Source organism: Pseudomonas sp. NFPP07 (assembly GCF_900115645.1).
Classification (GTDB): Bacteria; Pseudomonadota; Gammaproteobacteria; order Pseudomonadales; family Pseudomonadaceae; genus Aquipseudomonas; species Aquipseudomonas chlororaphis.
The window spans coordinates 52,046-109,562 of sequence record NZ_FOXG01000005.1; the positions used below are offsets into that span (position 1 = coordinate 52,046).

Annotated in this window: 49 protein-coding genes and 1 pseudogene (1 of these 50 only partly in view); 27 read left to right on the forward strand and 23 right to left on the reverse strand. The window is 63.1% G+C overall.

Features of this window, described 5'->3' with window-relative positions:
* Positions 1–97 precede the first annotated feature (97 nt).
* Both BM019_RS13970 and gloB read right to left on the reverse strand, forming a co-directional pair.
* The gene (locus BM019_RS13970; RefSeq protein WP_009043591.1) at positions 98–1,552 is read right to left on the reverse strand and encodes a transglycosylase SLT domain-containing protein; all 1,455 of its coding nucleotides are present in this window, start codon (positions 1,550–1,552) and stop codon (positions 98–100) included.
* 99 nt (positions 1,553–1,651) lie between these two features.
* On the reverse strand, positions 1,652–2,419 hold the full coding sequence (gene gloB, locus BM019_RS13975; protein WP_062825695.1) for a hydroxyacylglutathione hydrolase: 768 nt from the start codon (positions 2,417–2,419) through the stop codon (positions 1,652–1,654).
* Between the two features lie 65 nt (positions 2,420–2,484).
* Here gloB and BM019_RS13980 point away from each other — a divergent pair, with 65 nt between their 5' ends.
* Together BM019_RS13980 and rnhA are read left to right on the forward strand one after the other, a co-directional pair.
* A complete protein-coding gene (locus BM019_RS13980) occupies positions 2,485–3,249 on the forward strand; it encodes a class I SAM-dependent methyltransferase (protein WP_007920945.1) in 765 nt (254 codons plus the stop codon).
* An 83-nt stretch (positions 3,250–3,332) separates the two neighbouring features.
* Entirely contained in the window at positions 3,333–3,785 is a 453-nt protein-coding gene (gene rnhA, locus BM019_RS13985) for a ribonuclease HI (RefSeq protein WP_007920943.1), read from the forward strand.
* A 16-nt stretch (positions 3,786–3,801) separates the two neighbouring features.
* Here rnhA and BM019_RS13990 read toward each other — a convergent pair whose 3' ends face one another.
* Positions 3,802–4,752 (reverse strand): glycerophosphodiester phosphodiesterase family protein, encoded by a 951-nt coding sequence (locus tag BM019_RS13990; protein ID WP_092418617.1) that lies wholly within the window; start codon positions 4,750–4,752, stop codon positions 3,802–3,804.
* A 144-nt stretch (positions 4,753–4,896) separates the two neighbouring features.
* Positions 4,897–5,220: a DUF2388 domain-containing protein gene (locus BM019_RS13995; protein ID WP_092418618.1), complete on the reverse strand. Its 324-nt coding sequence runs from the start codon at positions 5,218–5,220 to the stop codon at positions 4,897–4,899.
* A gap of 195 nt (positions 5,221–5,415) precedes the next feature.
* Between BM019_RS13995 and dnaQ the strand changes: the two genes are divergently transcribed.
* The 3 genes from dnaQ (at position 5,416) to BM019_RS14010 (ending at position 9,154) form a co-directional block, all read left to right on the forward strand.
* On the forward strand, positions 5,416–6,174 hold the full coding sequence (gene dnaQ, locus BM019_RS14000) for a DNA polymerase III subunit epsilon (RefSeq protein WP_085531089.1): 759 nt from the start codon (positions 5,416–5,418) through the stop codon (positions 6,172–6,174).
* Between the two features lie 119 nt (positions 6,175–6,293).
* Positions 6,294–8,549, forward strand: a complete 2,256-nt coding sequence (locus BM019_RS14005; RefSeq protein ID WP_092418619.1) for an Orn/Lys/Arg family decarboxylase — start codon at positions 6,294–6,296, stop codon at positions 8,547–8,549.
* 14 nt (positions 8,550–8,563) lie between these two features.
* Positions 8,564–9,154 (forward strand): GNAT family N-acetyltransferase, encoded by a 591-nt coding sequence (locus BM019_RS14010; RefSeq protein ID WP_092418620.1) that lies wholly within the window; start codon positions 8,564–8,566, stop codon positions 9,152–9,154.
* On the opposite strand, the gene BM019_RS14015 is transcribed toward BM019_RS14010, so the two are convergent.
* Together BM019_RS14015 and BM019_RS14020 are read right to left on the reverse strand one after the other, a co-directional pair.
* Complete coding sequence (locus BM019_RS14015) at positions 9,151–10,044, reverse strand: LysR substrate-binding domain-containing protein (RefSeq protein WP_092418621.1); 894 nt, start codon at positions 10,042–10,044, stop codon at positions 9,151–9,153. The genes BM019_RS14010 and BM019_RS14015 overlap by 4 nt on opposite strands.
* A gap of 86 nt (positions 10,045–10,130) precedes the next feature.
* Positions 10,131–10,367: a hypothetical protein gene (locus tag BM019_RS14020; RefSeq protein WP_025809195.1), complete on the reverse strand. Its 237-nt coding sequence runs from the start codon at positions 10,365–10,367 to the stop codon at positions 10,131–10,133.
* Positions 10,368–10,583: 216 nt separating this feature from the next.
* Here BM019_RS14020 and BM019_RS14025 point away from each other — a divergent pair, with 216 nt between their 5' ends.
* The 3 genes from BM019_RS14025 (at position 10,584) to BM019_RS14035 (ending at position 12,947) form a co-directional block, all read left to right on the forward strand.
* Positions 10,584–11,141 carry an NADPH-dependent FMN reductase gene (locus tag BM019_RS14025; protein WP_092418622.1) on the forward strand — a complete coding sequence of 186 codons (558 nt, stop codon included), beginning with the start codon at positions 10,584–10,586 and terminating at the stop codon, positions 11,139–11,141.
* Positions 11,142–11,272: 131 nt separating this feature from the next.
* Entirely contained in the window at positions 11,273–11,620 is a 348-nt protein-coding gene (locus BM019_RS14030) for a metalloregulator ArsR/SmtB family transcription factor (protein ID WP_009043602.1), read from the forward strand.
* Between the two features lie 40 nt (positions 11,621–11,660).
* Entirely contained in the window at positions 11,661–12,947 is a 1,287-nt protein-coding gene (locus tag BM019_RS14035; RefSeq protein ID WP_009043603.1) for an arsenic transporter, read from the forward strand.
* 112 nt (positions 12,948–13,059) lie between these two features.
* Here the strand turns inward: BM019_RS14035 and BM019_RS14040 are convergent, their stop codons facing one another.
* A complete protein-coding gene (locus BM019_RS14040) occupies positions 13,060–14,010 on the reverse strand; it encodes a DUF1853 family protein (protein WP_085531083.1) in 951 nt (316 codons plus the stop codon).
* A 105-nt stretch (positions 14,011–14,115) separates the two neighbouring features.
* Here BM019_RS14040 and BM019_RS14045 point away from each other — a divergent pair, with 105 nt between their 5' ends.
* Genes BM019_RS14045 through pepN form a run of 6 tightly spaced genes read left to right on the forward strand, consistent with a single transcriptional unit; the run spans position 14,116 to position 20,620 of the window.
* Positions 14,116–15,006, forward strand: a complete 891-nt coding sequence (locus tag BM019_RS14045) for an NAD(+) kinase (RefSeq protein WP_007920913.1) — start codon at positions 14,116–14,118, stop codon at positions 15,004–15,006.
* Positions 15,006–15,977 carry a metallophosphoesterase gene (locus BM019_RS14050; RefSeq protein WP_092418623.1) on the forward strand — a complete coding sequence of 324 codons (972 nt, stop codon included), beginning with the start codon at positions 15,006–15,008 and terminating at the stop codon, positions 15,975–15,977. The genes BM019_RS14045 and BM019_RS14050 overlap by 1 nt, the downstream gene beginning before the upstream one ends.
* A complete protein-coding gene (locus BM019_RS14055; RefSeq protein ID WP_092418624.1) occupies positions 15,974–16,846 on the forward strand; it encodes a rhomboid family intramembrane serine protease in 873 nt (290 codons plus the stop codon). Before BM019_RS14050 ends, BM019_RS14055 begins: the two co-directional genes overlap by 4 nt.
* 15 nt (positions 16,847–16,861) lie before the next feature.
* Entirely contained in the window at positions 16,862–17,122 is a 261-nt protein-coding gene (locus BM019_RS14060) for a YeaC family protein (RefSeq protein WP_007920905.1), read from the forward strand.
* Entirely contained in the window at positions 17,119–17,949 is an 831-nt protein-coding gene (locus tag BM019_RS14065) for a DUF2797 domain-containing protein (RefSeq protein ID WP_009043607.1), read from the forward strand. The genes BM019_RS14060 and BM019_RS14065 overlap by 4 nt, the downstream gene beginning before the upstream one ends.
* Before the next feature lie 13 nt (positions 17,950–17,962).
* On the forward strand, positions 17,963–20,620 hold the full coding sequence (gene pepN, locus BM019_RS14070; RefSeq protein ID WP_092418625.1) for an aminopeptidase N: 2,658 nt from the start codon (positions 17,963–17,965) through the stop codon (positions 20,618–20,620).
* A 144-nt stretch (positions 20,621–20,764) separates the two neighbouring features.
* On the opposite strand, the gene BM019_RS14075 is transcribed toward pepN, so the two are convergent.
* On the reverse strand, positions 20,765–22,399 hold the full coding sequence (locus BM019_RS14075; protein ID WP_062825707.1) for a SulP family inorganic anion transporter: 1,635 nt from the start codon (positions 22,397–22,399) through the stop codon (positions 20,765–20,767).
* 395 nt (positions 22,400–22,794) lie between these two features.
* Here BM019_RS14075 and BM019_RS14080 point away from each other — a divergent pair, with 395 nt between their 5' ends.
* From BM019_RS14080 to BM019_RS14110, 8 genes are all read left to right on the forward strand, one after another.
* Positions 22,795–23,844: a WD40/YVTN/BNR-like repeat-containing protein gene (locus tag BM019_RS14080; RefSeq protein ID WP_092418626.1), complete on the forward strand. Its 1,050-nt coding sequence runs from the start codon at positions 22,795–22,797 to the stop codon at positions 23,842–23,844.
* A 48-nt stretch (positions 23,845–23,892) separates the two neighbouring features.
* Entirely contained in the window at positions 23,893–26,268 is a 2,376-nt protein-coding gene (locus tag BM019_RS14085) for an efflux RND transporter permease subunit (protein WP_009043611.1), read from the forward strand.
* Positions 26,269–26,539: 271 nt separating this feature from the next.
* On the forward strand, positions 26,540–26,833 hold the full coding sequence (locus BM019_RS14090; RefSeq protein ID WP_016704661.1) for a DUF5629 family protein: 294 nt from the start codon (positions 26,540–26,542) through the stop codon (positions 26,831–26,833).
* On the forward strand, positions 26,820–27,992 hold the full coding sequence (locus BM019_RS14095; RefSeq protein ID WP_092418627.1) for a lactonase family protein: 1,173 nt from the start codon (positions 26,820–26,822) through the stop codon (positions 27,990–27,992). Before BM019_RS14090 ends, BM019_RS14095 begins: the two co-directional genes overlap by 14 nt.
* Before the next feature lie 168 nt (positions 27,993–28,160).
* Positions 28,161–28,340, forward strand: a complete 180-nt coding sequence (locus BM019_RS14100) for a hypothetical protein (protein ID WP_007923220.1) — start codon at positions 28,161–28,163, stop codon at positions 28,338–28,340.
* A 212-nt stretch (positions 28,341–28,552) separates the two neighbouring features.
* Entirely contained in the window at positions 28,553–28,678 is a 126-nt protein-coding gene (locus BM019_RS31185; RefSeq protein ID WP_009043615.1) for a hypothetical protein, read from the forward strand.
* Between the two features lie 115 nt (positions 28,679–28,793).
* The gene (locus BM019_RS14105; protein ID WP_007923224.1) at positions 28,794–29,000 is read left to right on the forward strand and encodes a hypothetical protein; all 207 of its coding nucleotides are present in this window, start codon (positions 28,794–28,796) and stop codon (positions 28,998–29,000) included.
* The gene (locus BM019_RS14110) at positions 28,997–29,254 is read left to right on the forward strand and encodes a hypothetical protein (protein ID WP_092418628.1); all 258 of its coding nucleotides are present in this window, start codon (positions 28,997–28,999) and stop codon (positions 29,252–29,254) included. The genes BM019_RS14105 and BM019_RS14110 overlap by 4 nt, the downstream gene beginning before the upstream one ends.
* Positions 29,255–29,365: 111 nt before the next feature.
* Here BM019_RS14110 and BM019_RS14115 read toward each other — a convergent pair whose 3' ends face one another.
* From BM019_RS14115 to BM019_RS30515, 4 genes and pseudogenes are all read right to left on the reverse strand, one after another.
* Entirely contained in the window at positions 29,366–29,971 is a 606-nt protein-coding gene (locus BM019_RS14115) for a glutathione S-transferase (protein ID WP_092418629.1), read from the reverse strand.
* Complete coding sequence (locus tag BM019_RS14120) at positions 29,968–33,609, reverse strand: AAA family ATPase (protein ID WP_092418630.1); 3,642 nt, start codon at positions 33,607–33,609, stop codon at positions 29,968–29,970. The genes BM019_RS14115 and BM019_RS14120 overlap by 4 nt, the downstream gene beginning before the upstream one ends.
* Entirely contained in the window at positions 33,606–34,850 is a 1,245-nt protein-coding gene (locus tag BM019_RS14125) for an exonuclease SbcCD subunit D C-terminal domain-containing protein (protein ID WP_062825713.1), read from the reverse strand. The genes BM019_RS14120 and BM019_RS14125 overlap by 4 nt, the downstream gene beginning before the upstream one ends.
* A gap of 300 nt (positions 34,851–35,150) precedes the next feature.
* A pseudogene (locus BM019_RS30515) lies at positions 35,151–35,267 on the reverse strand (IS5/IS1182 family transposase); the annotation flags it as partial.
* Between the two features lie 734 nt (positions 35,268–36,001).
* Here BM019_RS30515 and BM019_RS14135 point away from each other — a divergent pair.
* Genes BM019_RS14135 through BM019_RS14150 form a run of 4 tightly spaced genes read left to right on the forward strand, consistent with a single transcriptional unit; the run spans position 36,002 to position 43,387 of the window.
* The gene (locus tag BM019_RS14135) at positions 36,002–37,957 is read left to right on the forward strand and encodes a type VI secretion system Vgr family protein (RefSeq protein ID WP_092418632.1); all 1,956 of its coding nucleotides are present in this window, start codon (positions 36,002–36,004) and stop codon (positions 37,955–37,957) included.
* A gap of 31 nt (positions 37,958–37,988) precedes the next feature.
* Positions 37,989–38,438 (forward strand): DcrB-related protein, encoded by a 450-nt coding sequence (locus tag BM019_RS14140; RefSeq protein WP_092418633.1) that lies wholly within the window; start codon positions 37,989–37,991, stop codon positions 38,436–38,438.
* 43 nt (positions 38,439–38,481) lie between these two features.
* On the forward strand, positions 38,482–42,741 hold the full coding sequence (locus BM019_RS14145) for an RHS repeat-associated core domain-containing protein (protein WP_092418634.1): 4,260 nt from the start codon (positions 38,482–38,484) through the stop codon (positions 42,739–42,741).
* Positions 42,742–42,754: 13 nt separating this feature from the next.
* Positions 42,755–43,387, forward strand: a complete 633-nt coding sequence (locus BM019_RS14150) for a hypothetical protein (protein ID WP_092418635.1) — start codon at positions 42,755–42,757, stop codon at positions 43,385–43,387.
* Between the two features lie 841 nt (positions 43,388–44,228).
* Here the strand turns inward: BM019_RS14150 and BM019_RS14160 are convergent.
* The 11 genes from BM019_RS14160 to BM019_RS14210 form a co-directional block, all read right to left on the reverse strand.
* The gene (locus BM019_RS14160) at positions 44,229–44,606 is read right to left on the reverse strand and encodes a hypothetical protein (protein ID WP_092418636.1); all 378 of its coding nucleotides are present in this window, start codon (positions 44,604–44,606) and stop codon (positions 44,229–44,231) included.
* A 123-nt stretch (positions 44,607–44,729) separates the two neighbouring features.
* On the reverse strand, positions 44,730–46,379 hold the full coding sequence (locus tag BM019_RS14165) for a BatD family protein (RefSeq protein WP_092418637.1): 1,650 nt from the start codon (positions 46,377–46,379) through the stop codon (positions 44,730–44,732).
* Positions 46,376–48,136 carry a vWA domain-containing protein gene (locus tag BM019_RS14170; RefSeq protein ID WP_092418638.1) on the reverse strand — a complete coding sequence of 587 codons (1,761 nt, stop codon included), beginning with the start codon at positions 48,134–48,136 and terminating at the stop codon, positions 46,376–46,378. Before BM019_RS14170 ends, BM019_RS14165 begins: the two co-directional genes overlap by 4 nt.
* Positions 48,133–49,209 (reverse strand): vWA domain-containing protein, encoded by a 1,077-nt coding sequence (locus BM019_RS14175; RefSeq protein WP_092418639.1) that lies wholly within the window; start codon positions 49,207–49,209, stop codon positions 48,133–48,135. Before BM019_RS14175 ends, BM019_RS14170 begins: the two co-directional genes overlap by 4 nt.
* Positions 49,202–49,696 carry a DUF4381 domain-containing protein gene (locus BM019_RS14180; protein ID WP_009043634.1) on the reverse strand — a complete coding sequence of 165 codons (495 nt, stop codon included), beginning with the start codon at positions 49,694–49,696 and terminating at the stop codon, positions 49,202–49,204. The genes BM019_RS14175 and BM019_RS14180 overlap by 8 nt, the downstream gene beginning before the upstream one ends.
* Positions 49,693–50,637, reverse strand: a complete 945-nt coding sequence (locus BM019_RS14185) for a DUF58 domain-containing protein (RefSeq protein ID WP_007925772.1) — start codon at positions 50,635–50,637, stop codon at positions 49,693–49,695. The genes BM019_RS14180 and BM019_RS14185 overlap by 4 nt, the downstream gene beginning before the upstream one ends.
* Before the next feature lie 5 nt (positions 50,638–50,642).
* Positions 50,643–51,602 carry an AAA family ATPase gene (locus BM019_RS14190; protein WP_007925774.1) on the reverse strand — a complete coding sequence of 320 codons (960 nt, stop codon included), beginning with the start codon at positions 51,600–51,602 and terminating at the stop codon, positions 50,643–50,645.
* A gap of 223 nt (positions 51,603–51,825) precedes the next feature.
* Complete coding sequence (locus tag BM019_RS14195) at positions 51,826–53,166, reverse strand: MFS transporter (RefSeq protein WP_092418640.1); 1,341 nt, start codon at positions 53,164–53,166, stop codon at positions 51,826–51,828.
* A gap of 63 nt (positions 53,167–53,229) precedes the next feature.
* Positions 53,230–54,423, reverse strand: coding sequence for an L-2-hydroxyglutarate oxidase (gene lhgO, locus BM019_RS14200; RefSeq protein WP_092418641.1), 1,194 nt, complete (start codon positions 54,421–54,423; stop codon positions 53,230–53,232).
* A gap of 114 nt (positions 54,424–54,537) precedes the next feature.
* Complete coding sequence (locus tag BM019_RS14205; protein ID WP_007925785.1) at positions 54,538–55,248, reverse strand: FadR/GntR family transcriptional regulator; 711 nt, start codon at positions 55,246–55,248, stop codon at positions 54,538–54,540.
* 125 nt (positions 55,249–55,373) lie between these two features.
* Positions 55,374–55,727, reverse strand: coding sequence for a hypothetical protein (locus tag BM019_RS14210; RefSeq protein ID WP_092418642.1), 354 nt, complete (start codon positions 55,725–55,727; stop codon positions 55,374–55,376).
* A gap of 497 nt (positions 55,728–56,224) precedes the next feature.
* Here BM019_RS14210 and BM019_RS14215 point away from each other — a divergent pair, with 497 nt between their 5' ends.
* Positions 56,225–57,517: the beginning of an NAD-glutamate dehydrogenase gene (locus tag BM019_RS14215; protein ID WP_092418643.1), read on the forward strand. 3,579 nt of this gene lie beyond the right edge of the window; only the first 1,293 of its 4,872 coding nucleotides appear in the window; the start codon lies at positions 56,225–56,227; its stop codon lies beyond the right edge, outside the window.

The following is a 57,517-nucleotide window of genomic DNA, read 5'->3' on the forward strand; positions in this document are numbered from 1 at the left end:
TCAAGACAGCCTTGTAGCCGCTGCCGAAGGCTGCGAACGACCGGCACGGTCGCGGCGATCTTGCTGGCGCAGGAGGGCCTGCGTCAGGAGCTACAGATCAGTGAGGCAGGTAGACGGTCAGCATCTGGCCTGGCTTGAGAGCCTGGCCGGCGCGGGGATTCCAGCGCTTGAGGTGCTGCATCTCGACGTTGAAGCGCTTGGCCACCATGTACAGCGAATCGCCTTGCTTGACCTTGTACTGGGTCGACTTCTTGTCGGCGCGGGCGACCAGGGTCTTCTTGCCGGAAGCCTTGGCGCTGGTCTTGCTGCTGGCCTTGGCCCGGGTGTCCTGCATGACCAGGGTCTGGCCGACCTTGAGCTGCTTGCCGCTGAGCTTGTTCCAGCGTTGCAGGTCCTTGACGTCGACCTTGTTGGCCTTGGCGATCTGCGACAGGTTATCGCCACGCTTGACCCGATAGTTGCGCTTGGCCTGGGCCATTTCGCGACTGTCGGCACCCTCGAACACCGGCTTGAACGAACGCTGGCTGATCAGCTCTTCGGGTTTCATGGTCGACAGGCTGGCGCTCAGCAGTTGCGCCTTGGACGTCGGCACCAGCAGGTGCTGGGGACCGTCGATGGTGGTGCGCTGCTTGAAGGCCGGGTTGAGCTGGAACAGCTCGTCTTCGTCGATATTGGCCACCGCGGCGACCTTGGACAGGTCCATGCGCTGGTTGATCTCGACGACCTGGAAGTAGGGTTCGTTGGCGATCGGGTTCAGGTTCACGCCATAGGCTTCCGGCGCCAGCACCACCTGGGACAGGGCCAGCAGCTTGGGCACGTAGGCCTGGGTTTCCGACGGCAGCGGCAGGTTCCAGTAGTCGGTGGGCAGGCCGAGCTTCTCGTTGCGCTCGATGGCCCGGCTGACCGTGCCTTCGCCAGCGTTGTAGGCCGCCAGGGCCAGCAGCCAGTCGCCGTTGAACATGTCGTGCAGGCGGGTCAGGTAATCCATGGCCGCGGTGGTCGAGGCGGTAATGTCGCGACGGCCATCGTAGAAGCGGGTCTGGCGCAGGTTGAAGGAACGCCCGGTGGACGGGATGAACTGCCAGAGGCCTACCGCGTCGGCCCGGGAATAGGCCATTGGGTTGTAGGCGCTCTCGATCACTGGCAGCAGGGCCAGCTCCAGCGGCATGTTGCGTTCTTCAAGGCGTTCGACGATGTAATGGATATAGAGGCTGCCGCGTTCGCTGGCATTCTCGAGAAACGAGGGGTTGCTGGCGAACCACAGGCGCTGCTGTTCGATGCGCGGGTTGACGCCGATGCCTTCCTGCAACTGGAAACCTTCGCGCATGCGCGCCCAGACGTCCTGGGGCAATTGTGGGCTGGGTTTTTCATTCAGCCAGATGGGTTTCTGCTTGATGCGGGCGTTGAAATTCTGGGTGTGCGAAGCGTCGGTTTGCGGGACGTGGCTCGTGCTTTGGCAGCCCGCCAGGGTGGCGGACACAGCCACCGCGATGGCTTGAGCCAACCGCGTCAATGCGTCTGAATTGATGGATTTACGAATAGATGACGACATTGGCTGGAAGTAAGTTCCGGGCAAAAATGTCGGGCGATTCTAGAAAGCGCACCCGGTGCGGTCAACCATTCAGAATTTTCGTACCAACCCGCAACCTGCTTAGAACTTATCTTTCCAAGCCCGCAAGGCAGCAAAAACCGCACTCTGAGCCCGGTTATCGAGGCCATTCCGTTCGTCCGCTTTTTGTTTAACGGATGTTTCACCGGTACGCAGGAAAGGATTGGTGAGCTTTTCCAGGGCCAGGGTGGAGGGTAGGGTCATGCGGCCGTTTTCCCGCAGTTCGCTGACTTTGCGCAGGCGCTCGGCGATGTCCGGGTTATCCGGTTCCACCGCCTGGGCAAAACGCAGGTTGCTCAAGGTGTATTCGTGAGTGCAGTACACCAGGGTGTCCGCGGGCAACGCGGCCAGGCGGCTCAGCGAATGGTGCATCTGCTCCGGCGTGCCCTCGAACAGGCGCCCGCAACCGGCGGCGAACAGGGTGTCGCCGCAAAACAGCAGGCCGTGATGGTAGTAGGCAATATGCCCCAGGGTGTGCCCGGGCACCGCGTAGATGTCGAAGTCCCAGCCAAGGATGCTGGCGCGGTCGTTGTCGTTCAGGGCCACGTCGCGCCCCGGGATGTTTTCGTTGGCCGGGCCCCAGACCCTGGCGCCGCTGGCTTTTTTCAGCTGTTCGACACCGCCGACATGGTCGTGGTGGTGATGGGTCACCAGAATATCGCTCAGCACCCAGCCCGGATGTTCGGCGAGCCAGGCCTGCACCGGTGCGGCGTCACCCGGGTCGACCACTGCGCAACGCTGATGGCTGTGGTCCTGTAACAACCAGATGTAGTTATCGGTGAACGCGGGCAGGGCACTGATCTGTATCATCGTTGGAGTCGCCAAGCGGAAAACATTGGCGCATCTTAGAACTTCTTGGCGGGTTGGAGAATGCAATGACCGATAAAGCGTTCGCTCAGGCCGATCCTGACTGGCTGGCCCTGATCAGTGCTGCCCGTGAGTGGCTGTCCGGGCCACTGGGGCAATTTCTGCTGGATGAAGAACGGCGCATGCTCGACGACGAGCTGGGGCGCTTCTTCGGCGGCTACCTGGTGCATTACGGCCCATCGGCGCAAACCCCGCCGGCGGCGCCCCAGGTGCAGCGCAATGTCCGCCTGGGCGCGCCGCTGCCCGGCGTCGAGATCGTCTGCGAGGAGCAGGCCTGGCCGCTCAGCGAGCATGCTGCCGATGTGGTGGTGCTGCAGCACGGCCTGGATTTCTGCCTGTCGCCCCACGGCCTGCTGCGCGAAGCCGCCAGCGCCGTGCGACCGGGCGGGCATCTGTTGATCGTCGGTATCAATCCCTGGAGCAGCTGGGGCCTGCGGCATGCGTTCGCCCATGACGCCTTGCGCAAGGCGCGCTGCATTTCCCCATCGCGGGTCGCCGACTGGTTGAACCTGCTGGGCTTCGCGCTGGAGAAACGCCGCTTCGGGTGCTATCGTCCGCCGCTTGCTTCGGCGGCCTGGCAGGCTCGGTTGGCCGGCTGGGAGCGCAAGGCCGGGGACTGGCAACTGTCCGGCGGCGGTTTCTACCTGCTGGTGGCGCGCAAGATAGTGGTCGGCCTGCGCCCGGTGCGCCAGGTACGCCGCGAGCCGATGGGCAAGCTGGTGCCGCTGCCGATGGCCAAGGTCAACCGCCGGCACAGCGAACCCCCTCTTTAATTCAGCCGGGCCGAACCTGCCCGGCTTGGGCGTTGTCGATCGACGATCGGCAAGCCACAGGTATTTTCGATTGGAAGTCTGGCATGAGCGATAGCGTAGAAATCTTCACCGACGGCGCCTGCAAGGGCAATCCTGGCCCGGGAGGCTGGGGCGCACTGCTGGTGTTCAAGGGCGTGGAGAAGGAACTCTGGGGCGGCGAGGCCAACACCACCAACAACCGCATGGAGCTGATGGCGGCGATCCGCGGCCTGGAAGAGCTCAAGCGCGAGTGCCAGGTGGTGCTGGTCACCGACTCGCAGTACGTGATGAAGGGCATCAACGAGTGGATGGCCAACTGGAAAAAGCGCGGCTGGAAAACCGCGGCCAAGGAACCGGTGAAAAACGCCGACCTGTGGCAGCAGCTCGATGAGCAGGTCAACCGCCACCAGGTCACCTGGAAATGGGTACGCGGCCATACCGGCCACCACGGCAACGAACGGGCCGACCAACTGGCCAACCGCGGCGTTGACGAAGTGCGCGGTTACAAGCAGGCCTGATGCTTTGAGCCTTTAGTCAGTTGCAACGCAGCGGCCGTTCGAGCCGCTGTTTCACTTCCCGCATCACGCGGGGCGAATCCACCAGCACCGCGTCCATCTTCAGGCAGGCGGCCGCCTGGTAATCCTCGGCCGTGTTGATTCCAATCGCCAGCATCCGCACCTTGCCCCGGGACTGGAAGCAGTCCACCGCGGCGGGCGTCCACAGCCGGGCATCGACCTTGGAGCGGGCCTCGCCCAGGGTGAAGGCCTCGACCAACTGCACCGGGCGCCGGTACTCGAAGGCCACCCAACTGTCTGGCGCCGGCGGTGCCGTGCAGCTGTGGGCCAGGGCGACGCTGGCCAGTCGATCCCGGGTGTCGTCCCGGGACTCGAACAGCCGCGCTTGCGGATAGTGCGCGAACGCCTGCTGGTAGCTGGCATCGGTGGAGTAGATCAGCACCCGGTTCCAGGCATGCAGCTGCTCCAGCACCTGGGCGACCGCCTTGGCCTGGGGCGCAGCAGGCAGGGCCTTCATATCGAGAATGACCGGCACCGAGCCGGGGATCGCCGCCAGCGCCTGCTGCAATGAGGGGATGGTTGCCGCCTGGGAGCGATAGGGAAAGGTCACCTGGCCATCGGCCGCGGTCTGCTTGAAGTTCCAGCCGGCATTCAGTGTTTGCAACTGCGCCAGGGTTTTCTCGCTGACCGTGCCGGACGCCGGGGTATTGGCGCTCAGGTCCGCCGGTCGATACAGCACCGGCACGCCGTCGCGGCTCAGTTGCACGGTCAGCCAGAGCATGTCGACGCCGTTGCGCAGGGCGTTGTCGATGGCCAGCAGGGTGTTCTCGGGAAAGTCCGCGGCGCCGGCGCGATGGGCGACGATCAACGGTCGTGGCCCGGCGTCGCTGTCGGTTGCCGGAAGGGAAGAACAGCCACTGATGAAGGCCGCGGCCAGCAGCAGTGGGAGCATCTGTCGAGTCTCGAGCATGGGAGGGCGGTTTCCTGGAAGTGAGAGCAAGGCCGGGTGCCTGCCCCCGCCCGCCTGAGTGGGCCGTACGGTAGCGCAAGGGCCTTGCTCAGTTAAAGAAACGCGTAATGCGCGGGCTGAATTAGTGATTCTGTTCCGGGACGGTCAAAGGGTGAGGATGGCGCTGGCCAGTTGCAGGTCGGAGTACCCTGGGTTGCCGAGCGTCTGGCGAATGTGCCGCATGGCCGCTTCCAGCTGGGCGCCGCGGATCTCGCCGGCGCTGGCGACAAAGGCCGCGGCATCGGTCTTGGCGGCGAGCACGAGTTTGTCGTCCTTGAACGAGCTGGTGGCTTTCGAACTGCCTTCGGTGGTGCTCAAGGCCAGGCTCATGGTGATGTCGGTGCTGATTACCAGGCTGGTGGCCTGGCCGACGTCGGCGAACAGGCAGGCGCAGAGCAGCAAGGTCAGGCGGGTTTTGCAGGGGGTCATAACAGGGCGAGGTCCGCTGAAAATAGGGGCGGGCACCCTAACAAGCCGCCACGCGGCGAACTGCATGAGCTTTGCGAATGATTGTTAAAAACTGCGCACGCCGGGACCAGGCGAATCCGCCATGCGTGCCATGCCGCGAGAGCGTGCTAAAATCCCGCGCCTTGAAAGACTTCCACCGTTGAGAACTGACCCCTGATGGCCAACAGATCTGTTGTACTCGATACCGAAACCACCGGCATGCCGGTGACCGACGGCCACCGGATCATTGAAATCGGTTGCGTCGAGTTGATCGGACGGCGCCTGACCGGTCGGCATTTCCATGTCTACCTGCAACCGGATCGCGAGAGCGACGAGGGCGCGATCGGCGTCCACGGCATCACCAACGAGTTCCTGGTGGGCAAGCCGCGCTTCGCCGAAGTCGCCGACGAGTTCTTCGAATTCATCCAGGGCGCGCAGCTGATCATCCACAACGCGGCGTTCGACGTTGGCTTCATCAACAACGAATTCGCCCTGATGGGCCGGCACGACCGCGCCGACATCACCCAGCACTGCACCATCCTCGATACCCTGTTGATGGCCCGGGAACGCCACCCCGGCCAGCGCAACAGCCTCGATGCCTTGTGCAAGCGCTATGACGTCGACAACTCCGGCCGTGAACTGCACGGCGCCTTGCTCGACTCGGAGATTCTCGCCGACGTCTACCTGACCATGACCGGCGGCCAGACCAGCCTGTCCCTGGCCGGCAACGCCTCGGACGGCAACGGCAGCGAAGGTTCGGGCAACCGCGCCAGCGAAATCCGGCGTCTGTCGGCGGATCGCCAGCGCGGGCGGATCATTCGCGCCAGCGAAGCCGAGCTGGCCGAGCACCAGGTGCGTCTCGAGATCATCGCCAAATCCGCCGGTGCCCCGGCGCTCTGGACCCAGCTGGCCGAGGCCAAGGCCCAGCAGCAGTAGTTGTTCGTGGGCGACCTTTTGTTACAGGAGATCGTTGACGGGGTTACGCGCCGGCCCCCGAGCTTCTACCCTGAGGTGATTGGCGGACCCTTGTCCGCCGCCTCAGGATGCCTGGTGTCATGTACAAAGACCTGAAATTCCCCGTCCTTATCGTGCATCGCGACATCAAGGCCGACACCGTCGCCGGCGACCGGGTGCGGGGGATCGCCAGGGAACTGGAGCAGGAAGGCTTCAGCATCTTTTCCGCGGTGGACTATGCCGAAGGGCGCCTGGTGGCCTCGACCCACCACGGCCTGGCCTGCATGCTGATCGCCGCCGAAGGCGCCGGGGAAAACACCCACTTGCTGCAGAACATGGTGGAGCTGATCCGCCTGGCCCGGGTGCGCGCGCCGAACCTGCCGATCTTCGCCCTGGGCGAGCAGGTGACCCTGGAAAACGCCCCGGCCGACGCCATGAGCGAGCTCAATCAGCTGCGCGGCATTCTTTACCTGTTCGAAGACACCGTACCGTTTCTGGCGCGCCAGGTGGCGCGGGCGGCGCGCAATTACCTCGATGGCCTGTTGCCGCCATTTTTCAAGGCGCTGGTGCAACATACGGCGGACTCCAACTATTCTTGGCACACCCCGGGGCACGGCGGTGGCGTGGCCTATCGCAAAAGCCCGGTGGGCCAGGCGTTCCACCAGTTCTTCGGCGAAAACACCCTGCGTTCGGACCTGTCGGTATCGGTCCCGGAGCTGGGTTCGCTGCTCGATCACACCGGCCCCCTGGCGGAAGCCGAGGCGCGGGCGGCGCGCAATTTCGGCGCCGACCACACCTTCTTCGTGATCAACGGCACCTCGACCGCCAACAAGATCGTCTGGCACTCCATGGTCGGTCGCGATGACCTGGTGCTGGTGGATCGCAACTGCCACAAGTCGGTGCTGCACTCGATCATCATGACCGGTGCCATCCCGCTGTTCCTCTGCCCGGAGCGCAACGAACTGGGGATCATCGGCCCGATCCCCCTGAGCGAATTCAGCCGCGAGTCGATCCAGGCCAAGATCGACGCCAACCCGCTGACCCAGGGGCGGCCGCCCAAGGTCAAGCTGGCGGTGGTCACCAACTCGACCTACGACGGCCTTTGCTACAACGCCGAGCTGATCAAGCAGAGCCTGGGCAACAGCGTCGAGGTGCTGCACTTCGACGAGGCCTGGTACGCCTATGCGGCCTTCCATGAATTCTTCGAGGGGCGTTACGGCATGGGCACCTCGCGCAGCGCCGACAGCCCGCTGGTGTTCACCACCCATTCCACCCACAAGCTGCTGGCGGCCTTCAGCCAGGCCTCGATGATCCATGTGCAGGACGGCGGCGCCCGGCAGCTGGATCGCGACCGCTTCAACGAAGCCTTCATGATGCACATCTCCACCTCGCCGCAATACAGCATCATCGCCTCGCTGGACGTGGCCTCGGCGATGATGGAGGGGCCGGCGGGGCGCTCGCTGTTGCAGGAAATGTTCGACGAGGCCCTGAGCTTCCGCCGGGCCCTGGCCAACCTGCGCCAGCACATCGCCGCGGACGACTGGTGGTTTTCCATCTGGCAGCCAGAGCGGGTGGAAGGCATCGACCAGGTCAGCACCGCGGACTGGCTGCTGGAGCCGGAAGGCGAGTGGCACGGGTTCGCCGGGGTGACCGACGACTATGTGCTGCTGGACCCGATCAAGGTCACCCTGGTGATGCCCGGGCTTACCGCCGGCGGTGCCCTGAGCGAGCGCGGGATCCCGGCGGCGGTGGTCAGCAAGTTTCTCTGGGAGCGCGGGCTGGTGGTGGAAAAGACCGGCCTGTATTCGTTCCTGGTGCTGTTTTCCATGGGCATCACCAAAGGCAAGTGGAGCACCCTGCTGACCGAGTTGCTGGAGTTCAAGCGCAACTACGACGCCAACGTCAGCCTCGCCGCCTGCCTGCCGAGCATCGCCCAGCAGGACATGACGCGGTACCAGGGCATGGGCCTGCGCGACCTGTGCGATCAGTTGCATGCCTGCTACCGCAGCAATGCCACGGCCAAGCACCTCAAGCGCATGTACACCGTGCTGCCGGAGGTGGCGATGAAGCCCGCCGACGCCTACGATCAGTTGGTGCGGGGCGAGGTCGAGGCGGTGTCCATCGATGCCCTCGCCGGGCGGGTGGCGGCGGTGATGCTGGTGCCATACCCGCCGGGTATTCCCCTGATCATGCCGGGCGAGCGCTTCACCGAGTCGACCCGCTCGATCATCGATTACCTGGCTTTCGCCCGTACGTTCGATAGCAGCTTTCCCGGCTTTGTCGCGGATGTGCATGGATTGCAGCATGAAGACGAAGGCAATGGGCGGCAGTACACCGTCGATTGCATCAAGGTTTGAGGACGTTTCCCGCTATGCAGCCAATGATCAATCCCAAGTACCCCGGCCTGTCGGTGCGCGTGGCCGACGACGGTTTCGCCGCGTATGTCTGGGGCAGCGATTTCAGCTTCGAAGTCAGCGCCTATGCCCAGGCACAGAGCGGGCAGGTGGTGGCCAAGTGGCCGTTGCACCCCATCACCCCGTACCGCAAGTGCTACGGCATCGACCCCGAAGAGTTCAGCAGCTATCGCGATGCCGCGGACAGCGCGGTGTTCATGGCCTACCTGGACGACGAACCGGTCGGCCATGTGGTGGTCAGCACCAACTGGAACGGTTACGCCCATATCGACGAGCTGGCGGTGCATGCGCCGGCGCGGCGCCACGGGGTGGCCAAGGCCCTGCTGGATGTGGCGCAGTTCTGGAGCCGCAAGAAAAAACTGCCGGGCATCATGCTCGAGACCCAGAACAACAACCTGGGGGCCTGCCGCTTGTACGAGCGCTGCGGTTATGTGGTCGGTGGCATCGATCACCTGCGTTACCGCGGGATCGACCCGACCACGGCCGAGGTGGCGATTTTCTGGTATCGGCTGTTCAACGACGAGCTGGCACGGCAAGCCGGGGTCTAGCCGGCCAGCATCCCTTCAGCCTTTTCCGTGAGGGTTTCCAGCAGCGCTTCCAGGGTGGGCGAGGATGGACTGCCGCCGCGGGTCAGCGCATAGAGGGTGACTGGGATCGGCGGCGACAGCGGGCAGACGTCCAGCCCGCCTTCGCGCGCACCCAGGGCGGTGAAGGGGTCGACAATCGCCAGGCCTTCGCCGGCCTCGACCATGCTGCGCATCATCTGGTGGGTCTGTACCCGGGTGTGGATCGTCGGGCTCGGGCGCAGGTTCTGCAGCTTGCCGTCGAGGGTCACGCTCAGCGGGTCCTGGCCTTCGAGGCCAACCATGGCCTGGCCCGCCAGGTCCTGCAGGGAAATGTACTTCTGCTTCGGTTGCAGCCAGCCGTGGGGCGCCAGCAATTGCAGCTTGCCCTGGGCCAGGGCCACGCACTGGATATCGGGGTGGTCGGGGTTGTGCAGGCTCAGGCCCAGTTCGCCTTCGCGCAGCAGCAGGCTCTTGACCATGTCGCGGGTGCCCTGGCTGGCGAGGTGGCACGGGGTGTCGGGAAAACGCCGGCGCAGGGCGGCGATGCTCTGCGGCAACAATTGCTGGGCCAGGGGCGGGGTGCCGATGATGCGCAAGGGCGGCGCCTGGTATTGCTTCAGGCTGTCGGCCAGGCGTTGCACGGGTTCGAAGGCGTCATACAGGGTGGCGATCGCCGGCTGTAGCTCGCGGGCCTCGCGAGTGGCTTGCAGGCGTCCGCGAACACTGGCGAAGAGCATGAAGCCCGATTGGCTTTCGGCGTCGCGCAGGATCGTTTCCACCTCGGCCACCGGCAATTGCAGCAGCTCGGCGGCCGTGCCCAGGTGTCCGGTTTGCAGGAGCGCCTGAATCACTTCGATATGACGTAAACGCATGCTTGAAGTCCATGTCCAGCCGGTGGGGGATTCACACTGAATCCTAACCCATGTCCGCGCCTATGACTTCTGCTCATAACGGTACGTTATGAAGGAAGGATGGTCTCGGGTTCGCGAATGAGGGTGATGCCCGATTGCACGAGGAGAAACTGGTTGTCGTCCATTTTGTTGACGCGATCGCCAATGGCCAGGCGATAGGTGGTGACGGGCTCCGAGCCGGCGATACCCTCTGGCGAGGGGGTGGATTCCTGGAACTCATGCACCGAATAGACACGGCCTTCCGCGTCCCTTGCATGAAATTGTCCGACGAGTACTGCTGCCATCTTTAGAGCCTCTGGAGATAAAACACTCAATTTGCGGTCCTGTAGACCGTGCTTGGGCGAACTAAGTTTAGCGGCGGAAAAAAAATAGTCCGCGGCCCTGATTGCAGCTGGCGTGAAGCCTGGAAAAGCCCACGGAACTTCCTTCGACGGGTGGCTGTGGGCAGGGTGGATCATCTATAACTACCAGCCTCCTCAACCAGAAGTCGGGAATTCGCTATGAGCAACGTCTACACGATTGCAGTACTGGTGGGCAGCCTGAGAAAGGCCTCGATCAACCGGAAAGTGGCGCTGGCCCTCGCGGAACTGGCGCCGACCAACCTGCGGCTGAAGATTGTCGAGATCGGCGATCTGCCGCTCTACAACGAAGACATCGATGTGGATCCACCGGCAGCCTACAGGACTTTCCGTGAACAGGTGAGAGCAGCCGACGCCGTGCTGTTCGTCACTCCGGAATACAACCGCTCGGTTCCCGCACCGATGAAAAACGCCATCGACGTGGGGTCGCGCCCCTACGGCAAGAGCGCCTGGAGCGGCAAGCCGGGGGCAGTGATCAGTGCATCCCCGGGCGCTATCGGCGGTTTTGGCGCCAACCATCACCTGCGCCAGTCCCTGGTGTTCCTCAATGTGCCATGCATGCAGCAGCCGGAAGCCTACCTGGGCGGCGCCGGTTCGGCCTTCGACGAGGCGGGCAAGCTGTCCGAGTCGGTCAAGCCGTTCCTGCAGAACTTCATCAACGCCTATGCCCAGTGGGTCGAGCAGCACAAAAAGCCCTGATCCTGGCGCCGCGGGAGTCGGTCAGTCGGCTCCCGTAGGTAATGGAATATTCCACTCGCCACGGTAAAAGCGCTTTACCGCATATCTGAATATTCATATATTCGCCGCTCCAAATGCCTGGAGTGGCCCTGGTGTCCGACTCTCTCAACCCCGCCGAGCTGTTCAAGGCGCTTGCCGACGAAACCCGCAGCCGCATCGCCTTGCTCGTGACCCGCGAAGGCGAATTGTGTGTCTGTGAGCTGACCGCCGCCCTGGGCCAGAGCCAGCCGAAGATCTCCCGGCACCTGGCGCTGTTGCGCAGCTGCGGCCTGCTGGCCGATCGCCGCCAGGGGCAATGGATCTACTACCGGCTGCACCCGCAATTGTCACCCTGGGTGAGCACACTGCTGCAGGACACGCTGGAGGCCAACAGTCCCTGGCTGCAGGAGGACCTGCAACGCCTGCAGACCATGATCGATCGCCCCGTGCGCTGCTGCTGAATTCCCCCTTTACCTCACTTTCTGCTCAAGGCTGCCTGGCATGCTGACTGCTTCATTGATTTTCCTGCTGACCATTACCCTGGTGATCTGGCAACCCAAGGGCCTCGGCGTGGGCTGGAGCGCGGTGCTCGGTGCGGTGCTGGCGCTGCTGTTCGGGGTGGTGCAACTGACGGATATCCCGGTGGTCTGGCAGATCATCTGGAACGCCACCGGCACCTTCGTCGCCTTGATCATCATCAGCCTGCTGCTCGACGAGGCCGGTTTTTTCGCCTGGGCCGCCTTGCATGTGGCGCGCTGGGGGCAGGGCAGCGGACGCAAGCTGTTTGCCTTCATGGTGCTGCTGGGGGCGCTGGTGTCGGCGCTGTTCGCCAACGACGGGGCGGCGCTGATTCTCACGCCGATCGTGATTTCCATGCTGCTGGCGTTGCGTTTCTCCCGGGCCGCGACCCTGGCGTTCGTCATGGGCGCCGGGTTTATCGCCGATACCGCGAGCCTGCCGCTGGTGGTGTCGAACCTGGTGAACATCGTTTCCGCGGACTTCTTCAATATCGGTTTCAACCAGTACGCCGCGGTGATGCTGCCGGTGAACCTGGTCAGCGTGGCGGCGACCCTGGCGGTGTTGCTGTGGTTCTTCCGCCGCGACATTCCGCAGGCCTACGACCCCGAAGAGCTGGCACAGCCGGCCAGCGCGATCCACGACAAGGCCACCTTCGTCGCCGGCTGGTGGGTGCTGGTCATCCTGCTGCTGGGGTGTTTTGCCCTGGAGCCGCTGGGCATTCCCATCAGCGCGATTTCGGCGGTGTGCGCGGCCCTGCTGCTGGGCATCGCGGCCAGGGGCCACAAGATTTCCACGCGCAAGGTGCTCAAGGAAGCGCCGTGGCAGATCGTGATTTTTTCCCTCGGCATGTACCTGGTGGTGTATGGCTTGCGTAATGCCGGGCTGACCACCCACCTGGCCGGCTGGCTCGACCGCTTCGCCGACTACGGCATCTGGGGCGCGGCCATGGGCACCGGGCTGCTGACCGCGGTCTTGTCATCGATCATGAACAACCTGCCCACGGTGCTGATCGGCGCGTTGTCCATCGACGCCAGCCAGGCCAGCGGCCTGGTCAAGGACGCGATGATCTACGCCAACGTGATCGGCAGCGACCTGGGGCCGAAGATCACCCCGATCGGCAGCCTGGCCACCTTGCTCTGGCTGCACGTGCTGGAGCGCAAGAACATTCATATCGGCTGGGGCCGCTACTTCAAGGTCGGCATCGTGCTGACCCTGCCGGTGCTGCTGGTGACCCTGGCGGCGCTGGCCGTTCGCTTGTCGGTGATGTGAGGGTCCACCGCGCACCCTGTAGGAGCCAGCTTGCTGGCGATGCAGGCACCGTGGTGTGTCAGGTATGACGCTATCGCGAGCAAGCTCGCTCCTACAGGGGGCAGGCGGAGGCTCAACTGGTTCCGGGGACGTTCGGCCAGAGGTCCGCCACCAGGAACAGGCGTTCGGCTTCTTCCCAATCGCCGGCGCGGTTTTCCGTCAGGCGCACCAGCAATTGCGCCGGAGCGTGCGGGTCGAGCTCCTCTAGCCAGGCTTGCAGCCGGGGGGCGCTCCAGGTTTGTTCCGCCGGGTAGGACGCTGGCGCCAGCCAGGCCTGGCGCGGTAAGGGTTGCCAGCGCCCGGGCGGGCTTTGATCGATAAAGGCCGGCCAGTCGCGCTGATGCAGCCAGCGTCCGCGCAGGTGCTGCGGGTGGGCGCCGCGGGGCGGTTGCGTGGTGCCGGGCCAGGGGTAGAGCAGGTAGCCGCCGAGCCACAGGTGGGCGCTGAAGTCCTGGATATCCATGGCCGCCAGCACCTCCAGGCTGTCGGCCCGGGCGGAGATCGGTAGCTGGTGCTCGTTCAGGTGCGCCAGCTTGCGGTCCAGGCGGTCGTGGCAGCCGGGGCCCAGCCATAAGGCGGTGTCCGCGCCGTTGCCCGATTGCGGGCCGAGGTAGAGCTTGATCGCCAGTTCCAGGTGGTGAATGCCGTCGCGATCGCGCAGCAGCATGTCCAGTTCGCCCAGGGTGTGGCCGGCGCGGCGGATCGGCAGGTTGGCCGCCAGCAGCTCGACACCGGGCGCGTGCTGTACGGCAAATTGCCACAGGCGTTCGTAGTAGAGACCCAGGCGCTTGGTCGGCCCGAGGGCCAGCCAGCGGCGCAGGGCGCGGCCGTCCTGGTCCAGCTGGCGCAGCCAGTGCGCCAGCAGCTGTGGCGCCTGCACCCAGTCGCTGCCGGCCAGTGGATGGCGCTGCGGCCAGGGAGTCTCGTCGAGCATCGGCGGCGCGAGGATGACCCAGGCCAGGTCGCGCACTTCGGGGTGGCGCAACTGGCGGGGGAGGTCGAGCAAGCCGGGAAACAGGATCATTCTGCGAGCATAGCGCCTAACGTCGAGGCTGAAAGGATTTTGTCTATGGCCGGCTTTCGCCCATAATCTCTGCTTTGCCCGTCCCAGAACCCCTGCAGGAGCCCCATGGAGCAATTTCGCAATATCGGCATTATCGGTCGCCTGGGCAGTTCGCAGGTGCTGGACACAGTTCGCCGACTGAAAAAGTTTCTGCTCGCCCGCCACCTGCATGTGATCCTCGAAGACACCATCGCCGAAGTCCTGCCCGGCCACGGCCTGCAGACCTCCTCGCGCAAGCTGCTGGGCGAAGTCTGCGACATGGTGATCGTGGTCGGCGGCGATGGCAGCCTGCTGGGCGCGGCCCGTGCCCTGGCGCGCCACAACATCCCGGTGCTGGGGATCAACCGCGGCAGCCTGGGCTTCCTCACCGACATTCGTCCGGACGAGCTGGAGGTCAAGGTCGCCGAGGTCCTCGACGGCCACTATCTGGTGGAAAACCGCTTCCTGCTGCAGGCCGAAGTACGGCGCCACGCCGAAGCCATCGGCCAGGGCGATGCGCTCAACGATGTGGTGCTGCACCCGGGCAAGTCGACGCGGATGATCGAGTTCGAGATCTACATCGACGGTCAGTTCGTCTGCAGCCAGAAGGCCGACGGCCTGATCGTCGCCACGCCGACCGGCTCCACCGCCTACGCCTTGTCCGCTGGCGGGCCGATCATGCATCCCAAGCTCGACGCCATTGTGATTGTGCCGATGTACCCCCATACCTTGTCGGGAAGGCCGATCGTGGTCGATGGCAACAGCGAGCTGAAAATCGTCGTGTCCAAGGATATGCAGATCTACCCGCAGGTTTCCTGCGACGGGCAGAACCATTTCACCTGTGCCCCCGGTGACACCATCACCGTCAGCAAGAAGGCCCAGAAGCTGCGCCTGATCCACCCGCTGGACCACAACTATTACGAGGTCTGCCGGACCAAGCTCGGCTGGGGCAGTCGACTGGGTGGTGGAGGCGACTGATGCTCGATCCCGCGCGTAGCTACGACCTGATCGGTGACGTGCACGGTTGCGCCATGACCCTTGAGCACCTGCTGGACAAGCTCGGTTATCGCAAGCAGGGTGGCGTCTGGCGGCATTCGTCGCGCATGGCGGTGTTCCTCGGCGACATCATCGACCGCGGCCCACGGATCCGCGAAGCCTTGCACATCGTCCACGACATGGTCGAGGCCGGCCAGGCGCTGTGCGTCATGGGCAACCATGAGTTCAACGCCCTGGGCTGGGTCACCCCGGCACCGCCCGGCAGCAGCAGGCAGTTCGTGCGCGAACACACGCCGCGCCATGCCCGCCTGATCAACGAGACCCTGGCGCAATTCGAGCAGTACCCCAAGGACTGGCACGATTTCCTCGCCTGGTTCTACAAAATGCCGCTGTTCGTCGACGCCGGGCGTTTTCGCGTGGTGCATGCCTGTTGGGACGCCGGCCTGATCGAGCCGCTGCGGGCGCAATACCCCGATGGCTGCATCGACGAGCACTTCCTCCAGGCCTCGGCGATCCCCGGCAGCTTCGCCAATAACGTGTTCGACCGCCTGCTGCGCGGCACCGACATGCGCCTGCCCCATGGCTTGACCATGACCAGCGGCGATGGCCTGACCCGTTCGTTCTTCCGCACCAAGTTCTGGGAAGACGACCCGCAGACCTACGGCGACATCGTGTTCCAGCCCGATGCGCTGCCCGAGCCGGTGGCCCGCACGCCGCTGTCCTCGGCGGAGAAAAATAACCTGCTGCGCTACGGCGTCGATGAGCCGCTGCTGTTCGTCGGCCATTACTGGCGCAGCGGCAAACCGGCGCCGATTCGCTCGAACCTGGCCTGTCTGGATTACAGCGCGGTGCTCTACGGCAAGCTGGTGGCTTATCGCCTGGACCAGGAAACCCGCCTGGACCCGGATAAATTCGTCTGGGTCTATGTCGAGCGGCCGGAGGAGCAGCAATGAGTGCGGTTGCGGTATTGCGTCTGCCGTTGAATGTGGACCTGAGTGGCTTCGTCAAACTGCTGCAGCGCATGCAGGTGCCGCACCGGGTCAGCGAGGAAGCGGGGGAGCAGGTGCTCTGGGTGCCGGACGCCATCAGCGAGGATGTGCGTTCGTTGTACGAGCGTTTTCCGGCGGGCGACCCCGAGCAGCAACTGGACATCCCCGAGGCCGGCGCCGCCATGCGCCGGCCGGGGTTCGTCGAGCAATTGCGCCGTAGCCCGGCCACCGCGCTGATCCTGCTGCTGAGCCTGATCGTCGGGGCCCTGACCCTGCTCGGCGAAAACCTCGGCACCCTGCGCTGGCTGACCTTCCTGGAATTTCGCGTGGTCGGCGACTACATCCAGTTCACGCCCCTGGCCGACAGCCTGGCGGGGGGGCAGTGGTGGCGCCTGGTCACGCCGATGCTGATCCACTTCGGCTTCCTGCACATCGCCATGAACGGCATGTGGTACTGGGAGCTGGGGCGGCGCATCGAACAACGCCAGGGCAGCATCAACCTGCTGGGCCTGACGCTGCTGTTCAGCCTGGTGTCGAACTACGCGCAATACCTGTTCAGCGGGCCGAGCCTGTTCGGTGGCTTGTCCGGCGTGCTGTACGGCCTGCTCGGGCATTGCTGGATCTATCAGTTGCTGTCGCCCAACCCGGTCTATCGCCTGCCTCGCGGAGTCCTGGCGATGATGCTGGTGTGGTTGCTGATTTGTCTGTCGGGGCTGATCTCGGTGATCGGCTTCGGTGAAATCGCCAACGCCGCCCACGTCGGTGGGTTGCTCGTCGGATGCCTCACAGGTTTGTTGGGCGGCTTGTACAGTCGCCGTAAACTGGCCCTCTAATGCTGGAGACCGCTTATGTCGTCGTTTGTTGAAATGATTGAAAACATCACCCCGGACATCTACCAGAGCCTGAAACTGGCGGTAGAGATCGGCAAATGGTCCGATGGCCGCAAGCTCACCGCCGAGCAGCGCGAGCTGTCCCTGCAGGCGATGATCGCCTGGGAAATGCAGAACCTGCCCGAAGAGCAGCGCACCGGTTACATGGGCCCGCAAGAATGTGCGTCGAAGTCGATCGAAGTGCCGAACATCCTGTTCAAGTCGGATGCCATCCATTGATCGAGATCGGCCGTGGCTCCATCAGTAAAATGTCGGCGCGCCTGGACGGGGCGGACGTGCAGTATGCCTTTCGCCTTGGCGACACCGAGGTGCCGGTCAATCCATTGATCGGCAGCACCGTGCGCCTGGAATACCTGGGGGCGATCCACTGCACCCATTGCGGGCGCAAGACCAAGACCAGCTTCAGCCAGGGTTACTGCTACCCGTGCATGACCAAGCTGGCCCAGTGCGATATCTGCATCATGAGCCCGGAACGCTGCCACTACGACGCCGGCACCTGCCGCGAGCCGTCCTGGGGCGAGCGGTTCTGCATGACCGACCACGTGGTGTACCTGGCCAACTCGTCGGGGATCAAGGTCGGTATCACCCGCGCCACCCAGCTGCCGACCCGCTGGCTTGACCAGGGCGCCAGCCAGGCGCTGCCGATCATGCGCGTGGCGACCCGCCAGCAGTCCGGTTTCGTCGAGGACCTGTTCCGCACCCAGGTGGCCGACAAGACCAACTGGCGCGCGTTGCTCAAGGGCGACGCCGAAGCGGTGGACCTGGCGCAAGTGCGCGACCAGCTGTTCGCTTCCTGCGCCGAGGGCCTGCGCGCCTTGCAGGAACGCTTCGGCCTGCAGGCGATCCAACCGGTCAGCGATGTCGAGCCGATCGAGATCCGCTACCCGGTCAAGCAGTACCCGGCCAAGATCGTCAGCTTCAACCTGGACAAGAACCCGATTGCCGAAGGCACGCTGCTGGGGATCAAGGGCCAATACCTGATCTTCGATACCGGCGTGATCAATATTCGTAAATACACGGCCTACCAGCTCGCCGTGCATCAGTAGAAGGATTCGCCGCATGCGCACCGAACAACCGAAGATGATTTACCTGAAGGACTATCAGGCGCCCGAGTACCTGATCGACGAAACGCACCTGACCTTCGAGTTGTTCGAGGACCACAGCCTGGTCCATGCGCAACTGGTGATGCGCCGTAACCCAGCGCATGGCGCCGGCCTGCCGCCGCTGGTACTCGACGGCCAGCAGCTGGAGCTGCTGTCGGTGTCCCTGGGCGATCGCGAGCTGACGGCCGCGGATTACCAGCTGAGCGCCAGCCACCTGACCCTGCAGCCGACCAGTGAATCCTTCACCGTCGACACCAGCGTCAAGATCCACCCGGAAAGCAACACCGCCCTGGAAGGCCTGTACAAGTCCAGCGGCATGTTCTGCACCCAGTGCGAGGCCGAGGGCTTTCGCAAGATCACCTACTACCTCGACCGCCCGGATGTGATGAGCAAGTTCACCACCACCGTGGTGGCCGAGCAGCACAGCTACCCGGTGCTGTTGTCCAACGGCAACCCGATCGCCAGCGGTCCGGGCGAAGACGGCCGGCACTGGGCGACCTGGGAAGACCCGTTCATGAAGCCGGCCTACCTGTTCGCCCTGGTGGCGGGCGATTTGTGGTGCGTCGAGGACAGCTTCACCACCATGAACCAGCGCGAAGTCGCGCTGCGCATCTACGTCGAGCCGGAAAACATCGACAAGTGCCAGCACGCCATGACCAGCCTGAAGAAGTCCATGCGCTGGGACGAACAGACCTACGGCCGTGAGTACGACCTGGACATCTTCATGATCGTCGCGGTCAACGACTTCAACATGGGCGCCATGGAGAACAAGGGCCTCAACATCTTCAACTCCAGCGCCGTGCTGGCCCGCGCCGAGACCGCCACCGACGCCGCGCACCAGCGGGTCGAAGCGATCGTCGCCCACGAATACTTCCACAACTGGTCGGGCAACCGCGTGACCTGCCGCGACTGGTTCCAGCTGTCGCTCAAGGAAGGCTTCACGGTATTTCGCGATGCCGGTTTCTCCTCGGACATGAACTCGCGCACGGTCAAGCGCATCCAGGACGTGGCCTACCTGCGCACCCACCAGTTCGCCGAAGACGCCGGCCCCATGGCCCACGCCGTGCGCCCGGAAAGCTTTATCGAGATCTCCAACTTCTACACCCTGACCGTGTACGAGAAGGGATCGGAAGTGGTCGGCATGATCCGCACCCTGGTGGGCGCGGAAGGCTTCCGCAAGGGCAGCGACCTGTACTTCGAACGCCACGACGGCCAGGCCGTGACCTGCGACGATTTCGTCAAGGCCATGGAAGATGCCAACGGCATCGACCTGGGCCAGTTCAAGCGCTGGTACAGCCAGGCCGGCACCCCACGCCTGGCGGTCAGCGAGGCCTATGACGCGGCGGCGAAGACCTACAGCCTGACCTTCCGCCAGAGCTGCCCGCAAACCCCGGACAAGGTGGAAAAACTGCCGTTCGTGATTCCGGTCGAGCTGGGCCTGCTGGACTCCAAGGGCGCGGCGATTGCCCTGCGCCTGGCTGGCGAAGCCGCCGCGCAAGGCTCTTCGCGGGTGATCTCGGTGACCGAAGCCGAGCAGACCTTCACCTTCGTCGATATCGCCGAAAAGCCGCTGCCGTCCTTGCTGCGCGGTTTCTCGGCGCCGGTGAAGCTGAGCTTCCCGTACAACCGCGACCAGTTGATGTTCCTCATGCAGCACGACAGCGACGGTTTCAACCGTTGGGACGCCGGCCAGCAACTGGCGGTGCAGGTGCTGCAAGACCTGATTGCCCAGCATCAGCAGGGCCAGGCGCTGGTGCTGGACCAGCGTCTGGTCACCGCGCTGGGCACGCTTCTGGCCGATGACAGCCTGGACCAGGCCATGGTCGCGGAAATGCTTTCGCTGCCGGGCGAGGCCTACCTGACCGAGATCAGCGAAGTGGCGGATGTCGAGGCCATTCACGCGGCGCGCGAGTTCGCCCGCCAGCAATTGGCCGATAGCCTGTTCGATGCGTTGTGGAAGCGTTACCAGGCCAATCGCGAGGTCTCCCGGAGCACCGACTATGTCGCCGAGTCCGCGCACTTCGCTCGCCGCGCCCTGCAAAACATCGCGCTGTCGTACCTGATGCTCACCGAGAAGTCGCAAGTGCTGGCGGCCGCCATCGAACAGTTCGACGCCGCCGACAACATGACCGAGCGCCTGACCGCGCTGGCGGTGCTGGTCAACTCGCCGTTCGAGGCCGAGAAAGCCAAGGCCCTGGCGGTGTTCGCCGAGCACTTCAAGGACAACGCCCTGGTCATGGACCAGTGGTTCAGCGTCCAGGCCGGCAGCACGCTGCCGGGCGGGCTGGAGCGGGTCCAGGCCTTGATGCAGCACCCGGCGTTCAACATCAAGAACCCGAACAAGGTGCGCGCCCTGATCGGCGCCTTCGCCGGCCAGAACCTGATCAACTTCCACGCCGCGGACGGCTCCGGCTACCGCTTCCTGGCCGACCTGGTGATCCAGCTCAACGGCTTCAACCCGCAGATCGCCTCGCGGCAACTGGCGCCGCTGACCCGCTGGCGCAAATACGACAGCGCCCGCCAGGCGCTGATGAAAGGCGAACTGGAACGCATCCGCACTTCCGGCGAGCTGTCCAGCGACGTGTTCGAAGTGGTGAGCAAAAGCCTCGCCTGACGCCGGGCTTGGGCCTATGTAGGCTCGACAGCTGTAGCCGCTGCCGAGCCTGCGAGGCTGCGAAAAGCCCCGCAGGGGCTTGCCTGACGATCTCCCGTCCAGCTTCTTGCGTCCCTGCGGGCCGTTCGCAGCCTGCGGCAGCGGCTACAGGGTGGTGGTCAGGGCGCTGCTCAGGTCAGGGTGATAGTTCTGCGCGCCGATGGCGTGCAGGATGCCGACCCGCTCAAGCTTGGTGTGGACCTTGAGGTTGGCTTCGCACAGCTTCACCACGATCCCGCGTTTATGCAGCTGGCCAATCACTTCCTCCAGCATCTGCAAGCCCGTGATGTCCATGAACGGCACGTGTCTCAGGCGAATGATCAGCACCCGTGGGTCGCTGTGAGTCTGCGCTAGCGCTCGTTCGAAAGTCTCCGCAGCACCAAAGAACAGCGGCCCCTCGATGGTGTAGATCAGCACGCCCGGTGGCAGATGCAACTGGCCGTTGCCGTGCAGCTCGTGCTGCAGGTCCTGTTCCACCACCTGTTGCACCTCCACCGAGGAGGCCATGCGCCGCAGGAAATGCAGCATCGCCAGAATCACCCCGATATTCACCGCGATCACCAGGTCGCTGAATACCGTGAGGGTAAAGGTGGCCAGCAGAATCGCCACGTCCGCCCGGGGCGCCCGCTGTACCATGCGCTTGAAGTGGTGCAGCTCGCTCATGTTGTAGGCCACCACGAACAGGATCGCGGCCAGGGCGCACAGCGGGATATTGGCCGCCAGCGGCGCGAGAAACAGGATGATCAGCACCAGGACCAAGGCATGGACGATGCCCGCCAGCGGGCTGCTGCCGCCGTTGCGGATATTGGTCGCGGTGCGGGCAATCGCGCCGGTGGCGGCGAATCCGCCGAACAGCGGCGTGGCCAGGTTGGCGATGCCCTGGCCGATCAGTTCCTGGTTGGAGTCGTGGCGGGTGCCGGCCATGCCGTCGGCCACCACCGCCGACAACAGCGACTCGATGGCGCCGAGCATGGCGATGGCGAAGGCCGGGCCGATCAGGTCCAGCACCCGGGGCAGGCTGATCTCGGGCAACTGCAGCGCCGGCAAGCCCTGGGGAATGCCGCCGAAGGCACTGCCGATGGTGGCCACGCCGTCGAACTGGAACAGTGACTGCAGGGCCGTGGCCAGGGTCATGGCGACCAGGGGCGCGGGCAGGCGTTTGAGCTGCGCGACCCTGGGCACGCCCCACAACAGCGCCAGGCTGAGCAGGGCCAGCAGGGTGGTGGCCAGGTGCAGGTCGGGCAGGGCCTGCAACAGATGCCAGAGCTTCTGGTGAAAGTGCTCGCCGCCGACGGCGGGCAGGCCGAAGAAGTCCTTCCACTGGCTGACCCAGATGATCACCCCGATCCCGGCGGTAAAGCCGAGTATCACCGGGTCCGGGATGAACTTGATCAGGGCCCCCAGGCGACTGATGCCCAGCAGGAACAGGATGATCCCGGCCATCATGGTCGCCAGTTGCAGGCCGTCGACCCCGTACTTGGCGGTGACCCCGGCCAGAATCACGATAAAGGCCCCGGTGGGCCCGGCGATCTGCAAGCGGCTGCCGCCGAACAGCGACACCAGCAGGCCGCCGACGATGGCGGTGTAGATCCCCTGTTCAGGCTTGACCCCGGAGGCGATGGCGAAGGCCATGGCCAACGGCAGCGCCACCACGCCGACAATCACCCCGGACACCAGGTTGCGGGCCCAGTGCGCGCGTCCCAGCAATCCGGCTTTCCACGCCTCGCGTATGGCAATCATGGCTCACTCCTGAAGTCCGGCTTGCAGACCACGCAGCTCAATCATAGCCAAAGCCAGGAGGCGCGGCCCCTGTCCTGAATCAGTCTTTGCGCGGCTATCGGCTGCAGATGCTTGGGGATCGAAGGGCGCAGTCCGCGGCGTTGGTGTTCCAGCCTCAGCTACGCTTCGTACGTTGCCTCAGTATCGACTGAGCAGTCAGGTTCCAGGCCGGGTACGGTGGTTAACAAAAGATAACGTGGCGTCGATTGTCAGACGTTTCTAAAGCCCGATAGGATAGGTCAGCTTCCGAAGGGGCTCTAGATTGCAGGTTTCAGGACGGTGTCCTGGATCCCATGCCCCGAACGGCGCCCTGTAAAGGTTGAACGACCTAACAATAATAAATGGGGGAAAGGTCTATGAGTGAGCCTGTCATGGGTGTGAGTTCCTGCCGCCCGCCGGCCTTGCGCAGATTTGCGTTGCTGGCTACAGCGCTCTCGCTGTTGGGGGTCGCCCTGTTACCGGCCCCGGTCCAGGCCGCTGCGTCCGCAGCGGACACTGTCTACTCCACCGAATCGGCCAAGGCCAGCAAGGGCCTGATGCTCGATGTCGTGCATGCCGGTTCGCGCCTGGTCGCCGTTGGCGATCGCGGGCACATTCTCTATTCCGACGACCAGGGCCAGACCTGGACCCAGGCCAAGGTACCGACCCGCCAGCTGCTGACCGCGGTGTATTTCGTCGATGCCCAGCACGGCTGGGCCGTCGGCCACGATGCCCAGGTGCTCGCCAGCGAAGACGGCGGCCTGACCTGGACCAAGCAATTCGAAGACCTCAAGCGCGAAGCGCCGCTGCTGGACCTGTGGTTCCAGGACGCCCTCAACGGTTTTGCCGTGGGTGCCTACGGCGCGCTGCTGGCCACCACCGACGGCGGCAAGCACTGGGAAGACGCCAGCGACCGCCTGGACAACGAAGACCAATACCACCTCAACGCCATCGCCGCGGTGAAGGATTCCGGCCTGTTCATCGTCGGCGAGCAGGGCAGCATGTTCCGCTCTGCCGATTGGGGGCAGACCTGGGAGCGCCTCGAAGGCCCTTATGAAGGTTCGTTCTTCGGCGTGATCGGCACCGCCCAGCCCGCCACGCTGCTGGCTTACGGCCTGCGCGGCAACCTCTATCGCTCCACCGACTTCGGCAGTACCTGGGAGCAGGTCGAGCTCAAGGCCGCTCGCGGCAGCCTGGAGTTCGGCCTGTCCGGCGCCACGCTGCTGGACGACGGCTCGCTGGTGATCGTCGGCAACGGCGGCAGCGTGGTGCGCAGCACCGACAACGGCTTGACCTTCAGCGTCTACAACCGTCCGGACCGGATCTCCCTGGCAGCGGTGACGGCGGCCGGCAATGGCAACCTGATTCTGGCGGGGCAGGGCGGTGTGCGCTCGACCTCGGCGAATGGCGCCGATCTCGGAAAATAATCAGGGCAAGCAAGCCGGGCCAAATAATAAGAAGGCGGGAACACTTCCATGAGCAGTCATCAAACCGACAAGGCGACGTTTCTCGAGCGTCTGATTTTCAACAACCGCCCGGCAGTGATCGTCATCTGCCTGCTGGTCAGCGTTTTCCTGTTCTGGCAGGCCACGCTGATCAAGCCGTCCACCAGCTTCGAAAAAATGATCCCGCTCGAGCATCCCTTCATCGAGAAGATGATGGAGCATCGCAATGACCTGGCGAACCTGGGCAACACCGTGCGCATTTCGGTGGAGGCCAAGGACGGCGACATCTTCACCAAGGAGTACATGGAGACGCTGCGGCAGATCCACGACGAGGTGTTCTACATCTCCGGCGTCGACCGCTCGGGCCTGAAGTCGCTGTGGAGCCCCAGCGTGCGCTGGACCGAAGTGACAGAGGAAGGCTTCGCCGGCGGCGAAGTGATCCCGCAGAGCTACAACGGCTCGGCCGACAGCCTCGACCTGCTGCGCAACAACGTACTCAAGTCGGGGCAGGTCGGGCGCCTGGTGGCCAACGACTTTAAATCGAGCATCGTCGACATCCCGCTGCTGGAGTCCTACCCGGACCCGGAGGACCAGGGCAAGCTGCTGGCCCTGGACTACCAGAAGTTCTCCCACGAGCTTGAGGAAAAGATCCGCGACAAGTTCGAGGCGCAGAACCCCAATGTGAAGATTCACATCGTCGGTTTCGCCAAGAAGGTCGGCGACCTGATCGACGGCCTGATCATGGTGGTGATGTTCTTTGGCGTCGCCTTCCTGATCACCCTGGTGCTGCTGTACTGGTTCACCTGGTGCATCCGCAGCACCATCGCCGTGCTCATCACCACCCTGGTGGCGGTGGTCTGGCAGCTGGGCCTGATGCACGCCGTGGGCTTTGGCCTTGACCCTTATTCGATGCTGGTGCCGTTCCTGATCTTCGCCATCGGTATTTCCCACGGCGTGCAGAAAATCAATGGTATCGCCCTGCAATCCAGCGGTGCCGACAACGCCCTGACCGCGGCCCGGCGCACCTTCCGCCAGCTGTTCCTGCCGGGGATGATCGCGATCCTCGCCGACGCCGTGGGCTTCATCACCCTGTTGATCATCGACATCGGGGTGATTCGCGAGCTGGCCATCGGCGCGTCCATCGGCGTGGCGGTGATCGTGTTCACCAACCTGATCCTGCTGCCGGTGGCGATTTCCTATGTCGGCATCAGCAAGCGCGCGATCGAGCGCAGCAAGAAGGACGCGACCCGCGAGCATCCGTTCTGGCGCCTGCTGTCGAACTTCGCCAGCCCGAAAGTCGCCCCGGTGTCGATCTTCCTGGCCCTGCTGGCCTTCGGTGGCGGCCTCTGGTACAGCCAGAACCTGAAGATCGGCGACCTCGACCAGGGCGCGCCGGAGCTGCGTCCGGACTCGCGCTACAACAAGGACAACAACTTCATCATCAACAACTACTCCACCAGTTCCGACGTGCTGGTGGTGATGGTCAAGACCGCCTCCGAAGGCTGCTCGCGCTACGAAGCCATGGCACCGATCGACGAGCTGATGTGGAAGATGCAGAACACCGAGGGCGTGCAGTCGGCGATTTCCCTGGTGACTGTGTCCAAGCAAATGATCAAGGGCATGAACGAGGGCAACCTGAAATGGGAAACCCTGTCGCGCAACCCGGATGTGCTGAACAACTCCATCGCCCGGGCCGACGGCCTGTACAACAACAATTGCTCGCTGGCGCCGGTGCTGATCTTCCTCAACGACCACAAGGCCGAGACCCTCGACCGCGCGGTGCATGCGGTGCAGGAGTTCGCCAAGGAGCACAACAAGGAGGGCCTGGAGTTCCTGCTGGCGGCGGGTAACGCCGGGATCGAGGCGGCCACCAACGAAGTGATCAAGCGCTCGGAACTGACCATCCTGGTGCTGGTGTACATCTGCGTGGCGGTGATGTGCATGATCACCTTCCGCTCCTGGGCGGCGACCCTGTGCATCGTCTTGCCGCTGGTGCTGACTTCGGTGCTGGGTAACGCGCTGATGGCGTTCATGGGCATTGGCGTGAAGGTCGCGACCTTGCCGGTGGTGGCGCTCGGGGTGGGGATCGGCGTGGACTACGGGATCTACATCTACAGCCGCCTGGAAAGCTTCCTGCGTGCCGGCCTGCCGTTGCAGGAGGCCTACTACCAGACCCTGAAATCCACCGGCAAGGCGGTGCTGTTCACCGGCCTGTGCCTGGCCATCGGCGTGGCTACCTGGATCTTCTCGGCCATCAAGTTCCAGGCCGACATGGGCCTGATGCTGACCTTCATGCTCCTGTGGAACATGTTCGGCGCGCTGTGGCTGCTGCCGGCGCTGGCGCGGTTCCTGATCAAGCCGGAGAAACTGGCGGGGCAGAAGGGCAACTCGCTGTTCGCCCACTAAGCCTTGCGGCTGCAAGCAAAACCGCGACCCAGGTCGCGGTTTTTTATTGCCCGTCTCCGTAACCTGTAGCCGCTGCCGAGCCCGCGAGGCTGCGATCGACCGGCACAGTCGCGGCGGTCTTCCTGGCGCAGGAGGGCCTTCGGCCCTGGCGCAGCCTGCGGCAGCGGCTACAGGGTTTGTAACAATGGGGCGCGCGAACTTTGCAATGCCACTACAGCCGCGCCGCGCCGGACCCGCTATCATGGCCGCTTTCCATTGCTGACTGACGACCATGACTGCCGCTACAGACACTTTGCTGACTGCCCTCCAAGCCTGCGACATGCTGGAAATCGACGGGCTGCATGCCTTCGACTTCACCCTTGACGACCAACAGCTGCTGATCGAATGCATGGACGGCCGCGCGGCCAAGCGCTGGAGTTTCAGCCTGGCCCAGGTCAACGCCGCGACCTTCGACGACACCCTGCAGAGCTGGACCATCGTCGGCGATTCCGGTGAGCACCGCCTGGTGTGCATGAGTGCTTTCAGTGCCCGTAACGATGAGGAGGATGAACATGAGGATGCGTAACTTCTGGCCACTGCTGATGGCTGGCAGTGTCGGCGCCATGGCCGTGCAGGCCGCGCCGGTCGAGACCCAGGAACTGCTGGTCGGTTCCTACACCCAGGGCCAGAGCGAAGGCATCTACCGCCTCAAGTTCGACGGCCGCACCGGCAAGATCGACGCCAAGCCGCTGCAGGTGGTCAAGAGCGCCAACCCGTCCTGGCTGACCCTGTCCAAGGACCAGAAACAGCTGTTCGTGGTCAACGAGAACGGGCCTGGGCAAACCGACCCGATCGGCCGGGTCAGCAGCTTCGGCATCGAAGCCAAGAGCCGCAAGCTGAACCCGATCAACCAGGTGCAGAGCCTGGGCAACGAACCGACGCATTCGAGCCTGAGCGGCGATGGCCGCTACCTGTTCGTCAGCAACTATTCGGTGGTTGCGGATCCAGGCGGCAGCCTCGCGGTAGTGCCGGTCGGTACCGATGGCAAGCTGTCGCCGGTGGTCCAGCTCAGCAGCCACCCAGGCAGCCGGGTCAACCCCGAGCGCCAGGTGGCGGCCCACGTGCATTCGGTGGTGTCGTCGCCGGATGGCCAGTTCGTGTTCGCCAGCGACCTGGGCGCGGACAAGATCTTCGTCTACCGCTACGACCCCAAGGCCAACGCCGAACGCCCCCTGACCGCGGCCGAGCCGGCGTTCGTCGAGCTGCCGCCGGGCAGCGGCCCACGCCACCTGCTGTTCAGCGCCGATGGCAAGCACGCCTACCTGACCCTGGAAATGAGCGCCCAGGTGGTGATGTTCGATTACCAGGACGGCAAGCTGACCCAGAAGCAGATCCTCGACTTGACCAGTGGCGGTAAGGACAAGAAGGCGGCGGGCGCGCTGCATGCCTCGAAAGATGGCAAGTACCTGTACGTGAGCAACCGCGGCACGGCCAATCAGTTGCTGGTATTCGCCATCGACGAAGCCACCGGCCAGCTCAAGGAGATCCAGCGCCGTTCGGTGGAGGGCGATCACCCTCGTGAGTTCAGCCTCGATCCGAGCAACAAATACGTGCTGATCGGCAACCAGAAGAGCAACGAAATCGTGGTGATCGAGCGCGACGCCAAGACCGGTTTCCTCGGCAAGACCGTGCAGAAACTGCCGTTCGATTCACCCAGCGATATCAAGTTCCTGGTGCGTCAATAAGCCACAGGCCCCGGTTGACGGGGCCTGAGCCTTTCTATTAATGACGCTGATATCTGCTACTGCTGGAAAAGATTTCAACCCGCCAACCCTCGGGCGTAGTTTTGCTTCACGGCCCGGCACATCAAGGCTTCCGGGCAAACAAGCCGACTGCATACGAGGGTTACCCGAATGAACTTCAATCTCTTCTCCGTGATCGCCGCTTCCGCCATCTCCGCTACCGTGGCCCTGCCAGCCAGCGCCAACGTGGAAATCAGCGAGAAAAAATCCGCGACCAACACCTACACCCAGAAATACCTGCAACAGAGCGCCAACTTCTACGCCGCCCTGGATCACAAGATCCAACACTGAAATTCCCCGCAACGCCCAGGTATGCAGGAGCGAAGTCACTGGCTTCCCTGGATGGACTCGTTCATCCAGCGGACCGGCAGTGATGTCGCTCCTGCATCACCTGTATGCGACGTTTTCCCCTCTGCCAGGCAAATTAGCTTGGTAATGTCATATCGCCATATGTTTAAATTTGACGCTAATTAATTGACTCCTCCTTTCCAAGGATCGACAGCATGGCGATGCGTCTGGCAGTGGTTCTTCTGTTCCTCTATTCCACCCCGATTCTCTCGGCTGCCCAGCCTGTCGAAGGCGAGCCGGAAACCTCCCGCGAGCGCATGCTGACCCTGCTTGGGGATTGATTGGCCGCGGATTCACGATCAATCCAACTGATGGTGACTATGCACCGAGGTTGTTTCTGCGGCGGGCGCTTTTAACGGATTCTGTGGGCACGCAAACATGCCCACGGAGACCACCATGGCCCACTCGATCCTCACCTCTGCCAAGCGCGGCGCCTATGTCGCCATTGGCCTGTACCTGGCCATGGTCCTCCTGGTCAGCCTCTCGGCCCAGACCCCGTCGGCAGTGCAACCGCCGATCCAGGTCGCTTACCCGGCCATCCAGTTCGAACACCGCGCGCAAGCCGCCGAACACCCTGCGGACGCGGGAGTGGCGCTGCTATGAAAGGATGCAGGTTCTGGGTCATTGCCGTCCTGGCGTTCATGACCAATGGCGCGTCCTTGCTGGGGATAGGGCAGGGCTCGGCGGGCTCGCTGGCCCGGGCTATCGAATGCAATCACAACATCGCCCACAACATCGAAACCGCCAAGGCCCTGGGCCTGCTGGCCGGCAACCCGCCAGCCAAACCCAAGGCTGCGTTCTTCGGCCCGTTCAGCGTCGATTGCTCGGCGTTGCAGATGTGCAGTGTGCTGGCCTGATCCGAGGAACAATCCTGTAGCTGCTGCCGCAGGCTGCGATAGGTCCGAAGGACCTCCAGCGTCCGAGAGATCGCAGCGCCCGTTCCGGTCGATCGCAGCCTGCGGCAGCGGCTACAAGGGTGGTTTGGCCATCACCTGGGTGAACAGCTCCGACTCCAGGAACCGCTGCAACCAGCGCTGCAAATGCGGGTAAGGCGTCTGCGCGAACCACTCGCGATCGACATGGGCGAACTGCCGCACGAACGGCGCCAGGGCCATGTCCGCCAGGCTCGGGTGATCCGCCAGCAGGTAGTCGCGCTGGCTCAACAGTTCATCCAACTGCCGTAGAAATACTTCTCCCTGGCCGCGGTAATGCTCCATCGGCTGCTCGGGATAACGCTCGGCGTATTTGTAGCGATTGAGGTGCAGCTTGAACACTTGGTCGTTTTCCGCGATCAGCGCGTCGATCCGGTGCTGCGCCGGCCCATCGTCCTTCAGTAACCAATCCTGCGGATCGTGCTGGGCCAGGGCCCAGCGCATGATATCCAGGCTTTCGTCGATCACCCGGCCGTCAACATTGAGCACCGGCACCGTGCCCTTGGGCGACAGCGCCAGCATCTCGGCCGGCTTGGCCTTGAGGCTGACTTCGACGATCTCCAGCGGCACCCCGCTGTAGCGCAGCGCGAGGCGCGCACGCATGGCGTAGGGGCAGCGACGGAACGAATACAACGTATTCATTTCACCTCCAGGGTGCTCAGGCCATTGCCCTGGCGCCGTACCTGGATCTGCACTGGAATCCGCTCGTGCATTTCCTGCACGTGGGAAATCACCGCCACCTTGCGGCCCTGGGCCTGCAAGCCGTCGAGGGCGTCCATCGCCAGTTGCAGGGATTCCGGATCGAGGCTGCCGAAGCCTTCGTCGATAAACAGCGATTCGATCTTCAGCGTGCTGGAAGCCATGGACGCCAGGCCCAGGGCCAGCGCCAGGGACACCAGGAAGGTCTCGCCGCCGGACAGCGAATGCACCGAGCGCAGTTCATCGCCCATTTCCGTGTCCATCACCAGCAGGCCGAGCATGCTGCCGCCGCGCTTGAGGCGATAGCGCCGCACCAGCTGGCGCAGTTGCGCGTTGGCGTGATGCACCAGCAGATCGAGGTTGTAGGCCTGGGCGATCTTGCGGAAGGTGTCGCCGCTGGCCGAACCGATCAAGGCATTGAGCCGCGCCCAGCGCTGCCATTCGCTGTAGGCCTGGGCGATCTGTTCGCCCAGCGTCTGGTTGGCGTCTTGCCGGCGCTGATCCTCGGTCTGCTGGGCGCGCAGTTCGGCGCTCAACTGTTCGCTGGCGGCCAGCTGGTTGTGCAGCTCGCCCAGGGCACCGGCCAGTTGTTCGGCGTCGAGCTGGCCGTTGTGCTGGGCCTGATGGCTGTGCAGGCGCTGCTCGCGTTCGGTGACTAGGACCCTGGCCTGTTCCACCGCCTTTTCCCGCTCTTGCAACTGCTGACGCAACGCGGCGACCTGCTGGTCGTCGAGGCTGAGCAATTGCTCCAGCGCGCCGTCGTCCAGCTCCGGGTGCTGCTGGCGCCAGTCGGCGATCTTGCTGCCCAGTTCCTGCTGTTCGGCTTCCAGGGCCAGCAGGCGCTCCTCCTTGCCTTGCAGTTCCGCGCCCAGTTGCACCAGCAGGCGGCGGACTTCCTGCAACTGCTGGTTGGCCAGCACCTCGGCGGCGCGCGCCTGTTCCACAGCCTGTTCCAGATGCTGCTGCCACTGTTCGGCACTGGCGTGTTCGCCCAGCAGTTGCGCGAGCTTGTTGTGGGCCGCCTGCTGCTGTTCGGCCAGGGCATTGAATTGCTCCTGGGCGGCTTGCAGTTGCTGCACGCGGGTCTGCTGGCGGTCCTGTTCCTTGTCCAGGGCCAGCTGGCGCTGTTGCTGCTCTTGCGCTTCTTCCTTCTGCTGGTCGAGCTGCTCCAGGCGCTGCATGACCTGCTGGTCGATCTGCATGAACGTCGCGGCCGGGTCGTTGCGCAGGGCTTCGAGGGTATCGGCCGGCAGCAGGGTGGCGAAGGCCGACAGCTCTTCTTCCAGGCGCTGGCGATCCGCGCCCAGCTGTTGTTGCTGCTGGGTCAGGTGGTGCGTGGCCTCGTGGCTGGCTTCGATCGCTGCCTGCAGTTGTTGTTGCAGGCGCCCGGCGTCCTTTTGCAGTTTCAGCAGGGCGCCTTGGCGCTGTTCGTCCTGCTGGATGCTCTGGTTCAACTGGCTCAGTTGCTGGTTCAGCCAGGTATCGCGCTTGCCGGCATCCTGGTCGAGCAGCGCCGCCGACAAGGGATGGGCTTCGATACTTGGCGCCAGGGCCAGCTGCTGGCTGGCCAGTTGTTCCTGTTGCTGGAGGAATTCCTTCTGCTGGGCGATCAGGCCGCCGACCTGGCTGCGCAGCTCGGCGAGTTTTTCCTTGAGCTCATCCACTGCCTTGCGCGCGTTGGCTTCTTCGCTTTCGTCGTGGCGTCCCAGGCTCTGCAACAGCGCCTCGGGCTGATGGTAGGGATGCTCGTGGCTGCCGCAGACCGGGCAGGGCTGATCGTCCTGTAATTGCTCGCGCAGCTCTTCGACACTGGCACTGCGCGCCAGGCGCTGGCGTTCCAGCAGTTGCTGGGTCACCGTCAGGGTCTGTTCGGCGACTGTCAGTTCCGCCTTGCTCTGCAGGCCGATCCGGTTCAGCTCTTCGCGCTCGCGCGCCGCGGCCTGCAGTTTGTCCGCCAGTTCCGCGCCGCGTTTGTCCAGTTCCTGTTGGCTGGCCCACAGCCGCGCCAGTTCTTCGAAGGCGCGCTGTTGCTTGCGGTTGTCTTGCAGCAAGTCGCTGAGGATCTGCAACTGTTCGGCCACTGCGTGGGGCTCGGCGCCGGCTTCGCTGTACAGCACTTGCAGTTCATCGCGTTGCGCGGCCAGTTGCTGCGCGGCGCTGGCGGCCCGTTGTTGCAGGCCGGGCAGTTCTTCCTGGCCCTTGTTCAGCCGGTTGCCGGCCAGCATCAGCTGTTGCAGGCGATCGCGGTAGGCGTTCCAGGCATCGCTCAGCGGCGCCAGATGAGTACTGTGTTCCAGCTGCTCGGCAATCCGCTGCAGGCGTTCGCCCACCAGGCGCTGCTGTTCGAGCATGGCCTGGATCGCCTGCTGGCCTTGTTCGCTGGCCTGTTGCAGCTTGTCCTTGAGCGCGCCGGCTTCGCCGCAGGTCTTGCCCAGGTGGGCGAGGGTGCTTTGCTCGGCAAAGGCCTCGCGCAGCAGCGGCGCGCTGGTGTTTTGCTGTTCCTGGGCGGCGAGCAACGCGGCCTGGGCCGTGCCCAGTTGCTGCTCCAGTTCGCCCTGGCGTTGTTGCTCTGCACCTTGTTGCTGGCGTTGTTGCTGGATCTGTTCGCGCAGCGGCGTCAGTTGCTGGTTCAGTTCCACCTGCCGGGCGAACTGATGGCGTTGCGGCGCCAGCTGCTCCAGGCGGGTCAGACGGGTCCGTTCGCTGGCCAGGCCTTCCCAGGCCATTTGCGCCTGTTGCAGTTGCTCGGCGGCGCTCTGCTGCTGGTCCTGCAACTGCTGCAACTCCTTGAGCCAGCCGTGTTGCAGCTCCAGCTGCTTGAGCTGCGCCTGCTGGGCCTTGAGCTGCTGCTGGGCGGCGTCGAAGCGCTGGTCCAGTTCGGCCCGGGCCTCGGGCTCCAGCGGGGTGATGCCACTGGCCTGGGCCTTGAGGGTCTTGTGCTGTTCCTCGGCTTCCTTGCTCTTGCTGTAGGCGCGCCGCCCGAGCTGGCTGTAGATCGAGGTGTTGGTGAGCTTTTCCAGCAGCTCGCTGCGTTCCTTGTCGTCGGCCTTGAGAAAGGCGCTGAACTCGCTCTGGGCCAGCATCACCGCGCGGGTGAACTGCTCGAAGTTGAGCCCCAGCTTGGCTTCGATCAACTGCTCGTAGTCGCGCTTCTGGCTGGCCAGCAGCTGGTTGCTGTCCAGGTCGTGCAGGCTCTGCTTGCTGGCCTGCAGCTTGCCGTTGGCCTTGTCCCGGGCGCGGTTGGTTTCCCAGCGGGCGCGGTAGCGATGGCCGTCGATGCCGACGAAGTCGACCTCGGCGTAACCGCTGCCGGTGCCGCGGCGCAGCAGGGTGCGCGGGTCGCTGGTGAGCATTTCGCTGTCGACCTCCGGCACCTTGGTTTCGCGGCCGATATTGTTCAGCCGCGGCACCGCGCCGAACAGCGCCAGGCACAGGGCGTCGAGCAGGGTGCTCTTGCCGGCGCCGGTGGGCCCGGTAATGGCGAACAGCCCGGCGCTGGCCAGGGGCTCGGCGGTGAAGTCGATTTCAAAGGGGCCGGCCAGGGAGGCCAGGTTCTTCAGGCGGATGGCAAGAATCTTCATGGCTGCTCCTCCTCGTGCTGCACTTCCTGGAGCAGTTGCGCGAAGTCCTTGAGGGTCTGTTCATCCACCTCGCTGCCGTAGCTGTCCAGCCAGGCGCGGCTGAACAGGTCCTGTGGGCTGAGCTGGTCCAGCTCCACCAGTTGCGCGGCGCCGTCGTCGCCCTCGCGGCCGCCATGGCCGGCGTATTCGGCGGCGATGCGCACCAGGCGCACGGCCTTGCCCTGCAGGGCGCTTTCCACTTGCTGGCGCAGGTCCGGCTGCGGCTCGTCCAGGCGCACCCGCACCTCCAGCCAGGGCTGGCGCTGTTCTTCGGCCAGCAGGTCGATGTCCGGCAACTCCGCCAGTTGCAGCAGGATCTCCGCCAGCGGCGCCGGGCCCAGGCGTTGCAGGTTGACCGCGCGCGGGATCAGCCGTGGTTCGACGCTGACCAGGGTCTCGCCGTCGAGCTGGATATCGAGGATCTGGTGCTGGTAGCCGATCTCGGAGAACGACAGCGGAATCGGCGAGCCGCTGTAGCGGATGCGCTCCTCGCCGTTGACCTTCTGCGGCTTGTGCAGATGCCCCAGGGCCACGTAGCTGATGCTGGGGCCGAACAGACTGGCGGGCAGGGCCTCGGCGTTGCCGATGATCAGGCTGCGCTCGGAGTCTTCCGATACCGAGCCACCGGCCATGTGCGCGTGGCTAATGGCGACCAGCGCCTGGCCCGGCTGGCGCTTGGCGTTGGCCGCGGCGATCAGCCATTCATGCACCTGGCCGATGCCCCGCAGGTAATCGTCACCCAGGTGCGGCCCCGTGACCTCCGCCGGGCGCAGGAACGGCAGCGCCAGGCACCAACCGGCAATCGCGCCGCTGGCATCCGGCAACGGCAGCAACAGACGCTCGCTGTCCAACTGCCCATCGTCCAGCCACAACACCCGGCCCAAAGCGTGGGTGCGCAGACGCCGCATCAAGGGCGCCGGCAACTCGATGCGCGAACCCGAGTCATGGTTGCCGGCAATCATCACAATGGTCAGGCCGGGCTGCTGCTCATGGGCGCTGACAATAAAGTCGTACAGCCGCTCCTGGGCTTTGACCGGCGGGTTGACCGTGTCGAAGATATCGCCAGCGATCAACAGCACATCAGGGCTGTGCAGCGCCAGCTGGCGCAACAGCCATTCAAGAAAGCAGGCATGCTCGAAATCGCGTTCCTGGCCATGGAGGTTCTGCCCCAGGTGCCAGTCGGAGGTGTGAAACAGACGCAAGGCAAACTCCGCAAACAATCAGGTGAGCCGCAGGGAAGAGGAGAGCGGCGTGAGGGGGGAGAGTTTAATGGTAAATCGGGTGTGGGGTTTGGTTGGATGCGTAGGTGGAGTTTGTAGAGGAGGCTGCTTTGGGGTTGAGGTAGTCATGCTCCAAGGGCAACTATCGGCCGATTCTGTTGAAAAAGTCGGCTTCGGTTTCCACTGCAGAAAAGTACGCGCCTGAGATTGAAATCTGTGTTTTTGGCAGAAGGGTTCAGGACTCGGACCGCCTTGTCGGGCTTGTCAGCCCATTTCTCCGTGTTACACGCGTAACTCGCCCATACCCATCAGCTGTTTTCGAGCTCTCCACAGGTTTGATAGAGCGAACAGCGCGGTCAACTGAGCGGTGTTTTTCATCAGTCCGCGAAAACGCACTTTCGCCCTGAAATGAAAATGCAAGTCAGAGTTTTCTAAATGTGCTGCGCTACATATAGGGTGTCATAGATGTTCATGCTCAATAAAACCATACAAGCGGCATGTCAGATATGTCTGGTAAGACGAACTCTTTCAAAATAGTTATCTAAATTGCGAGTCGATTACAGAAGATAGAGATACGAGAAACGAATAAAAGTTGCGGCAGTCGCGCGCCGTATGGTGCGAAACTGCATGACGCCGATCGATATGGGATTATTCCTGCAAGATCGATGGGAAGAATCTTATTTGGTATTTTTCCCGAACTCCCGCTCCTTTTTACTACGCGCCCTATAGGATTTTACTATTTGAGCGGATGGCGGCCTTTTGCCTCTATGCGCAACTTCTTGCGCACTGCGCTGTGGAAAACTCTGTGTATACATCGCTGTAAGTCAGGTGTTACTTAATCTACAGGCGAGTGCGCAACTTCTTGCGCACTACTGCGCAAGAAGTTGCGCACTTTTTTCTGGATTTGATTGCGCACATTTATTTGCACAACAGAAGAAGTACGCAACTCCATGTTTTATATGGAGGTTAGTTTTTATGGCACGAACCTTGATTACAACCAGGCCAATCATTGGGTTATTTCACCTCCCGGTGGCCGGCCAACCCTGATCCATCGTCGTACCACCTGGGCCAGCTACGGGTTGATCCAGGTGTTTTGTCTACCGCTTCAGAAGGATCGAAAAGAGGAACATGGGATGTTCAGTTCAGCCAATCAGACGCACTTCAGTCTGACCATCGAGGGGACACCGAGTGATCTCCAGGTACTGTCCTTTACCGGTAAAGAGGCCATCAGCGCGCCGTATATCTTCGATGTTGAGTTGGTCAGCGAACGATACGCACTGGACCTTGAAAGCTTGCTCCACAAGCCCGCCTTTCTTGCCTTCAGTGATAGAGGGGATGGCATTCACGGGATTATTTATCGTGTGGAGCAGGGGGCCAGTGGCAAGCGTTTGACCCGCTACAGCCTGACGCTGGTCCCCCACCTTGCCTACCTGAATCACCGCATCAACCAGCGCATATTCCAGCATCTGCCGGCCAACAAAATCATCGCGCAGATACTGGAAGAGCACGGCATGTTGAGCAATGCCTATCAGTTCCAACTCAATACGGTCTATCCGGCGCGTGACTACTGCGTGCAGTACGACGAATCCGACCTGCAGTTTGTCCAGCGTCTGTGTAGCGAAGAAGGCATTCACTACCACCACCAGCACAGCCCGACGGGCCACGTATTAGTGTTCGGTGATGACCAGACGGTGTTTCCCAAGCTGGCGCAACCAACGGAGTACCAAGCCGGCAGTGGCATGGTTGCCGATACGCCTGTCATCAAGGCGTTTGACTTGAGGGTTGAGGCGCGTACCAGCCGCACCACCCGCCGCGACTATGACTTTGAAAAACCGAGCATGTTGCTGGAATCCAGGCACCAAGCAGAAAACCAGGCTCCGCAGCCTGACCTGGAGGACTATGACTACCCGGGTCAATTCATCAGCCGCGACCGCGGCAAGCTGCTCAGCCAGCGGGCGCTGGAGCGGCACCGCACCGACTACCGTCTGGTGGCAGGTAACAGCGACGAGCCAGCGCTGGTCAGCGGTCACTTCTTAACGCTGGCCAACCATCCACGCACCGACTGGAACGACCTCTGGTTGATGACCGAGGTCTGCCACGAAGGCTTGCAACCGCAAGTGCTTGAGGAGTCAGTCACCAGTGATGCGACACCAGCGGATGGTTTTGTGCAGGGCTATCGCAATACGTTCTGCGCCATCCCCTGGGACACCTTCTACCGGCCACCCTTGCCGACACGCAAGCCGGTCCTGGCCAGCCAGACGGCCAAGGTAACGGGACCCCAGGGAGAGGAAATACATTGCGATCAGTACGGCAGGGTCAAGGTCCAGTTCCATTGGGACCGCGAAGGCCGTTTCGACGAAAACAGCAGTTGCTGGGTCCGCGTGGCGTCGAGCTGGGCAGGGCCGGGCTTTGGCCAGGTGGTGATTCCGCGTATCGGAATGGAAGTGTTCATCACCTTCTTGGAAGGTGACCCTGATAAGCCGCTAATTACCGGCTGTGTCCCGAACAAAATCACGCCTGTACCGTATCCGCTTCCGGCGAACAAGACCCGCAGTGTCTTCAAGACCAACAGCAGTCTTGGCGGCGGTGGCTCCAACGAGGTTCGCATCGAGGACCGGGCGGGACAAGAGCAAATCTACATCCATGCCCAGCGCGACCAGGATTGCGCCGTGGAGAACAATGAAAGTCATTGGGTGGGCGTCAATCGTGCCCACTCCGTCGGTCAGGATGAAACCGTCACCATCGGCCAGAACCGGGTCAGAACGGTCAAGGTCAATGACACCCTGCTCGTGGGCGGCGCCAAGCAAGACAGCGTCGGCACTCAATACCTGATGGAAGCGGGGATGCAACTGCGCCTGGTCTGCGGCCTGAGCGTTTTCGAGATGAATGCCAGTGGCGAAATCAACCTCTATGGCACGAAATTCAACTTCTCGGTGACTGGAGACGCTCAGATCAACACCGGGGGTGACCTCGATATCAACATGCCCGGCGGTGCCGCAGCCACAGACCCTGGAGCCGATGGCGCCAAGGGGACCATCGACGGCAAGGTCGAAGGCGTCTTTGCGAATCCGCCGCAACCGGCCTCCTGAGCCCATAACCCAACCGCATGGAGCACCGTAAATGGAGTATTTGATTCAAGAAGGCAAGCTGACATTGCCGAAAGGCTTTCAAGATCGCAGTGTCAACATGTTTGTCCCAGGTGTCAGCCTACCTGCGCCTTTCAGCCTGACCCTCTCACGCGACAACACGCTACCGAGCGAGGCCTTGCCGGACTATGTCGAGCGCCAGGTCAGCCTGATTGCGGCGAAGCTGCGCAAGTACCAGCGCCAGAACACCCTCCCTGTCGAGCTTTCGGCGCAATCCCCCATACCGGGTCTGCAAGTCGATGCGCATTACCAAAGCGATGGTCGCCCGGTTTACCAGCGCCAAGCGGCGTTCATTGTGGCGCCTGACCGGGCGCTGATTTTCACCGCCACCAGCCAGGTGCCGTTCGACGACACACTGAATCAGCTATGGGCGGATGTCCTGGCGAGCTTTCAGCAGCACCCTCCTGTCACCGCAATCCCCTAAGAACACCCGACATGAAAAGTCGGCATGACACGGACGTTATTCGATGTTTGAAGCCGCACGTATTGACGATGAAATTGCTCATACCAATGCCCTCTTAGGATTTCTGGTGGGGGCCGCGCTGGGGCTGGCACTGGTCGCAGCAGCATCGATATTTGTCGTTGCCACTTGCGGCTTCGGAGCTGGCTTGTTGGTGGGACTGCTTGCGGGGCTGGCAGGCACCGGGCTGGTCAAGGCAGGCGAAGCGATAGGGCGAATGTTCAAGGCGCCGGCCGGGGGCATCACCAGTGGTTCCCACAACGTCCGTATCAATGGCCTCAAGGCCGCCCACGTACAGAACAGCGTTGGCGACTGCAAAAAACACTCGACGCCGCCGAGGGTGGCGGAGGGTTCGGCCAAAGTCTTTATCAACGGTCTGCCTGCCGCCCGCAAGGGTGACAAGCTGACCTGCGGCAGCGTGATTGATAGCGGCTCGGAGAACGTCTTCATCGGCGCCGAAAAGGAACAGTACCTGCCGATTGAAGACGAAGTGCCCGAGATTTTGCGTAACACGGTCGACATCCTCATGATTGTCGCCGGCCTCGCGGGTAGTCTCGGGCAGTTGGTGATAAAGGCTGGCCAGGTGGGGCTCAAGGCCGCTGCCCCCTGTGCCATGCAATTCGCCGCGGGTTTTGTGGCGGGCGAACTGGCTTCTCGGTTTGTCATCGGCCCGGCTATCAGCCGGGTCGCCGGTGGCCTGTTCGGCAACCCGGTGGACGCCATCAGCGGGCGCAAGTTGCTGCTGGAGGAGAGCGAAACCGACTTTGACCTCCCCGGGCTCATGCCGATTGTTTGGACGCGCTTCTACGCCAGTGACATCAGTCACGAAGGATTGCTGGGCCGCGGATGGGTATTGCCCTGGGAGCAAAGCCTGCGCCTGGAAGATGGCCAGCTCTACCTGCGTGACAACCAGGGACGCGAACTGAATTTTCCCGTCCTTGAGCCGGGGCAGCGCTTGTTCCTCACCAGCGAGCAGATATTCCTGGTGTGCACGGAGGGCGGGCACTACCTCATTCAGACCCTCGACAATACCTTCTTCTATTTCGGTGAGCTGTCCGAAAGCGGCCAACCCTCACCACTGCGCCGCATCGAAAATGCGCTCGGCCACTTCCTTGCGTTCCATTACGACGCTGACGAGCGCCTGGCCGATATCTGTGCGACCGGCGGCATACGTCTGCACCTGTGCTATGACCACGACGAACGACGCCTGAGCCGGGTTGAACGCGTGGTGGACAACCGACCAGTGGAGACCCTGGTCCACTACCATTACGACACCACGGGACAGCTCCAGCGGGTCATCAACCGCAATGGCGACCGGGTGCGCAGTTTCGCCTACGAGCACGGGCTGATGGTGGCTCACGAGAACGCGCTGGGGCTTGTCTGTCGCTATCGCTGGTCAACGCACTTCGATGACCATCAACCCCGCGTCATCGAGCACTGGACCAGCGACGGCGAGCGTTATCATTTCCACTACGACCTGGCGCAGCGGCGAACCGATATCCGCGACGTGCTCGACCGTGTCGCCGAAATCCACTACAACGAAGGGCGCCGGGTCGTGGCCAGTCGCGACTTCGGTGGTGAGCAATACCGCTTTGAGCTGGATGTCTCGGGCAACATGACCGGCCTGGAACTGCCTGACGGCAACAAGCTGACATTCGCCTACGATGACTACGCCCGCCTGCTGGAGGAAGTCGACCCGCTGGGTCGCAGTACCTGCTACAGCTATCACCTCAACACCAGCCTGATTACCAGCATCCAGCGCCCGGATGGCAGCATCCAACGTTGGGTATACGACAGCAGCGGCACGCTGCTCGACAGTGTTGACCCTCTCGGGCAGCTTACCCAATACCTCAACACCACCGAGGGCTTGCCCCATAGCTGTACCGACCCGCAAGGCAACACCACACGCCTCTGGTGGAACGGACTGGGGCAAATCGAGCAGTATCAGGATTGTTCCGGTCACCGCACTCGTTATTCCTACGACGAGAAGCTGCATCTCATCAGCATCCAAGATGCCCTGGACCGCACAACCCGTCTGACCCGCAAGGCCAACGGTGAAGTGACGCGTATCGAGCATCCGGATGGCAGCCACGACAGTTACAGCTACAACGCCCTGGGCCAACTACTCAGCCACACCGATGCCGATGGTCGCACCACCCACCTAACCCGCACGCCGCGCGGCTTGCCCGGCAAACGCCAGGACCCGCGGGGCCAGCACGTTCACTACGAATACGACAAGTGCCAACGCTTGGTCGGGTTGCTCAACGAGAACAAGGCGGCGTATCGCTTCCGCTATGACGCCAGCGACCGCCTGCAAGAAGAAGTCCGGGTGGACGGGCTCCTTCGGCGGTTCCGCTATAGCGCCAGTGGGGCTCTGGCGCACCTGGAAGAAGTCGCCCGGCAGGGCTTCGATGACGTCTCACGCCAGCAGCATTTCGAGCACGACGCCGCCGGACGCCTGGTCAGCCGCATTACCGCCGATGCGCGTCTGGACTACCTATACGACGATGCCGACCGCCTGATTGCCGTCGACCGCCAGCCCAGCGCGGTCGGCAAGGCCCTGGGTATCCGCGCCGACCACCTGGCATTCAACTACGACGCCGCCGGCCAATTGCTGAGCGAGGAGAGCAGCACGGGCAACCTCGGTTACCACTACGACGAACTGAGCAACCTCAGTTGCCTGGCGTTACCCGACGGTCGCCATGTCAACCATCTCTACTATGGCAGCGGCCATCTGCACCAAATCAACCTCGACGGTCAACTCATCAGCGACTTCGAGCGGGACGCCTTGCACCGCGAGACCTTGCGCACCCAGGGCATGCTCACCAGCCGCTACGGCTACGACGCCAAGGGGCGCAAGTTATGGCAGGCGGCCATCCATCTTCCCCACGAACAAATCAGCCAGATTCAGGAAAAGACCGACAGCCTGCTCGGTCATCCGCAGCACCCGGCCACTGCCTTGCACCGTCGCTACCATTACAGCCCGGGTGGCGAAGTGTTGCGGGTGACCGACAAACAGCGTGGAGTGACCCATTTCAACTACGACGCCAGTGGCCAGCTGCGCAGTCGTCAACCCGACCATCCGCAATTGCAGACGGAAGACTTCTCCTATGACCCTGCCGGCAACCTCAGTGGCAGCGGCCGCTGGCAATTTGACAGCCTGCCGGACAATCGCCTGGTGGCCTTCAAGGATCTGCGCTTCAGCTACGACACCTGGGGCAACCTCAACGAGAAGAGCAACTCCTCCGGGGTGACGCAGCGCTTCCACTACGACAGTGAAAACCGGCTTATCAGTGCGCAGACCTGGCACGGCGCCACCCTGAGCAGCGAGGCCCACTACCACTACGATGCCCTGGGGCGGCGCATCGGCAAACAGGTCACGCAGAACGACCAGACTCAGGAGACCCGGTTCCTTTGGCAAGGCCTGCGCCTGCTGCAGGAGCAGCAACCACACCACCACAGCCTGTACCTCTACGAACCTGGCAGCTACGCGCCGCTGGCCCGTATCGACAGCGACCCCGAACTGCCGGATCGAGAAGCCAGGGTTTACTACTTCCACACCGACCAGGTCGGCACACCGCAGGAAATGACCAATGCCGAGGGGCAGGTGGTGTGGCGCGCCTATTACAAGGCGTGGGGTGGCCTGGAGGCGCTATCGCCAAATCTGGTGGAACAGAACCTGCGTTTTCAGGGGCAGTACCACGACCGGGAAAGCGGCCTGTACTACAACACGTTCAGGTACTACGATTCGGCGGTAGGGCGATTTACCACGCAGGACCCGATTGGGTTGTTGGGTGGAGATAATCTTTATCGGTATGCGCCGAACCCAAACTCTTGGATCGATCCGTTAGGTTGGATATGTAAATCTGCCTATAGCGGAAGAAGAGGTACGATCAAAGCCAGAGCAGATCTTGAGAAGAATGGGTTTACCGTGGTGGGTGAAGAGCTGACCATGAAAGTCAAGAACCAAATCACGAACAAAACATACAGAATCAGAGCCGATATCATCGCAAAAGACAAAGCTGGAAACTATCATGTGTTTGAAGTAAAAAATGGCAGTGGAAAACTAACAAAAAATCAGTCGGGGACAGGCATGTTTGATATGAACAGTCCGGCCAATACTAACGGTGGTTTTGGGGGTGGCCTGATAAAACCATCAGCGGCCACCCAAGGGCAATTTGAAGTGGCAACAAAAGGGGCCAGGGGCATTCAATTTGGCGGGAATGGCGCTGTAGAAAATGCAAGCTTTTGGCTTCTGCGTTACTAAGTAGGTGATAAAAATGAAAGAAACCACTAAAGAATTGAGAAGCAATTTTGAAAAAAGAGTTCAGGCTTTTTTGACAAGCGAGCTATCTGGATATTCTGATATAAGAGTTGCCAAAAATAAGATTACCATTAAGCAAAAAAAATCGGGCGCTACTGCAACGCTACACCTCGAATATCTGACCAACTCGCGCGCTTATGAAATAATTGTCTTTGTTGAGCATCCAGCCCTGCAATCAGAGATTGCCCTGATAGAACCTCCGTATTCATCAAACTTGCCCGGCGCGAAGTTTGTATACAGCATGTCGACAGTCAGTGAAAGGGACGCTTGCCCATTGTTGCCTGTAACAGAGAAGGGTATTGAAGATACATGTCAGGTTATTTTATCTAGAATAAAAAATGTCTATATTCCTGTAGTGTTCAATTTGTTTGATGTAAAGCTTGAGCTGATTGATGACATAATAAGCAGGCCAAAATATTACTCATATCCATTTCTTCTCATTCTCATTGCAATGAAGATAAATAACTTTAGACCTGATGAGAACGTGGTTGCCAAGATATTGAGCGAGGATGTTCTTGGTTATACCAGTAATAAAGAACTGAAAATGACTTTTAATGAGCGGCGGCTGGCAGATTATATTAGCGAGTAAGCTAGCCTTTAATTACTTCGCCGCTTCGTATTAATAATTTTCAAGTTATGACGGATAGGCGGATAATGTGGCATCGAGTAGGTATACACGACAAGGACGACAAATAATTTCCTCTGCTCGATTGGGTGACAAGCATGTCAGCCCATTACCGGGCCACGGCACTACCCCGATTGATTTTGCCTCCGTCGATAACCGCGAAGATGATCATGGATGAAGTGTTAGCAGTGCCACCCGCGAACTGAGGGGATGGAATCCGTGCCCATAAATGCCAGTAAGCGTCGGACTTGGTACAGATGGGTACTGTGGATACCTGTGTTGTACTTAGTGGTCACTCACTGGGACATAGCTTTACCGACCGTGAATGTTCACTACGCTAACGCTGGGCGAGATGAGTTCCGGTACATCTGGAACGTCCAGGACCGGATTTACAAAGGTGGAATGCTTCCTGGAGACGGGGCGGTTGATAATGGGGTGCTCTTCCCTGGCGACGAATTCTTCATGGAGTTTTCATGGTGGAGCAAAAAAGAAGGGCGTAATCATTGCATCAGCATCACACCCAAGTGGCCTAACACCGATATTTACCTAGACGCAGATGGCAACATCGACATACGAAAAGAGAGCGGTACTGACGTTGACAGGTTGAAAGAGTGTCAATGGGATCGAGCCAAGCCTTAGGTAGATGTCTGCATGAGTCGTCCTTGATTCAGTAGACACCTTCGACCGGCTGCTAATGGCTGTGGATTCAACCGGCTAGTCGCCAACGGCTGTTTTGGCTAAAACAGATTATCAACGAAGTTCAGATTACCCATCGTCAGGCTTATCCGGTAACGGGCAAGCCCGCTCAAACCCGCGCCAGCAGTAGCAGATACATCCTTTCAAGCAGATTCCTGCACTCCCGCCATGCGGCACCCAGCCCACGTTGTTCATATTGCTCGAACAGTTCGAAGCGCTCCAGGCGCAGTCCGGTAGTGCGCAGGGCCAGGCAGTCGGCTAAGGCCAGTCGGGACAGGCTGGCATCTAACACAGGGTAGGGCTGGCTCGACTGAATAAGCCACCCCAACTCCGTCTGCTCGACATTGCAGAACAACAACTGGCAATCAGCCTTCAGTTCATGATCGAGAATCGAGTTCAGCCGCTCCCGCAGGAGGTCGGCTGGCTGGAAGGCGCTGCCACTCAAATGGGTGACAAGCAGAAAACGGGCGCTGGAGGTGATGATCAAGATTCGTGGCCTGCCTCGACGGGGGAGAGCGGGGATTAGCTCACTCTCGGCCCGTGCTGGGGAAGGGGACAATTCTGAAATGGGGTGCAGAAACCGCAGCGCAAGGCTGCGCGGTTTCCTGGGTTATTTCGGGTAGAGCGGCGGCAGGCTGCTGGTGTCGGCCAGCGGGGCCTGGACGTGTTCGGCGATCGGGATGGCGCGGATCGCGCGCCACAGTTCTTCGCCTTGCCAGTAGTGGCCGGTTTCGCTGTAGAGCGCGCCGTTGAGGCCGTCCAGGGCGTCGGACAGGGGCACGAAGCGGGCGGCCATGTCGGCCAGGGTTTCCGGTTGCTGGCGGGCCCAGGCATCCAGGGCCTGGCGGGTGGCTTGCGGGTCGTTGGCCAGGCAGGCGCGCTTGAGGTCGTCGAGCAGGGTGCGCGGGTTGGGGCCGGCCTGCACGGCGCGCAGGATTGCCGGTTGCCAGCGCGCGCGCCACCAGAGGCCGAAGCCGAGCAGGGTGGTGCAGGCCAGCAGCAGGGTGCTGAGTTTCCAGGCCCACAGCGTGGAGCTGTCGCCACCGGCGCCAGATGGCGTCGTGCCGGCCGGGGTGTCCACCACCAGGCTCGGGTTGTTCGCCACTTGCAGGGTACGCGCCGGCAGGCTGCTGTGTTCCAGGTGGTCCTCATGGGTGTTCCACCAGACCACTTCCAGTGCCGGTAGGTCGATGCTGCCGCTGCGGTTCGGCACCAGGGCCTGGCTGTCTTCGCGGCTGCCGATCAGCCCGCGGTCGCTGACCTGATTGCTCAGCTGCGGCTGGTCCGGGTAGCTGCGCAGGCCGTTGGCTTCGGTCACCGGCAAGGGTGGCAGCTGCGAGCTGGACAGGCCTTCGGCCTTGAGGGTCAGGCTGCGGGTCAATGAGTCGCCGACCTGGCTATGGTCCGGCTCGGGGTTCCAGCTTTCGCTCAGGCTCAGGCTGCGGGCCGGCAGCCAAGGCGCGTCGGCCGGGTATTCGGCTGGCTTAGCCTTGACCGTCAGCGGCATCTGCGCCGAGCTCACGTGCATCAGCTTGCCCGGCTTCAGGCCCTGGGGCGCCGAGTCCTGGGTGCTGGCAGTGTCGGCCAGGGTGGCGCTGAAGGTCAGCTCCGGAATGTCCAGCACGCCGCTGTGCTGGGGGAAGATCGCGTAGCGGATCTCGATCACGCCGTGGCGCACGCCGTTGATGACTTTTTCATAGGTGCGCGACTCGCCGAGCTGTTCGACCCGGGCGTCGTCGATCTGCAACGGCGTCAGGCTGCTGTCGTCGTACAGCGACACCGAGTGATAGATGTGCAGGGTCAGCACTGCCTGGGCCTGCACGTAGACGCTGTCCTGGTCGAGGCTGGCGTCGATGAACACCGGCTCCAGCGGCGCGCTGTCGCTGCGGCTTGCGCTTTGCAGCACCTGCAGGGTGATCGGCTGGCTCTGTACTTCGCCCAGTTGCAGGGCCGGGATCACCACGGTGCCGGTGGTCTTGGGCAGCAGGGTGATGATCCAGCGGGTGATGGCGCGGTTGTCGCCGTTGAGGCTGGTCAACTGGTTGACCTGGCGCGTGCCCTGGACCTCGAACTGCGCTTGCAGCGGGGTCAGGTCGGGTTTGCCGAACAGCGTGACATTGTTGGATTCCAGGGTCAGCTCGACGGTTTCCCCAGAGTTCACGCGGCTGCGGTCGACACTGGCGACCAGCCCCTCGGCCCGGGCCGCAAAGGCGCCGAGTGTCAGTACAAGCGTGAGTAAGAGGGCGGTGAAGCGGGTCATCGAATTTTTCCCTGATCCTGATGTTGTTGCTGTTCGTACCAGAACTTGCGGCGCAGCAGTTCGCCCGGATCGTCCGGAATCTGCCGTAGCCATTGTTCCAATGCTTGACGGTGTTCGCCGTCGAAATTGTCCTGGGCATCGCGCAGCGGCGGCGTGGTGGTCTGTTCGTCGCCCAATTCGCTGCCGGGAACCGCATCGTTGCCCGGGGTGGCGACCTCGTCGTCCGTCGACTCGTCGGCGCTGGTGGGGTGGCTGTTCTCCGGCGGCTGCTGGCCCGGGGTGACCGGTGCCTGGGTCGCCGCGCCGGCTTGCGGCGGCTGGCGGGTTTCGTCGTTGTCCTGGCTTTCGCCCTTGGCCGGTTCTTCCGGCGGCGCGGGCTCGGTTTCCTGCAACAGGCGTTCGACCAGGGCCTTGTTCTTTTGCGCGGCGGCAAGCTCCGGTTGCAGCTCCAGAGCCTGCTCGTAGGCATCCAGCGCGGCGTCCAGCTCGCCGCTCTTGGCCAGGGCGTTGCCACGATTGTAGTGGGCGCGGGCGTCGTTGCCTTCGGCAAAGCGCTGAGCGGCAGCGGCGTAGTTGCCGGCCTCGTACAGCGCCACGCCTTGCCACTGCGGGTCCTCGAAATGCTGCGCCGCCTCGCCGGGCCGCTTCTGTTCCAGAAGGCGCTGGCCCTGCTGGTCGGGGCGCAGCCACAGGTCGTTGAACTCGAAGGCGTAGCTGGGCTGCGGCACGGCGAACAGCAGCAGCGGCAGGCAGAACAGCCAGCCGCGGCGCCCGGCGCAGGCGGCCAGCAGCAACAGCGGCAGGAGCAGCCAGTAACCCTGGTCGGCCCAGGTGTCCAGGCGCAGGGTCTGGCCGTCGCTGCGCAGGTTCTGCGGACCGCTGAGCAGGCCCAGGCCGCGCAGGTCGTTATCGTCCAGGCGCGCCGGGCGATAGCGGCCGCCGACCTCGCCGATGAAGCGCTTCAGGCTCGGACCGTCGAGGCGCGACATGAGGATCGCGCCCTGTTCGTCCTTGAGAAAGCTGCCGTCTTCCTGGGCCACCGGCGAGCCCTGGCGGCTGCCGATCCCGAGCATCAACAGCTGCGGTGCCTGGCCACCGAGGGCCTGGCGGATGCCCTGGCGTTCCTGCTCGCTCAGGGACGAGCCGATCAGCAGGATCCGGCCCTGGCCCAGCGCGCCCTGGTCCAGCAGCTTCAAGGCTTTTTGCAGGGCCAGGTCGGCGCGATGGCCGGGCTGGGGCATGATCGACGGCTTGAGGGCTTCCAGCAGGTTGCGGCTGGTGGCCAGGTCGTCCGACAGCGGCACCAGGGTGTGGGCGCTGCCGGCGTAGACCACGATTGCCGTCTGCGCATCGCTGCGTACCTGCAACAGGTCCAGCAGCTTGCGCCGGGCCTGTTCCAGGCGATTGGGCGGGACGTCGCCGGCGAGCATTTCCGGGGTCAGTTCCAGCAGTACCACCAGCGGGTCGGCCGGTTTCTGGCTGGTCTGTTCGACCCGCTGCCAGCCGGGGCCGAGCAGGGCCAGCACGGCGAGAATCCAGGCCAGGCCTAGGGCGATCCACGGCAGTTTGCTTTCGCGGCCGTTGCCGCCGCTGAGCAGGGCGGTGTGAAAGGCCGGCGGCAGGATCATCTGCCAACGGCCGGCGCGTTTCTGCCGGTGCCACAACTGCCACAGCAACCAGCCGAGCAGCGGCAACAGCAGCAGCCACCAGGGACGGAACCAGTGGGGCCAGAGTTCGGCCCAGAACGGCGCGCTCATCGACGTCTCCGCAGGCGCAGGCGTTTGAGCCGTTCGCGCCAGTCTGGCAGAGGTTGCAGAAAACGCTCGCGGGTGAAGAAGCGTTGCAGCGGATGGTCCGGCCAGCGCTCGCGCACCACCAGCAGCATGCTCAACAGCAGCGCCGCGGCCAGCGGCCAGCTGTACAGCGCCTGTGCCGAACGGGCCTGGGTCGGCTGCTGGGTCACCGGTTCCAGTTGGTCGAGGGTGTCCTTGATCGCTTGCAGCTCCTGGCTGTCGCGGGCGCGGAAATAGCGCCCGCCAGTGGCTGCGGCGATGGCCTTGAGGGCCGGCTCGTCCAGGTCCAGGCTCGGGTTGAGGCCGAGGAAGCCCAGGGTGCCGCTTTGCTCCGGGTCGGCGCCGATGCCGATCGGGTAGATCTTCACGCCTTCTTCGGCGGCCAGGCGGGCGGCGGTCAGCGGGTCGATTTCACCGCCGTTGTTGGCGCCGTCGGTGACCAGGATCAGCACCCGGCTCTGCGCCGGACGCTGGCGCAGGCGCTTGAGCGCCAGGCCGATGGCGTCGCCGATGGCGGTGTTCTTGCCGGCGATGCCGATCTTCGCTTCGTCCAGCCAGACGCGCACGGTGTGCCGGTCGAAGGTCAGCGGCGCTTGCAGGTAGGCCTTGCTGCCGAACAGGATCAGGCCGACGCGGTCGCCTTCGCGGCTTTCCAGGAAGTCGCCGAGCAGGTGCTGGACCAGGTTCAGGCGGCTGACGTCTTCGTCCTGCCACTGCATGTCGGGGAAGTCCATGGAGCCGGACACATCCACCGCCACCAGCAGGTCGCGACCGCTGGCGGCTACGGGCAGCGGTTCGCCCAGCCATTGCGGGCGGGCGGCGGCCAGCAGCAGCAACAGCCACAGCAGGATAAAGGGGGCCTGCTGGCGCCAGGTCGGCAGGTTGGCCCGGGCGCGGCGCTTGGCCAGGCCTTCCAGGTCGCTGAGGAAGCTGACTTTTAGCGCCGGTTCGCCGCTGTCGGCCACCGGCAGCAGCACCCGCAGCAGCCAGGGCAGCGGCAGCAGGGCGAAGATCCACGGCCAGGCGAACTCAAACATGTTTGCGAATCCAGATTTCCACCGCCTGGGTCAGGCCGGCGATGGCCTTGTCGTCGAGCTTGCACTCGGGCTTGTAGGCGCCTTCCACCAGGACCATCCAGCGCGTGAGGCCGGCCGCCGGGCAGCGGTTGTCGAGGAACGCCAGCCACTTGCGGCCGTTGAGGGTATGGCTCTGGCTGTAGGGGTAATGGTTGCGGCACAGGCGCTTGAGCAAGCCATTGAGTTGTTGCAGCCAGGCGCCGGCGGGCGCGCCGTCGTAGGGCTTGGGCAGCAACGCCAGTTCGGCGAGGGCGGCCAGGCGTAGCGGGTCCAGCGGTTGTTCGGCGCGCGGCAGGGCATGTTGGCGCGGCCAGAAGCGCTTGAGCCGCCACAGGCCAAAGCCGAGCAGCGGCAGCAACACCAGCAACAGCCACCAGCCCGGTGCCGGCGGCCACAGGCCGATGGCGGGCGGGGCGATCAAGGGTTGCAGTTGGTCGAGGCTGCTCATCGGGTTTTCCCCGGGCGTTGCGGGTTCAGGTACTCGCGCAGTTGCTCGACCATTTCGCTCTGGGTGCTCAGGGGCATCAGCAGCACCCGCAGCTTCTGCGCCAGCAGTTCCCAGCGGGCGATGCGCGCTTCGCTCTGCGCCCGGTAGGCTTGGCGCAGTTCGTAGTTGAGGGTGTCCAGCTCCAGCTGCGCGCCGCGTTCGGCGAAACGCAACAGACCGGCGGCGGGCAGGGCGTGGTCCAGCGGGTCGGACAGCGGCATCAGCAGCAAATCGCAGTGGCGCGACAGCAGGCTCAGTTGCTGTTCGGCGGCGTCGCTCAGGGCGCGCTCGTCGCAGATCACGATCACCAGGCTGCCCGGGCGCAGCACTTCGCGACCACGGCGCAGGGCGGTGCCGAGGGCATCGCGTTCGGGTTCGGTTTCGCTGTGCAGCGACTGGTTGACCCGCACCAGGCGGTTGAGCAGTTGCAGCAGGCTCTGCTTACTGCGTCGCGGCTTGATCTCGTAGTGCTCGTCGTCGCCGAACACCAGGCCGCCGACCCGGTCGTTGTGGCCCAGGGCGGCCCAGCCGATCAGGCTCGCGGCCTGGGCGGCGAGCACCGACTTGAACATCAGCCCGGAACCGAAGAACAGCCGCCGGCTCTGCTCGACCATGATGAAGATCGGCCGTTCGCGTTCTTCGTGGAACAGCTTGGTGTGGGGTTCCTGGGTGCGCGCGGTGACGCGCCAGTCGATGCTGCGCACGTCGTCGCCGGCCTGGTAGACCCGCACCTGGTCGAAGTCGACGCCACGGCCGCGCAGCTTGGAGTGGTGCAGGCCGACCAGCGGGCTGCGCTGGCTCGGCGTGGAAAACAGCTGCACTTCGCGCACGCGATGGCGCATCTCGATCAGCTCGGCGAGGCTGACGCGGATGCCCGGGGCATCGACAGGGCTGGCGTTCATCGGGGTCAAGCGACGGCTACGACGTCGAGAATCCGCTGGACCACCCGGTCCTGGTCGATGCCGGCGGCTTCTGCTTCGAAAGACAGAATGATGCGGTGGCGCAACACGTCGAACAGCACCGCCTGGATGTCCTCGGGGCTGACGAAGTCGCGCCCGGCCAGCCAGGCGTGGGCCCGGGCGCAGCGGTCGAGGGCGATGGAGCCGCGCGGGCTGGCGCCATAGGCGATCCATTCGGCCATCTCCGGGTCGAACTTGGCCGGGGTGCGGGTGGCCATCACCAACTGCACCAGGTATTCCTCCACGGCGTCGGCCATGTACAGGCCGAGGATTTCCTTGCGCGCGGCGAAGATCGCCTGCTGGCTGATGCGGCGCTCGGGCTTGGTTTCGCCGTTCAGCGCCTCGCCACGGGCCTGTTGCAGGATGCGCCGCTCGACGGCAGCGTCGGGGAAGCCGATCTTGACGTGCATCAGGAAACGGTCGAGCTGGGCTTCGGGCAGCGGGTAGGTGCCTTCCTGCTCGATGGGGTTCTGCGTGGCCATCACCAGGAACAGCGGCGACAGCTCATAAGTGCTGCGGCCGACGCTGACCTGGCGCTCGCCCATGGCTTCGAGCAAGGCCGACTGGACCTTGGCCGGGGCGCGGTTGATTTCGTCGGCCAGCACCAGGTTGTGGAAAATCGGTCCTTGCTGGAACACGAAGCTGCCGGTTTCCGGGCGATAGATTTCGGTGCCGGTGATGTCGGCAGGCAACAGGTCGGGGGTGAACTGGATGCGATGGAACTGCGCTTCGATGCCTTCGGCCAACTCTTTGATGGCCTTGGTCTTGGCCAGGCCCGGGGCGCCCTCGACCAGCATGTGGCCGTCGGCGAGCAGGGCGATGAGCAAGCGCTCGATGAGTTTTTCCTGGCCGAGAATCTGCGTTGAAAGAAAGGTTCGCAGCGCGAGTAGCGCTTCACGATGTTCCATCGATGACTGTTCCTGCAGAGGGTGACCGAGGGCGTTCGAATAACGCCAAGGCTGGGGGCGTTACTTTAATCCATCCGGGCCCCCGGCGACTAACGGCACCTGGCAAATTTCTGTAAATAACCGCTAATTGCCCGCAACCGCGCAGGGTATTTCAAGGTTTGGGAGAAGGGGATGGCGGCGGGTGCCTGACGCGCCGCCCTCACGGCGCGTCAGTGGCGGGCGCTCAGTTCTTGAAGCTGGAGTGCTTGCGGCCCTGGTCGCACAGGGCGAAGACCACCACCATCACCGCCGAGACCGCCAGGATCAGCGCCACGCCGTCGGTCGAGTGAGTCGCCGAGTTGGCCACCAGGGCCAGCCCGCCCAGGGGCGCCAGGCCGCCGGCGATGGCGGTGCCGATTTCGCGGCCGGTACCGAAGCCGGAAGAGCGGGTCTGGGTCGGGAACTGGCGGCTGAGGAACGAGCCCTGGGGGGCGAACATCATCGGGGCCAATACCCCGGTGCCGATGGCGATGGCCAGGTAGATCATCAGCGGCTCGCCGGTATTGAGCAGGCTCAGGAACGGATAGGCGAACAACACCGAGCACAGCCCGCCGAGCATCAGCACCTTCTTGCTGCTCCACTTGTCGCAGAGCCAGCCGAAGCAGGGCACGGCGACTATCGCCACCAGGCTGGCGATGGTCACCGACAGCGAGGTGACATGGGCCTCGACGCCTTTGTACTGGGTCAGGTAGGCCAGGGAGAAGGTCTTGAAGATGTAGCTCAGGGCGTTGTAGCCGATGGCCACGAACAGCACCACGGCCAGGCCCTTGAGGTCGTTCTTGAACAGCAGCTTGAGGGGCGAGGCCTGGACCTTGGCACTGTCCTTTTCCTGCGCCTTGTCCAGCTTCTCGAACTGCGGGGTTTCCGGAATGCTGCGCCGCACCCACAGGCCGACGCCGACCAGGGCGATGCTGCAGATGAACGGAATGCGCCAGCCGCCGGAGAGCAGGAACTCATTGCCGTTCATGGTCAGCAGGTAGACGGTCAGCGACGACAGCAGCAGGCCCAGGTTCAGGCCCAGCGCCGGCCAGGCCCCCTGACTGCCGCGCTTGCCTTCGCTGGCGTGCTCGTAGGAGGTCACCGCCGCCCCGGACAGTTCGGCGCCAGCACCGAGGCCCTGGATGATCCGCACCAGCACCAGGATGATCGGCGCCCAGATGCCGATCGAGGCATAGCTGGGAATCAGGCCGATCAGCGTGGTGCACACACCCATCATGCAGAAGGTGATCACCAGCACCTGCTTGCGCCCGAACCGGTCGCCCAAATAGCCGAACAGCACGCCGCCGAAGGGCCGGGCGATAAAGCCGATGGCAAAGGTGGAGAACGCCAGCAGCGAGGCGACTTTCGGGTTGCCGGGGTCGAAGAAGATTTTCGAGAACACGATGGCCGCCATGGTGGCGTACAGATAGAAGTCGTACCACTCCAGCATCGAGCCGAAGATCGTCGCCGCCGCGACCTTGCGCAGGCGTTTTTGTTTTTGTTGCGGCGTTTCGCATGCGGCCGGGGCCGCCTCATGGACTGACATCTGAGGATTCCTTGTTGTTTGTAGTTATTTTCAAGCGGGCGCCAGGCACCCGTGCAGCGGGGATCAACGGGCTTTGCGGATTCTCTCGGCAATCATCTGGCCGATGGGGATGGCCGAGGTCGCGGCCGGCGAGGGGGCATTGCAGACGTGGACCATGCGTGGGGTTTCGGCGAACAGGAAGTCGTGCACCAGGGTGCCGTCGCGCATCACCGCCTGGGCGCGAATCCCGGCCTCATACGGCAGCAGGTCGGCGACTTCCAGGGACGGGCAGTATTTGCGGCACTGTTCCAGGTAGCCGCGCTTGAACAGCGAGTTCTTCATCTCCGTGGTGCCGGAGCCGAGGTTATTCCAGATGGTTTTCCAGAAGCCGGGGAAGGTTGCGTACTCGGCCACGTCGCGCCAGTTGACGGAGAACTTGCGATAGTTCTCCCGCCCCAGGCCGAGCACGGCGTTGGGGCCGACGGTGACGCTGCCGTCGATCATCCGGGTCAGGTGCACGCCGAGAAACGGCAGCTCCGGGTCGGGAATCGGGTAGATCAGGTGATTGACGATGGCGTTCTTCGCCGCCGGCAGGCGGAAGTACTCGCCGCGGAACGGGATGATCTGGTGGTCGATTTTGACCCCGGCCAGGGCCGCCAGGCGATCCGATTGCAGGCCGGCGCAGGCCACCAGCTGGCGGGCGCTCCAGACCTTGTCGTCGCTGCTGATGGTGACTTTGTCGGCGGTTTCGACGATGGCGCGCACGGTGGTCTGCAACTGCACTTCGCCGCCGGCCTGCTGGATGACCCGGGCCATGGCTTCGCACACCTGCCGGTAGTCGACGATGCCGGTGGCATCGAGGAACAGGCCGCCGAGGCCGACGATGTTCGGTTCGCGCCGCTGCAGCTCTTGCGCATCCAGCCGTTCGACCTTCAGGCCGTTCTGCTGCGAGCGCTCGTACAAGGCATGCATGCGCTCGACTTCCAACGGCGTGGAGGCCACCAGCAGCTTGCCGCAGACCTCGAACCTGATCCCGTGCTCGGTACAGAAATCCTTGGTCGCCTGGGCGCCGCGCTTGCACAGGTCGGCCTTGAGGCTGCCCGGGGCGTAGTAGATGCCGGCGTGGATCACCCCGCTGTTGTGGCCGGTCTGGTGCCGGGCCAGGACGTTTTCCTTTTCCAGGATCAGCAGCGAGGCGCCGGGCTGGCGTTCGAGCAGCGCCATGGCGGTGGCGAGGCCAACGATGCCGCCGCCGATGATGCAGTAGTCGTAGATCATGCAGATGTCACCTTGGTTATTCTTGTTCGGGTCTGATTATCAGGTTGTCAGACAAAGTTAGGTAAATAAAAGACGCCGCGCGGCAGCGTCCGTCAGGCAGTGGGTTACAGGGGTTTAATCGATACTCGGCAGGTCGATTTTCAAGCGCTTGGCCGCGGCCCGCAGGTGCGCCTCGGCGCAGGCGGCGGCCTGCTGCCGGTCACCGGCGGCGATGGCTTCGTACAGTGCCTGGTGTTCGCGGCCGGCATCGGCGGAACCGCCGACCGAATGGGCCGCCGAGTTTTCCCAGGCGGTGCGCCGCGCTTCGGCCAGCTGGCCGCGAAGAAAATCATGGAAGGCGACGAAGTAGTGGTTCTTGCTGGCGTCGGCGATGGCTCGGTGGAACTCCACGTCGGCGAGGGCGGCCGCGGCCAGATCGCTGCGCTGGTCGTGCATCTCTTGCAGGGCGCTGCGCATGCGTTGCAGGTCGGCGTCGTCGCGGCGCTGGGCGGCGATGGAAGCGGCCTGGGTTTCGATCCACAGGCGCATTTCGAACATCTGCACCAGATCGGGCTTGCGGCCCTTCTGGCTGGGAAAACGGAACACACTGCCATTGGGATTCTGCGAAATGAACGAGCCCAGCCCGCGGCGGCTGACCAGGATGCCGTCGGCCTTGAGTTGCGCCACGGCCTCGCGCACCACCGAGCGGCTGACGTTCAGTTGCTCGGTCAATTGCTGTTCGGTCGGCAGGCGCGATTCGGCGGTCAGGCGGCCGGCGTCGATTTCCTTGCGGATCGCGTTGACCACTCGTTCGACCAGGGTGTCGGGGCGCTGGAGCTGAAGCATGGAGGAGGGGGCTCGTAAGTCAGGTTGTCAGACAATGCCGGGGCGCCGGTTTCTTGTCAAGAAACCAGTCGGTGGCTCGTAGCTCCAAGCTCCAAGCTCCAAGCTTGTAGCTTAAAGCTTGTAGCTCAAAACTCTCTGATATAGGTGCCGGTGCCCTTGAGGATGTTCTGCAGGGTTTCCTCGACTTCCGCCAGGTCGGCCGCCGCGGTGTTGTGCAGGATCTCCAGGTGATCGCTGCCATTGAGCGCGTCGGCGTCGGCCGCGGCGATTTCGATCAGCAGGCGGGTCGGGCCCAGGGTGACTTTCACCCCGTCCAGGGTCGAGGGTTCGCCGTCCAGGGTGATCTCCAGTTCGTCCTCGTCCGGGTAGCGGGTCATCAGGAACATCTCGCCCTGGTTGCTGTGGCAGCAGAGCATGGCCATGTTGTCTTCTTCGTCGTCGCACGGGTTGGCGATCAGGTGGGCGGTGGTCATTTGCATAGGGCGAGTCCTGGGTCTGGCTCCGACGGGGGAGCGGGGCGAACAAAGTGCAATTCTGCCAGCCCGGGGGAATTTCTGCTGCTTTGTGTGTCAGAGAGTGGGTTCCCGACGCGGGCCGTTTCTGGCACGACAGTCCCGTAAAGCCTCGGCGCGACCGCCGTTTTGTCCGGCGGCTGCTAGTGTTGTTCAAGGCTTGGCCCGCCAGTTGCCTGCCAATGACCGAATATGTCGCAGCACCGCAAGCAGCGCTCTTGCCGCACTCGTTAAGCTGCGCAACGGATGAGCACCTGTAAAGGCATTGCCCGGCGCACCGCGGCAGTCGTTTTTGCAGATGCCCATCCGGGAACGGTGAATGTGACCTGAGCGTCTCATACAGCTTCACCACCCTGTCATCCTGCGACCTCTGCCCGAGATCCAGGAGCAGGATGACCGACACCCCCGCAAGGGGATTGCATGCGACGCTTTACTCAATAACAAGCCCAAGCGGAGTACCACAGATGGCGTTCTTCACCGCAGCCAGCAAGGCCGACTTCCAGCACCAACTGCAAGCGGCACTGGCGCAGCACATCAGTGAACAGGCACTGCCACAAGTGGCGCTGTTCGCTGAACAATTCTTCGGCATCATTTCTCTGGACGAACTCACCCAGCGTCGCTTGTCCGACCTGGCGGGCTGCACCCTTTCTGCCTGGCGCCTGCTTGAGCGCTTCGACCACGCGCAACCGCAAGTGCGCGTCTACAACCCCGATTACGAACGTCATGGCTGGCAGTCGACCCACACCGCGGTCGAAGTGCTGCACCATGACCTGCCGTTCCTGGTGGACTCGGTCCGCACCGAGCTGAACCGTCGCGGCTACAGCATCCACACCCTGCAGACCACCGTGCTGAGCGTGCGTCGCGGGAGCAAGAACGAGCTGCTGGAAATCCTGCCCAAGGGCACCCAGGGCGAAGGCATCCTGCAAGAATCGCTGATGTACCTGGAGATCGACCGCTGCGCCAACACCGCCGAGCTCAATGTCCTGAGCAAGGAACTGGAGCAGGTGCTCGGCGAAGTGCGCGTCGCCGTGGCCGATTTCGAGCCGATGAAAGCCAAGGTCCAGGAACTGATCGATGGCATCGGCAACAGCCAGTTCGAGATCGACGCCGATGAAAAGGGCGAGATCAAGAGCTTCCTGGAATGGCTGGTGGGCAACCACTTCACCTTCCTCGGCTACGAAGAGTTCGTGGTGCGCGAGGACCACCACGGTGGCCATATCGAGTACGACCAGGACTCCTTCCTCGGCCTGACCAAGCTGCTGCGCGCCGGCCTTACCGTCGACGACCTGCGCATCGAAGACTACGCCGTGAACTACCTGCGCGAACCGACGCCGCTGTCGTTCGCCAAGGCCGCCCACCCAAGCCGCGTGCACCGTCCGGCCTACCCGGACTATGTGTCGATCCGCCAGATCGATGCCGATGGCAATGTGCTCAAGGAATGCCGCTTCATGGGCCTGTACACCTCGTCGGTGTATGGCGAAAGCGTGCGGGTGATTCCTTATATCCGCCGCAAGGTGGAAATCATCGAACAGCGCTCCGGCTTCCAGGCCAAGGCGCACCTGGGCAAGGAACTGGCCCAGGTCCTCGAAGTGCTGCCGCGCGACGACCTGTTCCAGACCCCGGTCGACGAGCTGTTCAACACCGTGATGTCGATCGTGCAGATCCAGGAACGCAACAAGATCCGCGTGTTCCTGCGCAAGGACCCGTACGGTCGTTTCTGCTACTGCCTGGCCTATGTACCGCGCGACATCTATTCC

Coding starts and splice junctions, on each gene's coding strand:
- BM019_RS14010 (WP_092418620.1), top strand. CDS start 8,564: ATGCAGCCAATGATCAATCCCAAGTACCCCGGCCTGTCGGTGCGCGTG.
- BM019_RS14190 (WP_007925774.1), bottom strand. CDS start 51,602: ATGGAACATCGTGAAGCGCTACTCGCGCTGCGAACCTTTCTTTCAACG.
- BM019_RS14075 (WP_062825707.1), bottom strand. CDS start 22,399: ATGATTGCCATACGCGAGGCGTGGAAAGCCGGATTGCTGGGACGCGCG.
- BM019_RS14175 (WP_092418639.1), bottom strand. CDS start 49,209: ATGTTTGAGTTCGCCTGGCCGTGGATCTTCGCCCTGCTGCCGCTGCCC.
- BM019_RS14140 (WP_092418633.1), top strand. CDS start 37,989: ATGGAGTATTTGATTCAAGAAGGCAAGCTGACATTGCCGAAAGGCTTT.
- BM019_RS14100 (WP_007923220.1), top strand. CDS start 28,161: ATGAACTTCAATCTCTTCTCCGTGATCGCCGCTTCCGCCATCTCCGCT.
- BM019_RS14080 (WP_092418626.1), top strand. CDS start 22,795: ATGAGTGAGCCTGTCATGGGTGTGAGTTCCTGCCGCCCGCCGGCCTTG.
- BM019_RS13995 (WP_092418618.1), bottom strand. CDS start 5,220: ATGACCCCCTGCAAAACCCGCCTGACCTTGCTGCTCTGCGCCTGCCTG.
- BM019_RS13980 (WP_007920945.1), top strand. CDS start 2,485: ATGACCGATAAAGCGTTCGCTCAGGCCGATCCTGACTGGCTGGCCCTG.
- gloB (WP_062825695.1), bottom strand. CDS start 2,419: ATGATACAGATCAGTGCCCTGCCCGCGTTCACCGATAACTACATCTGG.
- BM019_RS14195 (WP_092418640.1), bottom strand. CDS start 53,166: ATGTCAGTCCATGAGGCGGCCCCGGCCGCATGCGAAACGCCGCAACAA.
- BM019_RS14105 (WP_007923224.1), top strand. CDS start 28,794: ATGGCCCACTCGATCCTCACCTCTGCCAAGCGCGGCGCCTATGTCGCC.
- BM019_RS14015 (WP_092418621.1), bottom strand. CDS start 10,044: ATGCGTTTACGTCATATCGAAGTGATTCAGGCGCTCCTGCAAACCGGA.
- BM019_RS14165 (WP_092418637.1), bottom strand. CDS start 46,379: ATGACCCGCTTCACCGCCCTCTTACTCACGCTTGTACTGACACTCGGC.
- BM019_RS14060 (WP_007920905.1), top strand. CDS start 16,862: ATGTCGTCGTTTGTTGAAATGATTGAAAACATCACCCCGGACATCTAC.
- dnaQ (WP_085531089.1), top strand. CDS start 5,416: ATGGCCAACAGATCTGTTGTACTCGATACCGAAACCACCGGCATGCCG.
- BM019_RS14050 (WP_092418623.1), top strand. CDS start 15,006: ATGCTCGATCCCGCGCGTAGCTACGACCTGATCGGTGACGTGCACGGT.
- BM019_RS31185 (WP_009043615.1), top strand. CDS start 28,553: ATGGCGATGCGTCTGGCAGTGGTTCTTCTGTTCCTCTATTCCACCCCG.
- pepN (WP_092418625.1), top strand. CDS start 17,963: ATGCGCACCGAACAACCGAAGATGATTTACCTGAAGGACTATCAGGCG.
- BM019_RS14055 (WP_092418624.1), top strand. CDS start 15,974: ATGAGTGCGGTTGCGGTATTGCGTCTGCCGTTGAATGTGGACCTGAGT.
- BM019_RS14040 (WP_085531083.1), bottom strand. CDS start 14,010: ATGATCCTGTTTCCCGGCTTGCTCGACCTCCCCCGCCAGTTGCGCCAC.
- lhgO (WP_092418641.1), bottom strand. CDS start 54,423: ATGATCTACGACTACTGCATCATCGGCGGCGGCATCGTTGGCCTCGCC.
- BM019_RS14120 (WP_092418630.1), bottom strand. CDS start 33,609: ATGAAGATTCTTGCCATCCGCCTGAAGAACCTGGCCTCCCTGGCCGGC.
- BM019_RS14005 (WP_092418619.1), top strand. CDS start 6,294: ATGTACAAAGACCTGAAATTCCCCGTCCTTATCGTGCATCGCGACATC.
- BM019_RS14110 (WP_092418628.1), top strand. CDS start 28,997: ATGAAAGGATGCAGGTTCTGGGTCATTGCCGTCCTGGCGTTCATGACC.
- BM019_RS14045 (WP_007920913.1), top strand. CDS start 14,116: ATGGAGCAATTTCGCAATATCGGCATTATCGGTCGCCTGGGCAGTTCG.
- BM019_RS14210 (WP_092418642.1), bottom strand. CDS start 55,727: ATGCAAATGACCACCGCCCACCTGATCGCCAACCCGTGCGACGACGAA.
- BM019_RS14085 (WP_009043611.1), top strand. CDS start 23,893: ATGAGCAGTCATCAAACCGACAAGGCGACGTTTCTCGAGCGTCTGATT.
- BM019_RS13970 (WP_009043591.1), bottom strand. CDS start 1,552: ATGTCGTCATCTATTCGTAAATCCATCAATTCAGACGCATTGACGCGG.
- BM019_RS14135 (WP_092418632.1), top strand. CDS start 36,002: ATGTTCAGTTCAGCCAATCAGACGCACTTCAGTCTGACCATCGAGGGG.
- BM019_RS13990 (WP_092418617.1), bottom strand. CDS start 4,752: ATGCTCGAGACTCGACAGATGCTCCCACTGCTGCTGGCCGCGGCCTTC.
- BM019_RS14035 (WP_009043603.1), top strand. CDS start 11,661: ATGCTGACTGCTTCATTGATTTTCCTGCTGACCATTACCCTGGTGATC.
- BM019_RS14205 (WP_007925785.1), bottom strand. CDS start 55,248: ATGCTTCAGCTCCAGCGCCCCGACACCCTGGTCGAACGAGTGGTCAAC.
- BM019_RS14090 (WP_016704661.1), top strand. CDS start 26,540: ATGACTGCCGCTACAGACACTTTGCTGACTGCCCTCCAAGCCTGCGAC.
- BM019_RS14115 (WP_092418629.1), bottom strand. CDS start 29,971: ATGAATACGTTGTATTCGTTCCGTCGCTGCCCCTACGCCATGCGTGCG.
- BM019_RS14095 (WP_092418627.1), top strand. CDS start 26,820: ATGAGGATGCGTAACTTCTGGCCACTGCTGATGGCTGGCAGTGTCGGC.
- BM019_RS14185 (WP_007925772.1), bottom strand. CDS start 50,637: ATGAACGCCAGCCCTGTCGATGCCCCGGGCATCCGCGTCAGCCTCGCC.
- BM019_RS14020 (WP_025809195.1), bottom strand. CDS start 10,367: ATGGCAGCAGTACTCGTCGGACAATTTCATGCAAGGGACGCGGAAGGC.
- BM019_RS14180 (WP_009043634.1), bottom strand. CDS start 49,696: ATGAGCAGCCTCGACCAACTGCAACCCTTGATCGCCCCGCCCGCCATC.
- BM019_RS14150 (WP_092418635.1), top strand. CDS start 42,755: ATGAAAGAAACCACTAAAGAATTGAGAAGCAATTTTGAAAAAAGAGTT.
- BM019_RS14025 (WP_092418622.1), top strand. CDS start 10,584: ATGAGCAACGTCTACACGATTGCAGTACTGGTGGGCAGCCTGAGAAAG.
- BM019_RS14170 (WP_092418638.1), bottom strand. CDS start 48,136: ATGAGCGCGCCGTTCTGGGCCGAACTCTGGCCCCACTGGTTCCGTCCC.
- rnhA (WP_007920943.1), top strand. CDS start 3,333: ATGAGCGATAGCGTAGAAATCTTCACCGACGGCGCCTGCAAGGGCAAT.
- BM019_RS14145 (WP_092418634.1), top strand. CDS start 38,482: ATGTTTGAAGCCGCACGTATTGACGATGAAATTGCTCATACCAATGCC.